Annotated in this window: 54 protein-coding genes and 3 tRNA genes (1 of these 57 running past the window's edge); 33 read left to right on the forward strand and 24 right to left on the reverse strand. The window is 62.1% G+C overall.

Features of this window, described 5'->3' with window-relative positions:
* Positions 1–325: 325 nt before the first annotated feature.
* Positions 326–1,387, reverse strand: coding sequence for a histidinol-phosphate transaminase (gene hisC, locus IE091_RS13610; RefSeq protein WP_016916055.1), 1,062 nt, complete (start codon positions 1,385–1,387; stop codon positions 326–328).
* Positions 1,388–1,578: 191 nt separating this feature from the next.
* Here hisC and IE091_RS13615 point away from each other — a divergent pair, with 191 nt between their 5' ends.
* From IE091_RS13615 to mnmH, 4 genes are all read left to right on the forward strand, one after another.
* The gene (locus tag IE091_RS13615) at positions 1,579–2,028 is read left to right on the forward strand and encodes a copper resistance protein NlpE N-terminal domain-containing protein (RefSeq protein ID WP_026001970.1); all 450 of its coding nucleotides are present in this window, start codon (positions 1,579–1,581) and stop codon (positions 2,026–2,028) included.
* A gap of 175 nt (positions 2,029–2,203) precedes the next feature.
* Positions 2,204–3,577 (forward strand): DNA repair protein RadA, encoded by a 1,374-nt coding sequence (gene radA / locus IE091_RS13620; protein WP_026001971.1) that lies wholly within the window; start codon positions 2,204–2,206, stop codon positions 3,575–3,577.
* Positions 3,578–3,633: 56 nt separating this feature from the next.
* Positions 3,634–4,671 (forward strand): selenide, water dikinase SelD, encoded by a 1,038-nt coding sequence (gene selD / locus IE091_RS13625; RefSeq protein ID WP_039182732.1) that lies wholly within the window; start codon positions 3,634–3,636, stop codon positions 4,669–4,671.
* Positions 4,668–5,756, forward strand: coding sequence for a tRNA 2-selenouridine(34) synthase MnmH (gene mnmH / locus IE091_RS13630; RefSeq protein WP_189463886.1), 1,089 nt, complete (start codon positions 4,668–4,670; stop codon positions 5,754–5,756). The genes selD and mnmH overlap by 4 nt, the downstream gene beginning before the upstream one ends.
* A gap of 16 nt (positions 5,757–5,772) precedes the next feature.
* On the opposite strand, the gene IE091_RS13635 is transcribed toward mnmH, so the two are convergent.
* Positions 5,773–6,465: a type 1 glutamine amidotransferase gene (locus IE091_RS13635; RefSeq protein ID WP_189463887.1), complete on the reverse strand. Its 693-nt coding sequence runs from the start codon at positions 6,463–6,465 to the stop codon at positions 5,773–5,775.
* A 155-nt stretch (positions 6,466–6,620) separates the two neighbouring features.
* Between IE091_RS13635 and IE091_RS13640 the strand changes: the two genes are divergently transcribed.
* On the forward strand, positions 6,621–7,223 hold the full coding sequence (locus tag IE091_RS13640; RefSeq protein WP_096921518.1) for a YjaG family protein: 603 nt from the start codon (positions 6,621–6,623) through the stop codon (positions 7,221–7,223).
* A gap of 29 nt (positions 7,224–7,252) precedes the next feature.
* On the opposite strand, the gene IE091_RS13645 is transcribed toward IE091_RS13640, so the two are convergent.
* The 5 genes from IE091_RS13645 to hisB are packed head-to-tail and all read right to left on the reverse strand — an operon-like array spanning position 7,253 to position 10,584.
* On the reverse strand, positions 7,253–7,759 hold the full coding sequence (locus IE091_RS13645) for a hypothetical protein (protein ID WP_039182746.1): 507 nt from the start codon (positions 7,757–7,759) through the stop codon (positions 7,253–7,255).
* Positions 7,760–7,768: 9 nt separating this feature from the next.
* On the reverse strand, positions 7,769–8,542 hold the full coding sequence (gene hisF / locus IE091_RS13650; RefSeq protein WP_039182749.1) for an imidazole glycerol phosphate synthase subunit HisF: 774 nt from the start codon (positions 8,540–8,542) through the stop codon (positions 7,769–7,771).
* On the reverse strand, positions 8,539–9,285 hold the full coding sequence (hisA, locus tag IE091_RS13655) for a 1-(5-phosphoribosyl)-5-[(5-phosphoribosylamino)methylideneamino]imidazole-4-carboxamide isomerase (protein ID WP_081136410.1): 747 nt from the start codon (positions 9,283–9,285) through the stop codon (positions 8,539–8,541). Before hisA ends, hisF begins: the two co-directional genes overlap by 4 nt.
* 11 nt (positions 9,286–9,296) lie before the next feature.
* Positions 9,297–9,938 (reverse strand): imidazole glycerol phosphate synthase subunit HisH, encoded by a 642-nt coding sequence (gene hisH / locus IE091_RS13660; protein ID WP_016916063.1) that lies wholly within the window; start codon positions 9,936–9,938, stop codon positions 9,297–9,299.
* Positions 9,939–9,990: 52 nt separating this feature from the next.
* Positions 9,991–10,584, reverse strand: a complete 594-nt coding sequence (gene hisB / locus IE091_RS13665; RefSeq protein ID WP_096921516.1) for an imidazoleglycerol-phosphate dehydratase HisB — start codon at positions 10,582–10,584, stop codon at positions 9,991–9,993.
* A gap of 173 nt (positions 10,585–10,757) precedes the next feature.
* Here hisB and IE091_RS13670 point away from each other — a divergent pair, with 173 nt between their 5' ends.
* From IE091_RS13670 to IE091_RS13700, 7 genes are all read left to right on the forward strand, one after another.
* On the forward strand, positions 10,758–11,240 hold the full coding sequence (locus IE091_RS13670) for an acetyl-CoA sensor PanZ family protein (RefSeq protein ID WP_096923338.1): 483 nt from the start codon (positions 10,758–10,760) through the stop codon (positions 11,238–11,240).
* The gene (locus IE091_RS13675) at positions 11,240–13,573 is read left to right on the forward strand and encodes an AsmA family protein (RefSeq protein ID WP_189463888.1); all 2,334 of its coding nucleotides are present in this window, start codon (positions 11,240–11,242) and stop codon (positions 13,571–13,573) included. The genes IE091_RS13670 and IE091_RS13675 overlap by 1 nt, the downstream gene beginning before the upstream one ends.
* A gap of 96 nt (positions 13,574–13,669) precedes the next feature.
* Entirely contained in the window at positions 13,670–14,767 is a 1,098-nt protein-coding gene (gene mutY / locus IE091_RS13680) for an A/G-specific adenine glycosylase (RefSeq protein ID WP_189463889.1), read from the forward strand.
* Between the two features lie 44 nt (positions 14,768–14,811).
* Complete coding sequence (locus IE091_RS13685) at positions 14,812–15,087, forward strand: oxidative damage protection protein (protein WP_016916068.1); 276 nt, start codon at positions 14,812–14,814, stop codon at positions 15,085–15,087.
* Positions 15,088–15,241: 154 nt separating this feature from the next.
* Positions 15,242–15,317: transfer RNA gene (locus IE091_RS13690), tRNA-Phe, on the forward strand.
* Positions 15,318–15,323: 6 nt separating this feature from the next.
* A tRNA-Gln gene (locus IE091_RS13695) sits at positions 15,324–15,398 on the forward strand.
* A 72-nt stretch (positions 15,399–15,470) separates the two neighbouring features.
* A tRNA-Thr gene (locus tag IE091_RS13700) sits at positions 15,471–15,546 on the forward strand.
* 208 nt (positions 15,547–15,754) lie between these two features.
* Here the strand turns inward: IE091_RS13700 and IE091_RS13705 are convergent.
* Complete coding sequence (locus IE091_RS13705) at positions 15,755–16,462, reverse strand: hypothetical protein (protein ID WP_189463890.1); 708 nt, start codon at positions 16,460–16,462, stop codon at positions 15,755–15,757.
* A 12-nt stretch (positions 16,463–16,474) separates the two neighbouring features.
* On the reverse strand, positions 16,475–16,675 hold the full coding sequence (locus tag IE091_RS13710) for a DNA adenine methylase (RefSeq protein ID WP_229800842.1): 201 nt from the start codon (positions 16,673–16,675) through the stop codon (positions 16,475–16,477).
* Positions 16,676–16,681: 6 nt separating this feature from the next.
* On the opposite strand from IE091_RS13710, the gene IE091_RS13715 reads away from it, so the two are divergent.
* The 5 genes from IE091_RS13715 (at position 16,682) to IE091_RS13735 (ending at position 19,144) form a co-directional block, all read left to right on the forward strand.
* A complete protein-coding gene (locus IE091_RS13715; RefSeq protein WP_189463907.1) occupies positions 16,682–16,897 on the forward strand; it encodes a hypothetical protein in 216 nt (71 codons plus the stop codon).
* 249 nt (positions 16,898–17,146) lie between these two features.
* Entirely contained in the window at positions 17,147–17,368 is a 222-nt protein-coding gene (locus IE091_RS13720) for a con-10 family general stress protein (protein WP_039182913.1), read from the forward strand.
* A gap of 145 nt (positions 17,369–17,513) precedes the next feature.
* Entirely contained in the window at positions 17,514–17,717 is a 204-nt protein-coding gene (locus IE091_RS13725) for a hypothetical protein (RefSeq protein WP_039182769.1), read from the forward strand.
* Between the two features lie 61 nt (positions 17,718–17,778).
* Entirely contained in the window at positions 17,779–18,615 is an 837-nt protein-coding gene (locus IE091_RS13730) for a manganese catalase family protein (protein WP_096921512.1), read from the forward strand.
* A gap of 25 nt (positions 18,616–18,640) precedes the next feature.
* Positions 18,641–19,144 carry a ferritin-like domain-containing protein gene (locus tag IE091_RS13735; protein ID WP_039182776.1) on the forward strand — a complete coding sequence of 168 codons (504 nt, stop codon included), beginning with the start codon at positions 18,641–18,643 and terminating at the stop codon, positions 19,142–19,144.
* Positions 19,145–19,261: 117 nt separating this feature from the next.
* Here IE091_RS13735 and IE091_RS13740 read toward each other — a convergent pair whose 3' ends face one another.
* Positions 19,262–21,286, reverse strand: a complete 2,025-nt coding sequence (locus tag IE091_RS13740) for a CocE/NonD family hydrolase (RefSeq protein WP_096921511.1) — start codon at positions 21,284–21,286, stop codon at positions 19,262–19,264.
* A 9-nt stretch (positions 21,287–21,295) separates the two neighbouring features.
* A complete protein-coding gene (locus IE091_RS13745) occupies positions 21,296–22,588 on the reverse strand; it encodes an ATP-grasp domain-containing protein (RefSeq protein WP_189463891.1) in 1,293 nt (430 codons plus the stop codon).
* Positions 22,589–23,092: 504 nt separating this feature from the next.
* Between IE091_RS13745 and IE091_RS13750 the strand changes: the two genes are divergently transcribed.
* The 3 genes from IE091_RS13750 to IE091_RS13760 all read left to right on the forward strand — a co-directional run bounded on the left by IE091_RS13750 (position 23,093) and on the right by IE091_RS13760 (position 25,969).
* The gene (locus tag IE091_RS13750) at positions 23,093–23,896 is read left to right on the forward strand and encodes a Crp/Fnr family transcriptional regulator (protein WP_189463892.1); all 804 of its coding nucleotides are present in this window, start codon (positions 23,093–23,095) and stop codon (positions 23,894–23,896) included.
* Between the two features lie 287 nt (positions 23,897–24,183).
* Positions 24,184–25,164 (forward strand): ectoine hydroxylase, encoded by a 981-nt coding sequence (gene thpD / locus IE091_RS13755; protein WP_189463893.1) that lies wholly within the window; start codon positions 24,184–24,186, stop codon positions 25,162–25,164.
* Positions 25,165–25,303: 139 nt separating this feature from the next.
* A complete protein-coding gene (locus tag IE091_RS13760) occupies positions 25,304–25,969 on the forward strand; it encodes a fumarylacetoacetate hydrolase family protein (protein WP_039182787.1) in 666 nt (221 codons plus the stop codon).
* 110 nt (positions 25,970–26,079) lie between these two features.
* Here IE091_RS13760 and speA read toward each other — a convergent pair whose 3' ends face one another.
* Positions 26,080–27,990, reverse strand: coding sequence for a biosynthetic arginine decarboxylase (gene speA, locus IE091_RS13765; RefSeq protein WP_371317415.1), 1,911 nt, complete (start codon positions 27,988–27,990; stop codon positions 26,080–26,082).
* A gap of 8 nt (positions 27,991–27,998) precedes the next feature.
* Positions 27,999–28,955, reverse strand: coding sequence for a homoserine kinase (locus tag IE091_RS13770; RefSeq protein WP_039182791.1), 957 nt, complete (start codon positions 28,953–28,955; stop codon positions 27,999–28,001).
* Between the two features lie 173 nt (positions 28,956–29,128).
* Between IE091_RS13770 and polA the strand changes: the two genes are divergently transcribed.
* A complete protein-coding gene (gene polA / locus IE091_RS13775) occupies positions 29,129–31,894 on the forward strand; it encodes a DNA polymerase I (protein ID WP_189463894.1) in 2,766 nt (921 codons plus the stop codon).
* A 100-nt stretch (positions 31,895–31,994) separates the two neighbouring features.
* Here the strand turns inward: polA and IE091_RS13780 are convergent, their stop codons facing one another.
* Positions 31,995–33,020 carry a Fe(3+) ABC transporter substrate-binding protein gene (locus IE091_RS13780; protein ID WP_039182799.1) on the reverse strand — a complete coding sequence of 342 codons (1,026 nt, stop codon included), beginning with the start codon at positions 33,018–33,020 and terminating at the stop codon, positions 31,995–31,997.
* A 215-nt stretch (positions 33,021–33,235) separates the two neighbouring features.
* Between IE091_RS13780 and IE091_RS13785 the strand changes: the two genes are divergently transcribed.
* Positions 33,236–34,333, forward strand: coding sequence for an ABC transporter ATP-binding protein (locus IE091_RS13785; protein ID WP_039182802.1), 1,098 nt, complete (start codon positions 33,236–33,238; stop codon positions 34,331–34,333).
* Between the two features lie 25 nt (positions 34,334–34,358).
* Here IE091_RS13785 and IE091_RS13790 read toward each other — a convergent pair whose 3' ends face one another.
* The 3 genes from IE091_RS13790 to hisD form a co-directional block, all read right to left on the reverse strand.
* A complete protein-coding gene (locus tag IE091_RS13790) occupies positions 34,359–36,059 on the reverse strand; it encodes an ABC transporter permease (RefSeq protein ID WP_039182805.1) in 1,701 nt (566 codons plus the stop codon).
* A gap of 159 nt (positions 36,060–36,218) precedes the next feature.
* Positions 36,219–36,971 carry an SDR family NAD(P)-dependent oxidoreductase gene (locus IE091_RS13795; RefSeq protein ID WP_189463895.1) on the reverse strand — a complete coding sequence of 251 codons (753 nt, stop codon included), beginning with the start codon at positions 36,969–36,971 and terminating at the stop codon, positions 36,219–36,221.
* Positions 36,968–38,278 carry a histidinol dehydrogenase gene (gene hisD / locus IE091_RS13800; RefSeq protein WP_039182810.1) on the reverse strand — a complete coding sequence of 437 codons (1,311 nt, stop codon included), beginning with the start codon at positions 38,276–38,278 and terminating at the stop codon, positions 36,968–36,970. Before hisD ends, IE091_RS13795 begins: the two co-directional genes overlap by 4 nt.
* A gap of 229 nt (positions 38,279–38,507) precedes the next feature.
* On the opposite strand from hisD, the gene IE091_RS13805 reads away from it, so the two are divergent.
* Together IE091_RS13805 and IE091_RS13810 are read left to right on the forward strand one after the other, a co-directional pair.
* Entirely contained in the window at positions 38,508–39,437 is a 930-nt protein-coding gene (locus tag IE091_RS13805; RefSeq protein WP_039182813.1) for a 3-hydroxyacyl-CoA dehydrogenase, read from the forward strand.
* Between the two features lie 42 nt (positions 39,438–39,479).
* The gene (locus tag IE091_RS13810) at positions 39,480–40,508 is read left to right on the forward strand and encodes a LacI family DNA-binding transcriptional regulator (protein WP_081192753.1); all 1,029 of its coding nucleotides are present in this window, start codon (positions 39,480–39,482) and stop codon (positions 40,506–40,508) included.
* Between the two features lie 45 nt (positions 40,509–40,553).
* On the opposite strand, the gene IE091_RS13815 is transcribed toward IE091_RS13810, so the two are convergent.
* From IE091_RS13815 to dctP, 3 genes are all read right to left on the reverse strand, one after another.
* Positions 40,554–41,885 (reverse strand): TRAP transporter large permease, encoded by a 1,332-nt coding sequence (locus tag IE091_RS13815; protein WP_081192750.1) that lies wholly within the window; start codon positions 41,883–41,885, stop codon positions 40,554–40,556.
* The gene (locus tag IE091_RS13820) at positions 41,882–42,385 is read right to left on the reverse strand and encodes a TRAP transporter small permease subunit (RefSeq protein ID WP_081192748.1); all 504 of its coding nucleotides are present in this window, start codon (positions 42,383–42,385) and stop codon (positions 41,882–41,884) included. Before IE091_RS13820 ends, IE091_RS13815 begins: the two co-directional genes overlap by 4 nt.
* Positions 42,386–42,448: 63 nt before the next feature.
* Positions 42,449–43,552: a TRAP transporter substrate-binding protein DctP gene (gene dctP, locus IE091_RS13825; protein WP_100731012.1), complete on the reverse strand. Its 1,104-nt coding sequence runs from the start codon at positions 43,550–43,552 to the stop codon at positions 42,449–42,451.
* A 331-nt stretch (positions 43,553–43,883) separates the two neighbouring features.
* Between dctP and IE091_RS13830 the strand changes: the two genes are divergently transcribed.
* Together IE091_RS13830 and IE091_RS13835 are read left to right on the forward strand one after the other, a co-directional pair.
* Entirely contained in the window at positions 43,884–46,094 is a 2,211-nt protein-coding gene (locus tag IE091_RS13830) for a tRNA(Met) cytidine acetyltransferase TmcA domain-containing protein (RefSeq protein ID WP_189463896.1), read from the forward strand.
* Positions 46,095–46,121: 27 nt separating this feature from the next.
* Entirely contained in the window at positions 46,122–47,609 is a 1,488-nt protein-coding gene (locus IE091_RS13835) for an aminoacyl-histidine dipeptidase (protein ID WP_189463897.1), read from the forward strand.
* Between the two features lie 93 nt (positions 47,610–47,702).
* On the opposite strand, the gene IE091_RS13840 is transcribed toward IE091_RS13835, so the two are convergent.
* Positions 47,703–48,179: a Dps family protein gene (locus IE091_RS13840; protein WP_081192742.1), complete on the reverse strand. Its 477-nt coding sequence runs from the start codon at positions 48,177–48,179 to the stop codon at positions 47,703–47,705.
* A gap of 184 nt (positions 48,180–48,363) precedes the next feature.
* Positions 48,364–49,494, reverse strand: coding sequence for a glycerate kinase (locus IE091_RS13845; protein ID WP_189463898.1), 1,131 nt, complete (start codon positions 49,492–49,494; stop codon positions 48,364–48,366).
* A 117-nt stretch (positions 49,495–49,611) separates the two neighbouring features.
* On the opposite strand from IE091_RS13845, the gene IE091_RS13850 reads away from it, so the two are divergent.
* The 4 genes from IE091_RS13850 (at position 49,612) to IE091_RS13865 (ending at position 52,287) form a co-directional block, all read left to right on the forward strand.
* Complete coding sequence (locus IE091_RS13850; RefSeq protein WP_081136385.1) at positions 49,612–50,172, forward strand: hypothetical protein; 561 nt, start codon at positions 49,612–49,614, stop codon at positions 50,170–50,172.
* Positions 50,169–50,534, forward strand: coding sequence for a lipoprotein (locus IE091_RS13855; RefSeq protein ID WP_016916090.1), 366 nt, complete (start codon positions 50,169–50,171; stop codon positions 50,532–50,534). Before IE091_RS13850 ends, IE091_RS13855 begins: the two co-directional genes overlap by 4 nt.
* A gap of 29 nt (positions 50,535–50,563) precedes the next feature.
* Positions 50,564–51,205 carry a DUF1007 family protein gene (locus IE091_RS13860; protein ID WP_039182841.1) on the forward strand — a complete coding sequence of 214 codons (642 nt, stop codon included), beginning with the start codon at positions 50,564–50,566 and terminating at the stop codon, positions 51,203–51,205.
* Positions 51,206–51,267: 62 nt separating this feature from the next.
* Positions 51,268–52,287 carry a nickel/cobalt transporter gene (locus IE091_RS13865; RefSeq protein WP_189463899.1) on the forward strand — a complete coding sequence of 340 codons (1,020 nt, stop codon included), beginning with the start codon at positions 51,268–51,270 and terminating at the stop codon, positions 52,285–52,287.
* Between the two features lie 6 nt (positions 52,288–52,293).
* Here IE091_RS13865 and IE091_RS13870 read toward each other — a convergent pair whose 3' ends face one another.
* Entirely contained in the window at positions 52,294–52,713 is a 420-nt protein-coding gene (locus tag IE091_RS13870; RefSeq protein ID WP_189463900.1) for an HIT domain-containing protein, read from the reverse strand.
* Positions 52,714–52,866: 153 nt separating this feature from the next.
* On the opposite strand from IE091_RS13870, the gene IE091_RS13875 reads away from it, so the two are divergent.
* Positions 52,867–52,998, forward strand: a complete 132-nt coding sequence (locus tag IE091_RS13875) for an entericidin A/B family lipoprotein (protein WP_039182850.1) — start codon at positions 52,867–52,869, stop codon at positions 52,996–52,998.
* 94 nt (positions 52,999–53,092) lie between these two features.
* Positions 53,093–53,443 carry an I78 family peptidase inhibitor gene (locus tag IE091_RS13880; RefSeq protein WP_039182853.1) on the forward strand — a complete coding sequence of 117 codons (351 nt, stop codon included), beginning with the start codon at positions 53,093–53,095 and terminating at the stop codon, positions 53,441–53,443.
* Here IE091_RS13880 and IE091_RS13885 read toward each other — a convergent pair.
* Entirely contained in the window at positions 53,440–54,045 is a 606-nt protein-coding gene (locus tag IE091_RS13885; protein WP_039182856.1) for a LysE family translocator, read from the reverse strand. The two genes, IE091_RS13880 and IE091_RS13885, sit on opposite strands and share 4 nt — an antisense overlap.
* A 95-nt stretch (positions 54,046–54,140) precedes the next feature.
* Between IE091_RS13885 and IE091_RS13890 the strand changes: the two genes are divergently transcribed.
* On the forward strand, positions 54,141–55,367 hold the 5' portion of the coding sequence (locus IE091_RS13890) for an aminotransferase-like domain-containing protein (RefSeq protein WP_189463901.1). The gene runs 162 nt beyond the window's last position; only the first 1,227 of its 1,389 coding nucleotides appear in the window; its start codon is at positions 54,141–54,143; its stop codon lies off the right edge, out of view.

Below are 55,367 nucleotides of genomic sequence, written 5' to 3' on the forward strand. Positions count from 1 at the left end.
AGCTAACGTGTACTAATGGCCCGTGAGGCTTGACCCTATAACACCCAAGGGGTCTGGTCGTGATGATAACGAAGAGTGTGAACGCACTCGCAACACCGGATACGCGGCAGTGAGCCCAAGTGCTTGCTGGCAAGAGACGCACACAATACACGTCAACGAATACTCAGCATGATATGCATTACCTGTTACGCCTGACGACCATAGCACGCGTGAATCATCGTCAGGCACTTATTAAGTAGAAAGCCCCGAGCACACTGTGTTCGGGGCTTTTTGCTGTGCGTTGCATACGTCGAAACACCCAGCTAAAGGCTGGGTGTGAGCATCGTCAGGCGCAGAGCGTTTCCATGGCTTCGATAAAGCTGTCCATTTCGTCGTCCGTGCCGATGGTAATGCGTAGAAAGTTGTTCAGCGCCTCGGTGTTGAAGTGCCTGACCAGAATGCCGCGCTCACGCAGGCCAGCGAAGAGCTGGGCGCCTTCATGGTGAGGGTGCTGGGCGAACAGGAAGTTGGCCTTGGAAGGCAATACCTCGAATCCAAGCCGCTCCAGGCGCTGGCGGGTGCGCTCCCGGGTGGCGATCACGTTATTGCGGCATGCGTCGAAGTGTTCGGTATCCTTCAGGGCTTCGATGCCCACCAGGCTGGCCAGGCTATCTACGGGGTAAGAGTTGAAGGAGTCCTTGACTCGCTGCAGGCCTTCGATCAGCTCGCTGGAGCCAATCGCATAGCCCAGCCTCAATCCTGCCAGGCTACGTGACTTGGAGAACGTGCCCGTGACCAGCAGGTTCGGGTAGCGGCTAATCAGCGACACGGCGCTGTCAGCGCCGAAATCCACGTACGCCTCATCCACCAGCACCACGCGGTCGGTGACTTTCTGCAGAAGCGCCTCGATGGCTTCCAGCGGGTGAGCATGGCCCGTGGGGGCGTTGGGGTTGGCAAAGATGACGCCGCTTCGCTCACTCGCGCTGGCCAACGCATCCATATCCACTTCCCACTGGGCATTCAAGGGATGCTTGCGCAGCTCTACGCCGTAAAGGTTGGCATATACCGGATAGAAACTGTAGGTGATGCTGGGTACATCGAGAGGTGCCCCTTGGCAAAAAAACGCCTGAAATGCGAAGGCCAGGACTTCATCGGAGCCGTTGCCCACGAAGGTTTCCGCGACGCTGACGCCGTAGCGGCTGGCCAGGGTTTCACGCAGCGCCAGTGAGGTAGGGTCGGGGTAGAGCCGTAAATGATCGGTAGGGTATTGGGCCAGCGCCTGGCTGACTCCAGGGGCCGGGGGGTAGGGGTTCTCGTTGGTGTTGAGCTTGATCACGCGCTCGCGGGGCTGCTCGCCGGGAATATACGGGGTAAGATCCCTGACGGCAGGGCTCCAGTATTGGCTCATGGGGGTAACCTGATTGTGCGGATGTGAATATCCCCATGGTCGCCTGATGGCCGCAAGAGCGCAAGCATTCCCATTGGCCGCGATTCGGCCCATACTTCTCCTGTGAAGGGGTGGGCGTCGCACCTTGTAGCGGTTATGCTGTCATAAGCGCGCGAAAGAAATGTATGTCCAACACCATAAGGAGACACGCAATGCAATTCAGGAGTTTGCTAGCCGGTTCGGCTATGTTGGCACTGCTGGCGGGCTGCGCAGCTGGCCCGACGGATCAGCGCGACGACGCAGGCATGAGCGCCTCACAGGCTAACTACCAGGGTACTCTGCCCTGCCGTAACTGTGACGGCATTGACCTGGATGTGACCATGCAGGGTGAAGAAATGGCCGCTCCGGAAGAGCGTACCTTTACCTTGAATGCGACTTACCGCAATCACCCCCAGACACCGCCCGATGAAAACTACGCCGGTAACTGGGAAGTGCTGACGGGTACGCCTGCCGACCCCGACGCGACGGTCTACGAACTGACACCGGACGGTGACGGCCAGATCTACTACTTCCAGCGGATCGACGAGCGTACGCTCGAGCTGATCGACCCGGAGCGTCGTCGCTTTGAAAACGGCGAGATGCTGCAACTGCGTCGCCAGTAATCGCTGAGCGCATCGCATCAAGGCGGCCATTGGCCGCCTTTTGTATGTCTGGCGGTGGTAAAACAGTAGCAATGACGGTCGTTACAACCGTCTTAACGACCGTCGCAACAACCGTTGTAACAACTGTTGCAACAACAGTGGCAAGTACAGTCATGCGAGACAGGAGCGGCTAGCGGTGGCAAAAGCAAAGAGCGCCTTTGTGTGTACCGAGTGTGGTGCCGAGTATCGCAAGTGGCAGGGGCAGTGCACCAGCTGTCAGGAGTGGAATACGCTCAGTGAGATCCGGTTGACCAGTGCGCGGCCTGGCAGCGGAACGACGGCGACCGGGCGCGCTGGCTATGCGGGCAACCTCTCGAAGGAAGTCGTGGACCTCAGTAACGTCGACCTCAGCGAAGTGCCACGGTTGACCTCCACCTTTGCCGAGTTCGACCGTGTGTTGGGAGGCGGCCTGGTACCGGGCTCGGCCGTGCTGCTGGGCGGGAACCCTGGGGCAGGCAAGTCGACGCTGCTGCTGCAAACGGCCTGCAAGCTGGCTCAGCAACGCCGCATCCTCTATGTGACCGGCGAGGAGTCGCTTTCCCAGGTCGCCATGCGAGCGCATCGGCTGCAGCTTCCCACCAACGGCTTGAAAATGTTGGCGGAAACCAGCGTCGAGACCATTCTGGCCGTTGCCGAGCGTGAAAAGCCCGAGATTCTGGTCATCGACTCCATTCAGACCATGCACCTGGAGGATATCAGCTCGGCGCCCGGCGGCGTGGCGCAGGTGCGCGAGTCTGCCGCAGCGCTGACCCGCTTTGCCAAGCAGACGAACACCGTCCTGCTGCTGGTGGGGCATGTCACCAAGGATGGCACCCTGGCAGGCCCCAAGGTGCTCGAGCACATGATCGATGCCTCGCTACTGCTGGAGGGCGGGGCGGACTCGCGTTTTCGCACCCTGCGTGGCCAGAAGAACCGCTTCGGCGCGGTGAACGAGCTGGGCGTGTTCGCCATGCTGGAGCAGGGCTTGAAGGAAGTGAAAAACCCCAGTGCCATCTTCCTGTCGCGCCAGGAAGAGCAGGCTCCCGGCAGCCTGGTGATGGTGGTATGGGAAGGCACGCGGCCGATACTGGTGGAAGTGCAGGCGCTGGTCGATGAGTCAGCCCTGGGGAACCCGCGCCGGGTCGCCGTCGGGGTCGATCAGAACCGCCTGGCCATGCTGCTGGCGGTATTGAACCGGCATGGTGGGCTGTTCACCGGTGACCAGGACGTGTTCTTGAACGTGGTGGGCGGGGTCAAGGTGCTGGAAACCAGTGCCGACCTGGCGGTGCTGCTGGCGGTAGTGTCGAGCCTGCAAAACCGTGCGCTGCCCAAGGAGCTGGTCGTGTTTGGCGAAGTGGGGCTTTCCGGCGAGATTCGCCCCGTGCCCAGCGGGCAGGAGCGTATTACCGAGGCGGCCAAGCATGGCTTCTTGCGCGCCATCGTGCCGCGCGCCAATGCGCCAAAGCAGTCGCCCAAGGGCATGGAGGTCATCCCCGTCGACAAGCTTAGCGATGCCCTTGAGGCATTGTGACATGGACTATGCTGGATAGCAGACGCCAGCCCCGAGCACAGCAAAGGAGAGTCACCATGAGTTCGATTCGATTGACCCAGTACAGCCATGGAGCAGGCTGCGGCTGCAAGATTGCCCCAGACGTGCTGGACGGTATTCTGGCCAAGGCGGGCCCCGCCGCAGGGCATCAGCGCCTGATCGTGGGCAACCAGGGGCGAGAAGACGCCGCGGTGTACGACCTGGGCGATGGGCGGGGTATGATTGCCACCACCGATTTCTTCATGCCCATCGTCGATGACCCCTTCGATTTTGGACGCATTGCGGCCACCAACGCCATCAGTGATGTCTACGCCATGGGCGGCACGCCGGTGATGGCGCTGGGCATTCTGGGCTGGCCACTCGACAAACTCGCGCCCGAAATAGCCGGAGACGTCGTGGCCGGAGCGCAGGCGGTATGCCGCGAGTTGGGCATTGCGCTGGCGGGCGGGCACTCCATCGATGCTCCAGAGCCGATCTTTGGCCTGGCCGTCAATGGCCTGGTGTCGCTTGACCAGCTAAAGCTCAATAGCCAGGCCAAGCCCGGTGACCTGCTGTATCTCACCAAGCCGTTGGGCGTGGGGCTGTTGACCACCGCTGAAAAGCGCGGCCTGCTGGAAGCAGGGCACCAGGGGCTTGCCCGTGAAACCATGCTCAAGCCCAACACCATTGGCGTTGCGCTGGCCGGTGTCAAAGGAGTGAACGCCATGACCGACGTGACCGGCTTCGGGTTGGCAGGCCATCTGGCGGAAATGTGCAGCGCCAGTGGCGTGAAGGCCCACGTGGACTTTCGCCGCTTGCCGCGCCTGGCCGAGGCCGAAGGCTACCGCCGTCAGGGAGCCGTTCCTGGTGGTACCCAGCGCAATCAGCAGGCGCTGGGCAGCGCCCTGCCCGCCATGGACGAAGCCCACTGGCAGTGGCTATGCGACCCGCAAACCTCGGGAGGTCTGCTGCTGAGTGTCGATCCCGCCTGGCAGGACGACGTGGAGCGCATTGGTCGCGAGCACGGCGTCACGCTGGAACCGTTTGGCGAGATGCAGCCTGCCAAGGGCAACGCCGTGATCCAGGTGGTCGGATGACGCTGCCCACGCTGCCTGCTTCTTTGGAGCTGGTGGCGCGTAATACGCCCTTGATCGATGTGCGTGCGCCGGTGGAGTTCGCCCAGGGCCGCCTGCCGGGAGCGGTGAACCTGCCGCTGATGGACGATGAAGAGCGCCGCCAGGTTGGCATTGCCTATAAACAGCAGGGCCAGCAGGCGGCGATTGCGCTGGGTGAACGGCTGGTCAGCGGTGCGGTGAAGCAGTCCCGAGTGCTGGCCTGGCAGGCTCACTTGGCGCGTTATCCGGATGCACTGATCTACTGCTACCGTGGCGGATTGCGCTCCCAAATCAGCCAGCAGTGGCTGGCCGAGGCGGGCCTGCTGCGGCCCCGCATCGAAGGTGGCTGGAAAGCCCTGCGGCAAAAGCTCTGCCAGCGCATCGACGAGGCCGCCCACCAGCCGCTGCTGGTGGTGTCTGGCCTGACGGGCTGCGCCAAGACGCCGTTGATCAACCAGTTGCCCAATGGCATCGACCTGGAGGCGTGCGCCCAACACAAGGGGTCCGCGTTTGGGCGTCAGCCGGAGGAGCCCGCCACGCAGATCGATTTTGAGCATGCGCTGGCCCAGCGGCTGATTGGCCAGCCGGGCAAGCTGGTGATGGAGGACGAGTCGCGGCAGATCGGCAATGCCAATATCCCGCTGCCGCTATGGCAGGCACTGCAACAAGCGCCGCGCATCCGCATTGAAATGCCGCTGGACTGGCGGTTGGATCAGCTGCGCCGGGACTATATCGAAGCGCTGGAGAGAGGCTATACGGCCCGCTTTGGCCCCGATGAGGGGCGTCAGCGCATGCAGCGACAGCTCGCAAGCGCCCTGGAACGGCTGGCCAAGCGGCTGGGGCATGCACGGCTACAGCGCTTGCAGCGGCTGCAGGCCATGGCGTTTCGTGCCCACGAGGCGGGCGACGTCCAGGCTCACGAGGCGTGGCTGGCCCCGCTGCTCACCGAGTATTACGACCCGCTCTATCGTTACCACCTGGAGAAACAGCAGAGCCACCGGCCGCCCGAACTGCACGTGGGGGACTGGGAAAGCTGCCTGGCCGCCGCTCGGCAGTGGAGTGCCTAGCGGCGGCCGATACGCATCAGAGGCTTTTGAGCCACTGGGTCATGACCCGGTCCAGCAGCGGCGCCAGACGCTGAAAGCGCTTGGGATCTGCCTGTATCTGATCGCCGGTTTGCAGGAAGCGCCCGGCGGAAGGGCTCCTGGCCGTGGGGAGCGCCTCGGCATTCAGCAAGGAAGCCGCGCTGGCCTGGGTCATTTCGAGATGGCATAGCAGCGCCACCACGCGACCAGCATCCCAACTGAACCCCTGGAGCGGCGCCGCCGCACTGCCGCCCAGGGGCAGCGCGCCGTCAGGCAGGCTAAATACCAGGCGATGCCACATGAAGGCATCGAACTGCTCGGGCAGGTCAAAGGTGCTCTCTGGCGCCAGGGTGACAGGGTGCCAGCCCGTTTCGGGGTAGGTGCCGGGGGCGATGACGGCGCTCAGGGCTTCGGCGATCCATAGCGCCCCCAGGCCAATGCCCATGACGGGTTTTTGGCCATCGAGGTAGCGGTGGATGAGCTTGCGCTCTGCCTTTTGCCAGGCGGGCGGGGCGCTGAACAGCGCGTCGGGGCCGCTCAGTACGATGAGCGCGTCGCACTCGCCAGGGCGCGGGGTCAGCTCCCCTGCGTATAGATGAAAAACGGTGTAACTATGGCCCATGCTCTCCAGCCAGTCTTGCAGGCGAGCGGGTCCATGGTCAGGGCCGTGCTGTAGCAGATGAATATGCATGGTAATCTCCTCGCCGGCCGCACACATCAAGCGCGGCGGAGCTTGTCCGCCGCGAGTGTGGGACGATAACGTATCGCGTCCACTTCACCAATACCGTTTATCAATACCGTTTCATCAATACCCTCTTCATCAACACAGTGACCCAGGACATCAGCATGGTGGCAAAACCCACAGGATTCTATCAGCGTCTGCAACTGCTGCCGCTGCCCGCCCAGCAAGCCTTCATGGCGGCCTTGTGCGAGCGGCTGCTACCCAACTACGCCCTCTACGAGCAAACCACGGGCCACGGTGATGGGCATACCCTGCGTACCGTGCTGAGCCTGGTGTGGGAGCGCTTGAGCGTGCCCAATGCCAGTATCGATTTTGCCCGTCAGGCGGAAAAGCTGGCGGAGTGCGAGCCACCGGCCAACGATGACAGTTTCGGGGCGCGCCGCGCGCTGGACGCCGTGGTCTCGATCTCGGCGCTGCTGGATACCTTGCAGGGTGAATCGCCGGAAGCGGTGCTGGACGTGAGCCGCACCTCCCGGGCAGGAGTGCGGGCATTCATCGAGCTGACCGAGGGAGAGGTGGATGCACAGGCGCTGGCGCTGATCATCCGCGACCACCCGCTGATGGCCGATGAAAACGACTTTCAGGATGCGGTGCTGGAAGCCGTCAGCGAGCCGCTCACCAAAGCGGTGTTAAAAGAGATTCGCTTGCTGGGGCGCAACAACGGCATCAGCAACCTGGGGCTTTCGCTGGAAGAGGGCGACAAGTAGCCGCCCTTGGGTCTTGCGAACGAACGGCCTTAAAAACGGACGCCCGCCGTGATCATCATGCCCGCCGTGCCGAACACGATCAGGTCCGACTCGACGCGCCCCCATTGAATGCCCACGCTGGGCAGCAGGGCGGGGGCGATTTCGTAGCGGTTGAAGGGAATCTTGTCGCGGAACTCATCCTTGTAGCCCCGCAGCAGCCCGCCGGTGAGCTTGGCGCGCACGTTGATGTTGTCGCCCAACTGCCCTAGCGGAAACTCCCGCCCAGCGTAGAAGTACCAGGTGGGCTGGTCGAAGGAGTTCTTGAACCAGGCGGCACCCGCCAGCCAGCGGTCAGGGTTGTGCAGCTCGACACTCACCAGATCCTGCTGGTTGGTGTGCTCCGGGTCGGGGCTGAAGTGCCGGGTCAACAGGCTGGTTTGCACCAGCGTGTGGTCCAGCTCGAAGGCCGGTGGCCAGTCAGGCATAGAAAAGGCCGAGGCAGATGCGCTCAGCCAAATCATTGCCAGGCCACCTAACCAGGTGCAGGCACGGGGCATGTCACTCTCCTAAAGGCGCATCTCGATGCCGCGCTCGGCCATGTAACGCTTGGCCTCGGGAATCGTGTGCTCGCCAAAATGGAAAATGCTGGCGGCCAATACCGCATCCGCACCGCCTTTCAATACGCCGTCCACCAGATGGTCCAGGTTGCCGACGCCGCCCGAGGCAATCACTGGCACGCTGACGGCCTCGGAAATGGCGTGGGTCACGCCCAGATCGAACCCGATTTTGGTGCCGTCGCGGTCCATGCTGGTCAGCAGTAGCTCGCCTGCGCCGAACTCGACCATTTTCTTGGCCCACTCGACGGCATCCAGGCCCGTCGGGCGGCGCCCACCGTGGGTGAAGATTTCCCAGCGGTCGGGTTCGCCCTGCTGAGAAACCTTCTTGGCGTCGATGGCCACCACGATGCACTGGCTGCCAAATCGGTCGGCGGCTTCCCGCACGAACTCCGGGTTGGTCACGGCGGCGGTGTTGATCGACACCTTGTCGGCGCCCGCGTTGAGCATGGTGCGAATATCGTCGCAGGTGCGAATACCACCCCCCACGGTCAGCGGGATGAACACCTCGCCAGCGATCCGCTCGACCATGTCCACGGTGGTGGCGCGGTCTTCGTGGCTGGCAGTGATGTCGAGGAAGGTGATTTCGTCGGCGCCTTGCTGGTTGTAGCGCTGGGCGATCTCCACCGGGTCACCGGCATCGCGGATACCGACGAAGTTCACGCCCTTCACCACGCGCCCGGCATCGACATCCAGGCAGGGAATAATGCGCTTGGCCAGGCTCATGCACGGCCTCCGCTCAGCTCGTCGCTCAGGCGCTGGGCCTCGGCGACATCCAGGCTGCCTTCGTAGATGGCGCGTCCGGTAATCGCCCCCAGAATGCCGCTGTCGGCCACGTCGCACAGCGCGCGAATGTCATCCAGGTTGGTGACGCCGCCCGAGGCGATCACCGGCAGGCCGCCTTCGCGGGCCAGCGCCGCGGTGGCTTCCACGTTCACGCCCTGCATCATGCCGTCGCGGGCGATGTCGGTGTAGACGATGCTGGAGACGCCATCGTTGGCGAAGCGCTTGGCAAGCTCGGTGGCCTTCACGGTGGACACCTCGGCCCAGCCGTCGGTGGCCACGAAGCCATCCTTGGCATCCAGGCCCACGATGATGTGGCCCGGGAAGGCGCGGCACATTTCACCGACGAATTCCGGCTCCTTGACCGCCTTGGTACCGATGATCACGTAAGAGACCCCGGCGTTCAGGTAGTGCTCGATGGTGTCCGCCGAGCGGATGCCACCGCCGATCTGAATGGGCAGGTTCGGGTAGGCGCGGGCAATGGCCGTCACCGCGTCGCCATTGACCGGTTTGCCTTCGAAAGCGCCGTTCAGGTCCACCAGATGCAAGCGACGCGCACCGGCGTCTACCCAGCGCGCGGCCATGGCCACCGGGTCGTCGCCGTAGGAAGTGGCTTCGTCCATGCGGCCCTGCTTCAAGCGCACACACTGGCCGTCTTTGAGATCAATCGCGGGAATTACCAACATAGTGAAACCTCTCAGGGCGTCCAGGTGACAAAATTTTCCAGCAGGCGAAGGCCTGCGCGGGAGCTTTTTTCCGGGTGAAACTGCACCGCGAAGGTGGCATCGCGGCCAATCGCCACGTGGGCGCTGACGCGACCGTAGTCCGTCGTGCCGAATACCTGGGCATCGTCGGCGGCATTCACGTAGTAACTGTGCACGAAATAGAAGTGTTCGCGGTCATCGATGCCGGCCCACAGCGGGTGATCATGATGCTGGGCGACCAGGTTCCAGCCCATGTGCGGCACTTTCAAACGCTGCTCCTGGGCATCGCGCATGTCCGCCGGGAAGCGGTCGACGCTGCCCTGGAAGAAGCCCAGGCAGTCCACGCCGCCATTCTCTTCGCTGCGCTCCATCAGCATTTGCTGACCCACGCAGATACCCAGCAGCGGCTTGGCCTGGCGGGTCAGAATCTCCTCCACCAGCCCGCGCAGCTCGGTACGCTCCAACTCGCCCACGCAGTCGCGGATGGCCCCCTGGCCAGGTAGCACCACGCGGGTCGCGCCCAGAATGCGCCGGGGGTCACGGGTAATGATCACGTTCTCATGGGTGACGTGTTCGAGCGCCTTGGCGACCGAGTGCAGGTTGCCCATTCCATAATCGATCACGGCAATGGTCATGAAGCGCTCCTTGTCGAGGTCATCGAGCGATGGCTGATCGCTGCGTTAGGCATTACAGGCACCCTTTGGTGGAGGGCATCTGCCCGGCCATGCGGGGGTCTTCCGACACGGCCATGCGCAGGGCGCGGCCAAAGGCCTTGAAGATGGTTTCTGCCTGGTGGTGGGCGTTGAAGCCCTTGATGTTGTCGATGTGCAGCGTCACCCGGGCATGGTTCACGAAGCCCTGGAAGAACTCCCAGAACAGCTGGGTGTCCATGCTGCCGATGGTATCGCGGGTAAATTCCACGTTCATGAAGAGGCCGGGACGCCCGGAGAAATCGATGACCACCCGTGAGAGCGCTTCGTCCAGCGGCACGTAGGCGTGGCCGTAACGGTAGATGCCGCGCTTGTCGCCAATCGCCTCATGAAAGGCCTGGCCCAGGGTGATGCCCAGGTCTTCGACGGTGTGGTGGTCGTCGATATGCAGGTCGCCCTTGGCGTCGATATCGAGGTCGACCATTCCGTGCCGAGCCACTTGGTCAAGCATATGGTCCAAAAACGGAACGCCCGTGTGGCAGCGAAGACGGCCTTCACCATCAAGGTTGACGCTGACCGTGATCTGCGTTTCGTTGGTGTCACGGCTAACCGTGGCAATACGCGCTGACATGTTGCATCTCCTGCGCCGAGGCGCACTCTGAGGAATAATCGGCGGGCGGCGGCTGCGGCCAAAACAAGCATTATAGAGAATCGGCCCCCCCATCCGCTACAATGCGTGAAATGTCGCCGCCCATTGCGGCGCTCAAACAGCAGCCTGGCTGCATTGGCAACGAGGATTTCACCATGCCGGTGACACTGCAATACGTCGACCAGGCCCGATGGGACGCCGATGAGCAAGTGCGTATCGACCTCGTGCGTATCTATGAAGACGCACCGCAAGAGCGCATGCCACCCCCCAGGGTCTTGCCCTTCATAGAGCAGCATTTACAAGGGCAGCATGTGTTTGCCTGCGCCCTGTTCAACGACCGCCTGCTGGGAGCCGTGGCGGTGCAGGAGGGCGATGACCGCGCCTGGTGGCTATCCGAGCTGTGCGTGCGCAAGACCACGCGGCGGCGCGGCGTGGGCTCACGGCTGATGGCGCTGATGGGCGAGCAGGCCAAGGAAGAGGGCCGTGTACTGCGTATTGCCACCACCACGCTGCCGCTGGCCGACCGCGTGCTGCTATCCAAATTGGGCTATCGGCCCATCGCCGATGCCGAGCCAACGGAACCGGGCCTCCCGGCCACCAGTGATTTTGTAGAGCTAGACCCTCAAGGGAAAGGTTAATGAAACAGCTACTCCGTATTTTACTGGCGGCCATCGGCATTCTTGCCATTGCCGCCGTCGCTGCCGTGGTCTACGTCACCACCTTTCTGGACCCGGAAGACTTCAAGCCCCGGCTGACCGCCGTGGTGGAAGAGCAGACAGGGCTCAATCTGGCGCTGGAAGGCCCGATCAGCTGGTCGTTCTACCCGCGTATCGGTGTCAGCGTCGAGCAGGCCCGTGCCTGGCTGCCCGAACAGTCGGTGGACGAGTCTGCTTTCGCGGCGATCGACCGGGCCGAGGTGAGCGTGGCCTTCGCGCCGCTGCTACGGGGTGAAATCGCCGTGGATGGCCTGACGCTCGACGGCATGCGCCTGAACCTGGTGAAAAACGCCGAAGGCGAGGGCAACTGGGAGCCGCTGCTGGAGCGCCTCTCCGAACACAGCAACGAGTCCGCCGAAACCGTGCTGGCACCGGCAAGCGCAGGCCCCAATGCCGATGCGGGCAACCTCTCGGTGGTGCTGAACATCGCCAGCGTAGAAGTCAAAGGGGCGGATATTCGCTACCGCGATGAACAGAGCCAGGCCCTGTGGCGGGTACAGCCGCTGAACATTTCGGGTACCAACGTCAACCCGGTGCGCTCCTTCCCGCTCAAGGCCATGTTCACGCTCTCCCGGCACAACCGCCTGGATGCCGAAGTGCTGGAGCGCACGCCGGACATGACCAGCGAGGTCAACCTGGAAACTCGCCTGCGCCTTGGCTTGCAGGATGAGCAGATCACTCTGGAGAATACCCAGCTCACCACGCAGACCCGCCCTGGCGCCAACAGCGAGCCCCAGCAGCTCAGCCTGAAAGCGGCTGAAATCGTGGCGCGCATGGGCGAGCAGCAGCTCAGCATTCGGCAGGGCGTGCTGGATGCCGGCCTGCGCCATGCCGACAACTGGCAGGGAAGCCTGGCCCTTTCGCTGGCGTTCGGCCTGGAAGGCGACCTGGCCGCTCAGACTGCCCAGTTGAAGGACCTGCAACTGACCGGGCCGGATGGCCTGCGGGTCAGCGGCCACCTCAACCTCGAACAGCTGCTGGAAGCACCTCAGTACAGCGGCCAGCTCACCGCAGCCCCCTTTACCCTGCGGCCCTGGATCTCGCGCACTGGCGCAACGCTCAATACCACCAGCGAAGCGGCGCTGAGCGACGTGGCCCTGACCAGCCCGGTCGAAGGTGATCTCTCGCGCATCGCCTTGCCACGCCTCTCGTTGGTCATCGATGACAGCACCTTTACCGGCGACGTGAGTGCTGCTCTGGATGGCAGCCAATTGAGTTTCAACCTGGACGGTGACCAGCTCAACCTGGACCACTACCTGCCGCGGCCTGCCGCCCCCGAGCAAGCCAGCCGAGGCCTGCTGCGCAGCGCCTTTGCCCAGCCCGAAGAAGCCCTGCTGCCCCAGGAGTGGCTCAGCGGCCTGACCCTGCAGGGGGATCTCAGCGTCGGCGAGCTGCAGCTGGCGGGCATGACCTTCAACGATACCCAGCTGGCGCTGCGCGGTGACGAGGGCAGCCATCGCCTGACCGGCTTCGAATCGCGTTTCTATGGCGGCGAGCTCAGCGCCACCGGCGCGCTGGACGCCACCGACAGCGTGATGACCTGGCAATTCGCGCCGCGCATCAGCAATGTGCAAGTGGCCCCGTTGATCGAAACCTTCAGTGACGAAGAGGCCCCGCTGCGCGGCCGCTTCAATCTGGAAGGCAGCTTGACGACCCAGGGCAACAGCCGTCAGGTGCTGCTCAGCAACCTCAACGGCGAGCTGGATGCCCGGCTGAACGAAGGCGCTATCCTGCGTACCAATATCTCCCGTGAAATGTGCGAGCTGGCGGCGCTGCTGGAAGGCCAGGGCACCACCCGTGAGTGGCATCCCGATACGCGCTTCGAGCGCTTCGACGCCACGTTCCAGGTACGCAACGGCGTCGTGCACAGCGATGACTTGTCGATCACCCTGCCGGGTATCGAAGTGCAAGGCGAAGGCGAACTCAACCTGACCTCTCAGGACTTCATGACGCTGGCCAATGCACGCCTTGTCGATACCGCCGACGCCGCCTGCCAGGTGAACCCGCGCCTGGAGCAGCTGCCGCTGCCCATCCGCTGTGAAGGCCACCTGGGGGATGATAAAGCCGAATGGTGCCGCTTCGATCGCACCGCGTTCCAGGCCAGCGTGGTAGATTTGCTGCGCACTGAAGCGGGCGGCCGTCTGGAAGAAGAGCTCGAAGAGCGCCTGGGCACCACCATCGAACGCATCGACGAGCGCCTGGGCGAGGGCGCGGGCCAGGAGCTGCGCGAAGGTATTCGCCGCCTGTTCAATTGATACGCCTGCCTCCCTATAGAGAAGGAGGCACCACCCCCTGCATGCGCCGGCCTTACCGCCGGCGCTTTTTTCATGGCAAGCACTTCAGGAGTGACCATGGCCGAGATGCCTACGCCGTGCCTGGCGGCCGATGAGTTTCAACACCGTCTACTGCGCTGGTTCGACCACTATGGCCGCCACGACCTGCCCTGGCAGTCACCCCGCAGCGCCTACCGCGTCTGGGTGTCGGAAATCATGCTGCAGCAAACCCAGGTGGCCACGGTAATCCCCTACTTCGAACGTTTCATGCAGCGCTTCCCCACGCTGGAGGCCCTGGCCTGCGCCCCCCAGGATGAAGTGCTGCACCTCTGGACAGGGCTGGGCTACTACGCCCGCGCCCGCAACCTGCACAAGGCGGCCCAGCTGGCGCTGGCCGAGCATGGCGGCGAGCTGCCCACCCAGAGCGTCGATACGCTGATGACGCTGCCCGGCATCGGCCGTTCCACTGCCGGGGCGATCATTGCCCAAAGCACCGGCCAGCAGGCCGCCATTCTGGATGGCAACGTCAAGCGTTCGCTGACACGGCTGCACGCCGTGGCGGGCTGGCCCGGCCAGCCTGCGGTAGAGCGCTCCCTGTGGGCGCTGGCCGAGTACTTCACCCCCACCACGCGGTTGGCCGACTACACCCAGGCGGTGATGGATTTTGGCGCCACGCTGTGCAAACGCAGCAAGCCTGATTGCCCCATCTGCCCGTTCAATGACATATGCCGCGCCTACGCCCAGGGCGAACCGCAGCGCTTCCCGGAATCGAAGCCCAAAAAAGTTACCCCCACCCGTGAAACCCTCATGCTGATGCTGCAGGACCCCCAGGGGCGCGTGTGGCTGGAACAACGCCCGCCCAGCGGCCTGTGGGGCGGGCTCTGGAGCCTGCCGCAGTTCGAGCGCCACGGCGAGCTGAACCACTGGCTGGAGGATAACGTCGTCGCCGCCCGGCGCCTGGCGCCGCTGCCCGCCTTTACGCATACCTTCAGCCACTTCAAGCTTTTGATCAACCCGCAGCCGGTGAGCTGTGAACGGCTCACCGGAGTGCGCGAAAATGGCCTATGGTATGACGTTCACCAGCCACCTGCGTTAGGCTTGGCGGCACCCGTCAAATCGCTGCTGAGCCAGCTGGCGCCGTTTGACCTAGACCCGGCACCGGGGCCAGCGCGCTGACCACTGGCACGATTTTCATTAGGCATCCGCCCAGGAGCTATTCCATGAGCAACACCGTTTTTTGCCGCAAGTACCAAAAAGAGCTGCCCGCGCTACCTTTCCCGCCGCTGCCCGGCAAGCAGGGCCAGGAAATACAGGCCACGGTGTCACAGCCCGCCTGGCAAGAGTGGCAGGCCCTGCAAACCCGCCTGATCAATGAAAAGCACTTGAACATGCTCGACCCCGAAGCACGCGCCTATCTGATGGAGCAGATGGAACGCTTCCTGGACAACGAAGCCACCGACCAGGCCGAAGGGTACGTGCCCCCCAGCCAGGCATAAGCCCCCGTCAGGGTTCCGCCGTTACCCGCAAAGGGCGCAGGCGTGGCCGTGGCTCACGCGGCCCAATGTGCCCTAAGCATGTGACGAGAAAGAAAGTTTCACAAAGGTGTTGACGAAAACAGAAGCTTTTGGTTTAATACGCACCGTTGGCAAGGGCCAGATAGCTCAGTTGGTAGAGCAGGGGATTGAAAATCCCCGTGTCGGCGGTTCGATTCCGTCTCTGGCCACCACAACGTTGGGGTATCGCCAAGTGGTAAGGCACCGGTTTTTGGTATCGGCATTCCCAGGTTCGAATCCTGGTACCCCAGCCATTGCCAACAAGATTTCTTGTTGATTGGCTAGCTTAACGGCAACTCAATCAAATTCTCAAGAAAACGCGACGCGCCGACATAGCTCAGTTGGTAGAGCAACTGACTTGTAATCAGTAGGTCCCGGGTTCGACTCCTGGTGTCGGCACCACTAAAAGTGGTTCAAAAGCAAAGCGTTAGAGAACATGATCAAGCCGCCCTTCGGGGCGGCTTTTTCGTATGTGTCTACAGCTGTAGACACTGCCAAGGGGTTGAGCTTGTTGTAAGCGAGCGCCAGCTTTGGCACTACTTAGCGGCGCAGTTGGCACCGCTCAGCACTTAGCATAATTCGTAATTTTGCACCCAATTTGGCACAGCTTTTAACCAAAAAGTTCTGACCACTTCGATATCAAGTTGTTCTCGTCAACCTCATTCAAAATCTTTTGCCCGCCTGGCCAGACAACTGCAATATCGCAGACGCTAGAAACTGATAAGCTGGTTCTGGCTACCTGTTGCATAGTCTCAACTATCAACCTCATGTTTTGAGCTAGTGCTTCACTTATATCTACATTATCCCCAGGCAATTGCATTTTTTCGTTCAACAAGGCGTCTAATTCAACTGCTTCATCAAAGGTGAAGTCGCTTGGGGGGAAGCATTTTGCTCGATATGATTCAAGGCCAACCAGATTTTCTTGGTTCAAGGATGGGTGGTAAGCAGCCATTTTTAAAACAGTCCCAGGGCCTTCAGGGGCTGGAGATGAGTAACTGGCAAGCCAGCCTGTAGTCTGTAACGCTCTGGCAGATACACTCGACTCTGGGTGGGATCGCGAAAAGCTATTTCTAGCATCATGTATAGCTGAAAGGACTTGATCCATATAGCATATCTTTGCCGTCTGTAGGTGCTCCTTGACTGGGGTAAGCAGCTCAACCAATCCGCATCCCGTTACGACGCCGAAAGGCGTGTGAACTATTTTATCTGCTTGCTGATGGACTGGGTGCATATCCCCAGCCGAGTCGATGCATACCTCTGCTTTATCGGCAGCAATCAGGCCTACCTTTCCCATGTGAATTGCTACTAGAAGAGTCACATTATCGCCCCTTTAAAATAGTCCCGCCGGTTCAGCCTCAACATCCCAACTAAAGATCAGCACCTCCTTGGCATCTGACCCTTTCCTGCCGCCGACGGTGTAGCGGATGTCGGTGGTTTCGATGTGGTAGTCCGCGAAGATCCGGCGGATGTCTGGGTGGTCGTTGAGGCTGATGATGGCCTTGCCTTTCAGCTTGGCCAGCATGTTCGCCATGTGCTCATGCTGCGTTTCTATGCCAAAGAGTACCTCATCTTCATCCACATTCCAGCAGGGCTGGCCGATATAGAGCAGCCGCGTCGCTCGATGCATCGGCTAGGTGCGGCTAGCGGCTCCACCTCACGCAGCCCTTTCAGTCTCGATGGCATGGGGATGGGGGGCATGATGATAGGCGCCCATCGCACAGCATTTGTCGGTAATCTTTCCTACCTGAGTTAATCGGTTTGATGCGTTGCTCCTTTTGTTTGCCGTCTTTGTATCTTTTTTAAGTCTTGTGATTAATGTTTGTTTTGTTCTTTCTCTTTAATGCATATTCCAACACCCAATCATAAACATTAAACGTTCATGATTGTCGTTCTCTTTCCTTGATATGCCCTCGGCGTTCACTAACCTCAAAGGGCTCGAGCGATAAATCGAGCGCTCTCAATCAATGAGTTTTGCCGATTACATGCAATAAGGAGATTGATCATGGCGAATAATCGCAACGATGGCGGAATGAGTCGCGAAGAGGCAGGACAGAAAGGCGGTGAGGCGACTTCCCGCAACCACGGTAAAGAGTTTTACGAAGAGATTGGCCAGAAAGGCGGCCAGAACAGCGGTGGCAATTTTGCCAACGACCCTGAACGTGCCTCGGAAGCAGGCAAGAAGGGCGGCGAAAATAGCCATGGCGGTGGTGGCAACCAGCGCTGACCGCATCGGGCTCGGCCACGCCAGGCGTGGTGTTGATGCCCGTCCAGGAGCGCCAATGTGCCGTTGGCGCTCTCTTTGATCCCGTTGGTTGAACGGGCTCGAAGCCACGGATACCGGTATGCACTCACGACTCAAGGAGAGATGGATGAATAGTCCCGTGAATGACAAGAACTTCGACATGGTGAGCACGCTTTATCATGCGTCCAAAGGTGTTCAGCTGTGTTCGCAGTTCTCGGAAGATGCCAAACAGCACTCGGACGACGAAGCGCAGCAGTTTTTCGACCGAGTGGCCAAGAGCTATGAGGACATTGCCGAGCAGGCACGGAAGCAACTGAAACAGAAGCTTTGAGTGACTGGCCAGGGGAGTGCCCCCTGGCCATCACCTCGGCTATCAAGGAGGAGATCGCGCTATGTTCCACCATTCCAGCAAGCTTCAGTATCCCGTGAAAGTGGATAAGCCCAACCCCGAGTTCGCCATGTTGCTGCAACAGGCCATTGGCGGCATCGAAGGGGAGATTCGCGTGGCCATGCAGTATTTTTTTCAGGCCATGGGCGCGCGGGGCGATGATCGAATTCGAGACATGCTGATGTCTACGGCGACGGAAGAGCTGTCGCATATCGAGATGCTGGGTCATGCCGTCGCCTTGAACCTGGAGGGCGCGCCCGTGGCCTACCAGGAAGCCACGGCTCAGGATCCGGTGATGAACGCCATTCTGGGGGGCGCCAACCCCCGCCACCTGCTTTCGTCGGGGCTGTCGGCCATGCCGGTGAACGCCAACGGCGTGCCTTTCGACATGAGCCATGTATACGCCACCGGCAATATTGCCGCCGACATGCTGGCCAATGCCACCGCCGAAGCGGGTGGCCGCGTGCTGGCCTCGCGGCTATACAACTGGACCGACGACCACGGCATGAAGGATTTTCTGTCGTTCCTGATTGCCCGGGATACCTACCACCAGCAGCAGTGGCTGGCGGTCATCGAAGAGCTGGGCGGCTTAGAGAAGCAGTTGCCGATCCCCAACGCGACGCCTCAGGACCATGAGGCCATGCAGCACTCCTACTACTACCTCAATACCCTGCTGGACAAGGAAGCGCCCCAGGGCCGCTGGGCAGAAGGTCCTTCGCTGGATGGCCGCAGTGAATTCAGCGTGCGCAACCAGCCATCACCGGAAGGGCAGGAGCCGAGCCTGGGCGGGGCCAAAGAGAAGTCTGGCGCCCAGAAAGAGCAAATCGACCCGAACAAGTAGGCTTGTGACACAAGGAGAGGACACCATGGAAGCTCACTATCTGGAAAACTGGCTGCGCGATGCCCACGCCATGGAAAAGCAGGCTGAGGATATGTTGAAGTCACAGGCGAAACGTCTGGAACATTACCCTGAGCTGCGCGCCAGAATCGACCAGCACCTGCATGAAACCGAGCATCAGGCCGAGAAGCTGGAGCGGGTCATGCATGACCTGGGCATCGACACTTCGGCCATGAAAGACCTGGGCGGCAAGCTCTCTGCCTTTGGCCAGGCGCTGGGTGGCATGATGGCGGGTGACGAAGTCGTGAAAGGCGGCATTGCCAGCTACGCCTTCGAGTGCTTTGAAATTGCCAGCTATCGCGCGCTGATAGCGGCCGCCGAAAAGGCCAATCAGCCTCAAGTGGTACAAGTCTGCCAGGAAATCCTGCAGGAAGAGCAGGCCATGGCCGACTGGTTGAGCCAGCATCTTGATGACACCACCCAGGCCTTTTTGGCTCGGGCTGAAAATGATGACCTGAAAGCGAAGAGATAGCGCGGCCTAGCCCAGCCCTGCTATGCCCGCTTCCCCGGCCTTTGGCCGGGGTTTTTTTGTGGTTGGCCCGCCAGAAAAGCGGGCCGAGCGTCAGAAGATTACAGCCAGTACCGAAGATTACAGATGGTCCCGAGGAATCCTCGACGACCAGTTCTTGGAAAACACGCGATACGACTGCTCGTAGGCATCCAGCTGGGCGTGGACGATAAAGTGCGTGTCGGTGCAGCTCAGCACCGTGCGGGTATACACCTCGGTATCCCAATCGCCTCGTTTGAAGTGGCTTTCGGTGAGGGTTTCTCCCCGAGCCGAGGTGAAATCATCCGTCACCGTGCTGTAGTACTCCCGCGCACAGCGGTGTACCTCGGTGCCCGTGTCGTCGATGCAAAAGCGCCCCTGATCGTTGATGACTTCCAGGGTCGAGCGCTTGGTGGCCAGGTCACGGTGCAGCAGCCAATTGTGCTGGCTGGGGGCCAGCGGCGTCGTGGCCAATGGGGGCGCTTGCTCGGGTGGGCCAAAGGGCTGCGCGGGCTCGTGGTCGGGGGCGTGCCGTACCGGCAGGTGCAGCGCGCACTGGTCGTAAATGATATCCACCTGAGCAGGCCGAGGAGAGAGCCATGCCAGCGGCCAGTAAGAGGTAGAGAGCGAGACCCTCAACTGATGGCCAGCAGGGAAGCGCTGGGCAATGCCGTTCATGGGAATGCTCACCCGGTAAGCTTCGCCTGGGGTCAACAGGCTGGGATGAGCATCGCTGTCGCGGTGGGTCAGGTTCAATAGCCCGTAGGTAACGCGGGTGGCCTTGCCGTCCGGGGCCACGTCGGAAAGGCGAACGGCCAGCATGGCCTGGGGCTGGTCGCTGGTCACCGTGAGGGTCACGCTGGGGATGCCGACGATGTCTAGCGGCTCGGAGAGCGGGCCGCTGCTGAAAATCAGCGACCCGCCATCTTCTTCACGCTGGTCGCCGGGCAGGTCGGGCGTGGCGGCGTAGGAGCACCACTTGCCTGCTGCCATGCCCACGCTGATGGGCGACTGCAAGCCCTGGCGTGGCGGCGAGGCCTCCTCGGCAGGAGGCACCGTGGTCAAGCGATAGGGCTGCAGGTAGTAGCGCGTAGGTTGAATGCGCGGAGAGGGCCATTGCGGTTCGCTTACCCAGCGCCCTGGGCGATGGCAATAACGGTTGTCGGGGGGCACGCTGTCCTGCTGCCACACCTGCAGCATGGGGTCGTCCATGATGCCGTTCTGCTTGTCCTTCAGCCAGTAATCCCACCAGCGCAAGGCTTCCTGCAGAAAGCCAATGGCCGGGCCGGGGATGCCCTGATGAGGGTACTTGTGGCCCCAGGGCCCTATCAGGCCCTTGCGCGGTACGTCGAGGTGCTCCATGAGGCGAAGCACGGTATTGGTAAAGCCGTCGGCCCATCCGCCTACCGCGTAGACCGGGCAGCGTATGGCATCGTAGCGTTCTCCCACCGAGCTTGCCGTCCAGTAGTCGTCGCGGCGCTGGTGGCGCAGCCACTGGTCGATCCAGAGGCCGCTGTGCTCCATGCGCTCGAACCACATTTCCCGCCAGCGCTCACCGACGATCTCTGGGTCGGGCGGCAGGGCGTTGAAGGCCAGCATGACGGTGGCTTCCGACAGGTTGTCGCCCAGCAGGCAGCCGCCCATGTAGTGCATGTTATCGGCGTACAAATCATCGCTGGAGCAGAGGCTGATGACGGCTTTCAAGGCCGGTGGCTGGCGGGCCGCCACTTGCAGGCTGTTGAAGCCGCCCCACGAAATGCCCATCATGCCGACCTGGCCGCTGCACCAGGGCTGCTCGGCCAGCCAGGCAATCGCCTCCACGGCGTCCTGCTGCTCCTGCTGGGTGTACTCATCGGTGAGCACGCCATCCGAGTCACCGCTACCCCGCATGTCGATGCGAATACAGGCATAACCATGGCCCGCCATGTACGGGTGATTGCCGGCATCCCGCCCGCGGGTCACGTCGCGCTTGCGGTAAGGGATGTACTCCATGATGGCAGGAAACGGCGTGTCATCTGGCGTCTCGGGCAGCCACAGCTTGGCAGCCAAGCGCTGGCCATCGCGCAGGGGAATAAAGACGTTTTCGATGTGGCGAACGGGGTAGGGAAAGTCGCGGACGATATCCATGGGGTCTCCTTATCGGCGGATCGGTTCGATCTCGAAATTGAGAAAGTCCAGGCAGTATTGATAGCGCTCCTCTATTTCTTCATGGGTCGTGCCGGTGAGATGCAGCGTGCCCAGGCGATAGCAGAAGCTGTCCTGGTGCATCAGCTGGCTGAGCTGCTGGCCGGGGGCGACATCGATGAGCACCTCCGTGTGGGGTAGGCGGGCCTGCAGCTCGGCAATCTCGGCAGGGCTGGGGATGCGTTTGACCACGCCATCCTCGTGGGGGTATGGAATGAAGCATTTGGCCGCCACGGGCGCGACGCCCTGGCGGCTGAGCAGGGAGGGGCGTTGGCCCAGCGCAATGTCCACGGCGATCTCGTGATTGGACATGCCGTCCACCAGCACGAAAATATCGCTATGGGACTGCGAAATGCGGGTGTTGAACTCGATCAGCCAGAGCTGCTGGCGAGCCTCGTCCCACATGAACTCGGCATTGAAGCAGCCATTGTTGTAACCGATGTGGGCCAGAAAGCGCTTGGCGGTATCTACCATCTTGTGATGCACGTGCTCGGGCAAATGGCTGGGATATTCCAGTCGGTCGAACAGAGACGCCGAGTGCTCTGCCTTGGGCTGAGCAATGATGCCGTGCACATTGAACTCGCCCTGGAAGACAGACCCCTCCGGCGCGGCCTGGACACCGCTGATCAGCGACTCCGCGATGCACGCATTGCCTCCCAGGTGGGCGATGTCATCGGGCAGCTCGGCGTAGGCCAGCGCTTCGTTGAAGGCGTCGCCCAACTGACGAATGCCCTGACGAATCTCGCCGATGGCATGGTGAAAGTCCGCCTCGTTCTCGATCTTGAAGCCCAAGTGAGAAGAAAAGGCCTTGACCGGCTTGAGCCAGAACGGAAAGGGCAGGGTGACCTGTGCCAGCGGGTCTTCAGCGAACGGGTCGAGGCCGCAAAAATCGGGCACCACCTCAGGAATGACGTGTTGCTGCTCGATGCGGCTCCACAGCTTGTGCTCGCACTTCAAGACGCTGGTGAGCGAAGGAGAGGGGATTTGATACTGCTGGCACAGCAGGGGCACCATGACGCTGGTGGGGAAGTCCCATTGGGCAATGATGGCATCAATGGTGCCGGGAAATGCCGAGAGCTGTTTTTCGACTCGTTTCAATAACTGGTTGAATGAGACATTGGGTGCCTCGACCGCGCTTTCGACGGTCAATAGTCCATGCAGTTCCAGAGACTTTCTATCTCTTAATGTTTGTAGTGCTTTTTGTTGCTTTTCTTCCAGAGCGATAATAAAGACATTGCGTTTCATGGCCTGCTCCATCAGGTAACGTTAGGCGTGAGATCCTTGTCGCCGTGATGAAGATTATGAAATGAAAAGTTTATTGGCTAGTCTATTATAAGTCGTCAGTTTTAAAATTAATGTATGTGGCAGAGGTGCGTTAAAGCTACAGGAGTGAATGTTTTTGGATGTTGCTGCAATGTTGCTGAAAGAGGGGGTGTTTTGTTGATGGTTTTATGTCGAGTGTTTTAGTGGGCCGTTTTCACAAAGAAAGTTCTGATGGTTTGATGCCGATATTGGGCAGGTTCAATGTAGTGTTATGTTATTAAGGTTTTTTAGGGTTTGCGTGTTTTTCTTAACAAATGTTAATCATGATGGGTTTCCTGGCGTTTGATAGCGCAAACTATGAAAGTTTCTTGTTTGTATGTTTATAGTTGTCTATATTTTTGTCGCGTTATCTTCCTTTTAGTGTATAGAAATTATAAACAATTCCGGGTGAGTATAGCATTTGTCTAACTACAAAGGAGTGTAGAGATGAATAAGGTTACTGCAGAAGAGTATAATCTAGTGGAAGATAGAAGTCGCAATGGTTTGCCGGGCCCCCTGGGGGCCGAGGGTGGTTGTATAAGTATTGGTGAAGTGTTGGGGCTGTACGGTGAGCTGGGGGCAGAGTCACTGGAAGCCTTGACCAATGTTCGACAAAAACCTGTCGAGCTGAAGAGAAACCAGAAAGTCTTTTCGCTATGCGAGGGGCGTGCCGATATCTTCGTGGTGAAAGAGGGCTGGGCAAGTCTATCCCATGCCACTTCTACACGTGGGCAAGATATTTGTAACGTCTTCATGCCGGGCGATATTATCGGAATGCGAGAAAGCTTTTTTGAAAGTCACGATATCGTGATTCTCTCGCTGACACATTGCAAGTTGGAAAAAGTATCGGTAGATGATTTGCATGCGTTGTTTAAAACCAGCGACGAAATTCGCAAGGCCATTACCTCGTATGTCATGGTCAACGACAATATTACCATCGAGCGTTTGCGAAGTTGTACGCATCATCGGTCAGAAGAGCGAGTGGCGCACTTCTTGTTGGAAGTCTATGCGCGATTCAATTTCAAAGGCCTGCTGAACAGCAACGTATTCTCCTTTCCGGTGACCCAGGACATCGTAGGAGAGCTTCTGGGCATGACCAGCGTGCACGTCAGCCGCTGCATGACCGCGTTGGAGCAGAAGAAGCTGATCCGCAAGACGCGTAGCAGCATCAAGCTGCTGCAGCCGGAAGAGATGGCGCGTAATACGGGCTTCGACCGGGATTTCATCTACGGCCATATATGCCTGGGTTAGCGCACGTCCCTCGCCCGCCACCCGCGCCGCTTCCTTCGAGCGGCGCTTTTTTTGGGCCGATGTTTATCAAACATTGAAATTCACCCGTAGTCCGCTGTGCGCAGGGTGGTTGCTGCGGTGGGCCTCAACGGGGTGTCCATGAGCATGCAAAAAATGTCATAACGCACGTTATGAGCGGGGTTCCCAAGGGTTGCAAGCCGTCATGCGTGGGCTAGGCTTCTCCCTGCACTGTGTTTCTGAATGAGACACGTTTTAACTGAAATTTAATCATACAAGGAGTGGATTAGATGACAGTCGGCAATACACCTCTCAAAAACCTGACGGCCCACAAGCAGTACAGCGACATGGCAGATACCCCTTCTGCCAGCAATACGCGAGTGGACCTCTATCCTACTCGGCTGGCCACCGCGCCGGCATCATTGACCCAGGCACGCCGTGACGACGTGGTCAAAGGGCGTGCGCTGCCGGGGCCGCTTACCCAGGCGCAGCTGGATGAGTTCGAGCGCAAGGGCTATCTGTTTATTCCAGACCTGATCCATGGCGACGAGCTGGATGCGCTTCGCGATGAAATCGAGTCGTTGATGAGCAACGATGCTTACCGCGAGCGGGAGTTCAGCATCACGGAGCCGGAAAGCCAGGAGATTCGTTCGCTGTTCGCCGTGCACCATCTCTCTTCCCGTTTGGGGGCGCTGGCCAACGACGAGCGGCTGGCAGGGGCGGCACGTCAGATCATCGGTGACGACCCTTACGTGCATCAGTCGCGCATCAACTACAAGCCCGGCTTTGCAGGCAAGGGGTTCAACTGGCACTCGGATTTCGAGACCTGGCACGCCGAAGACGGTATGCCCAACATGCATGCGGTCAGTGCGTCGCTGATTCTCACCGATAACCACGAGTTCAACGGCCCGTTGATGCTGATTCCAGGGTCGCACAAAGCGTTCGTGCCCTGCCTTGGAGAAACACCCGAGGACAACCACAAGAGTTCGTTGAAAGCCCAGGAGGTCGGGGTGCCCAGCCAGGAGGCACTGCGTCATATGGTCGACCAGTACGGCATCGAAGCGCCGAAGGGGCGAGCAGGGGGCTTGCTGCTGTTCGATTGCAACACCCTGCACGCTTCCAATGCGAACCTGTCGCCGGACCCGCGCAGCAACGTCTTTTTCGTGTTCAATCGGCCGGACAACCGCTGCGGTGCGCCGTTTGCCGCCCCCAAACAGCGCCCAGCGTTTCTGGCCCATGGGCCTGACCAGCCTTGGCAGCCGGGCGTTTAAACGTTTACGTACTTTGGGTACATAAGCCAGGGTGCAAGAAAAGCAGCGGGAAGGTTGTGGAACAAGCGCAAGGGTGGGGTAGACTAGTGCGCCTGTCGTTGCGAATGCGGCACGCATAATGAGAAGGAGAATACCCGCCATGCGTTTTGTTCCACAGTTTACCGATGGCCAGGAGTTTCCCCACGCGCTGGGCAAAGTCGTGTGTGTAGGCCGCAACTACGCCGACCACGCGAAGGAACTGGACAACCCGGTTCCCAGTGAACCGCTGCTGTTCATCAAGCCGGCCACCAGCGTGGTGGATTTGACCAAGCCGCTGGACCCGCCGTTTTCACGCGGTGAAGTGCATTATGAAGTCGAGCTGGCGCTGCTGGTAGGGGAAACCCTGACCCACGCCACTCAGGATGAAGCGGAGCGTGCCATTGCCGGGATCGGCCTGGCGATGGATTTGACGCTGCGCGATGTGCAAACCACGTTGAAAGAGAAAGGCCATCCTTGGGAAATCGCCAAGGCCTTTGATGGGGCTTGCCCGCTGTCACCGTTCCTGCCGTTGAGCCGCGTGCCCAACTGGAACGCGCTGAGCTTCACGCTGGAAATCGACGGCGAGGAGCGCCAGCACGGCGAAGGCTCGGACATGATCTTTGCGATCCCGACGCTGGTCGCGGAAATGAGCCGTCATTTCACCCTGGAGCCCGGCGATGTCATCCTGACCGGCACGCCTGCTGGGGTGGGTGAGCTGACTCGCGGCGCATCACTGCGCTTCACGCTCACCGGCGGGCTGGAGATCAACACCAGCGTGGTCGAATAAACGACCCCACCGGCTGAACGTCGAAAGCCACCGCTGCCTGGGCAACGGTGGCTTTTTTTATGCTGGAATGTCAGGCGAGAAGGGGGCTCCTGCCCCCTTACCCCAGAGCGTTACTCCAGGTAAGTGTAGCCTTCCAGCCCTTCGGTCAGGCTGGCGGCAAAGTGCGCCTGCTCTTCGGCCGAGAAGCCGCTGGTCACCAGCTGTTCGGTCAGCTTCTGCTTCAGGACGCGGGCATCGAAATTGACGTAAGCCAGCACGTCCGCCACGGTGTCGCCTGCCTGGGGGTTGGAGAGTACCCACTCGCCGTCGGCGCCCAGCGCGGCATCCACCGAGTCGGTATCGCCGAACAGGTTGTGCAGGTCGCCGAGAATCTCCTGGTAGGCACCCACCAGGAAAAAGCCCAGCCAGCGCTCGTCATCGTTGGCCCATTCCGGCAGCGGTAGCGTGCTCTCGACGCCCTGGCCGTCCACGTAGCTGTCAATGCGGCCGTCGGAGTCACAGGTGATGTCCTGAATCACCGCGCGGCGAGTGGGCGCCTTGTCCAGCCCGCTGAGTGGCAGCACCGGGAAAATCTGCTCGATCCCCCAGACATCCGGCACCGACTGGAACAGCGAGAAATTGACGAACAGCTTGTCGGCCAGTTTCTCGGCCAGCTCGTCCATGATTTCCCGGTGGGCACGGTTGCGGGTATCGAGCTTGCCCCGCAGGCGCGCGCAGGCAGCCATGTAGAGGCGTTCGCCTTCGGCGCGGGCGCTGATGCTGCTCAAGCCCAGTACGAAACGATCCTGAAGCTCGCTGACGGCTTGCAGCAGGTCGTGCCAGGCTTCGACCAGCACCCTGGGCTCCTGGTGTTCGGCCAACTGGTCCAGCACGCGCCACAGCTCATCCACCTGGGGGTCGTCGGTAACGCTGCGCACCGGCGGCGTGTGGTCGATACGCTCTTCACCGATCACGTTGGTGATCAGCACCGCATGGTGAGCGGTCAACGAGCGGCCGGATTCACTGATCAGGTGCGGCTGTGGCAAGTCGGCTTCCTGGCACAGCTGAGCGAAGGCGCTGACCACGTTGCGCGCGTACTCCTGCATGGAGTAGTTGGCCGAGCAGTAGCTGCGCGAGCGGGTGCCTTCGTAGTCGATCCCCAGGCCGCCACCCACGTCCACGGTGTCGATGGGGGCGCCCAGCGCCATCAGGTTCTGGTAGAAGCGCGCACATTCGCGCAGGCCGCGCTGAATGTCGCGGATGTTGGCGATCTGGGAGCCCAGGTGGAAGTGCACCAGCTGCAGGCTGGCCAGGGCGTCCTGGGCGCGCAGGGTGTCCACGACTTCCAGGATCTGGCTGGCGGTGAGGCCAAACTTGGACTTTTCGCCACCGGTGTTCTGCCACTTGCCTTTGCCTACCGAGGCCAGGCGCGCGCGCAGGCCGATGCGCGGCGTCACGTCCAGCTCCCGAGCTTCTTCCAGAATCAGGTCCAGCTCGGAGAGTTTTTCCACCACCAGATAGACGCGGTGGCCCAGCTTCTCGCCCAACAGCGCCAGACGCACGTATTCACGGTCTTTATAGCCGTTGCAGACGATCAGCGACGAACCGCCGTCGGAGAGCGCCAGGACGGCCAGCAGCTCGGGCTTGCTGCCCGCTTCCAGCCCCACGCGACCGTTGCCACGCTCCGAGGTGGCCAGAATCTCTTCGACCACGCGGCGCTGCTGGTTGACCTTGATCGGGTACACTGCCGTGTAGCCGCCTTCATAGGCCACATCCTGCATGGCGGCGTCGAAGGCGCCACACAGCTGCTCGACGCGGTCGTGAAGAATGTCGCTGAAGCGTACCAGCACCGGTAAGCGCAGGCCGGCCTGCTGCAGCTGGCGAACCAGCGCGCTGATCGGCAGGGCAGGGCCTTCGGCATCGCTGCCCAGGGGGCGCACCAGCGCCTGGCCGTGGTCATCGACATCGAAGTAACCGCTGCCCCACTGGTCCATGTTCCAGGTACGACGGGCGCGTACGGCGGGGCTGCTGGTTGCGGCCATGTCACTCATCAGGAAGCCTCCGGGATAGGGAGTGCCCCCAGCGCGATGCGTGCCTTGAGGATCACGCGGAAACGCTCGGGGTCGTGGGGGGTAAGGTCATGGGCAGGCGGGTCCACATATACCACCAGCAGGCGCGACAGCCAGTAGCGCAACGCCGTCAAGCGCAGCATGGTGGGCCACAGGGCCCGCTCGGTGTCGGTCAGTGGGCGGCGTGCCTGGTAGGCGCTTAAAATCGCCTGATAGCGCTCGGCGTTCAGGCTGCCGTCCTCGTTGGAGGCCCAGTCGTTGATGACGATGGCCAGGTCGAACAGCAGGTCGCCGGTGCAGCCATTGTAGAAGTCGATGATGCCGCCCAACTGGTCGCCTTCATACAGGGTGTTGTCACGGAACAGGTCACCGTGCAGCGCCCCCTGGGGCAGCGCGCCATACTGGCTGAACGCGGTCTCGAAATCATCGACCTCGTTTTTCATCAGGGTCTGGTCGTCGGGGCTGATATAGGTCAGCACCTTGTGATGCACGGCGCGCAGCCAGTGCAGATCGCGGGGGTTGGGACGATGCCCCGGAAAATGCTGCGAGACCTTGTGCATACGCCCCAGCGCGCTGCCCAGCGCCTGGCACTGGACCAGGTTGGGGGCGGTGGGGTGCTTGCCGGGCAAGCGCGGGAACAGCAGGGCCGGTTTGCCCGCCAGGCTGTGCAGCGCCACCCCTTCGCGGTCATGAATGGTGCCCGGTACGGGCAGGCCGTGTTCATCCAGGTAGTCCAGCAGCTCGACGAAGAACGGCAGCTCTTCGTGCTCGCCTTGTTCGAACAGCGTGAGCACCATCTCGCGGCGCTCGGTGGTCACGAAAAACGTCGAGTTTTCCGTGCCGCCTGCCACGCCCTGAAGGGACACCAGGCTGCCAACATCGAATTTTTCCAGAAACGCGGCGACCTGTGCGTCGCTCAGCGGAGTAAATACAGCCATGAGAATCTCGCCCAGGTTGCTAAGCCGGTCATTGTAGCGGCTTGGCGCGTCAGTTGGCAGCGCTGTGAACGGTGAAGGGTCGCTTTCGCAGTGCTTTTCTGCAGTCGCGCCGCCGAACGCGTATCATTGAAGAATAGACGCTCTTACTGTTCTGCTGACTATGGAATCTGGTTATGGCCCGTGCCCCTATCGTGCTAGTTGATGGCTCTTCGTACCTTTACCGTGCGTTCCACGCGCTGCCGCCGCTGACGAACTCCAACGGCCAGCCCACGGGCGCCGTGAAAGGCGTGCTGAACATGCTCAAGCGGCTGATCAAGGACTACCCCGATAGCCCCATGGCGGTGGTCTTCGATGCGCCAGGCAAGACGTTTCGCGACGACATGTACAGCGAGTACAAGTCCCACCGCCCGCCGATGCCCGATGACCTGCGTAGCCAGATCGAACCGCTACACGCCTGCGTGAAAGCGCTGGGGCTGCCGCTGCTGTGCATCGAAGGCGTCGAAGCCGACGATGTCATCGGCACGCTGGCGCATCACGCCACCCAGGCCGGGCGCGACGCGGTGATCTCCACCGGCGACAAGGACATGGCCCAGCTGGTGAACCGCCATATCACGCTGGTCAATACCATGAAGGAAGAGACCTTGGATGAGGCCGGTGTCGAGGAGAAGTTTGGGCTGCCGCCTGCGCTGATCATCGACTTCCTTGCGCTGATGGGCGACAAGGTGGACAACATTCCTGGCGTGCCCGGCGTAGGAGAAAAAACCGCCATTGGCCTGCTGCAAGGCATGGGTGGCGGGCTGGAGACCATCTATGGCGACCTGGAACGGGTCACCACGCTGGGCTTTCGAGGAGCCAAGACACTCCCCAAGAAACTGGAAGAGCACCGCGAACAGGCGTTTCTCTCCTATCGGCTGGCCACCATCAAGGTCGACTGCGACCTGCCCGTAGGGCTGGACGACCTGGAAATCGCCCACCCGGATCGGGAAGCGCTGGTGGCGCTCTACAAGGAGATGGAGTTCAAGCAGTGGCTGGCGGAGCTGCTGGAGGGCAAGGACGAAGGTGTGGACGACGTCAGCGGCGGCCAGCCAGCCCCGCAGGCCGAGCAGGTGGCATCGGGCACCGCCCCTGGCCCACGCCACGACCACGTGATCACCGAGCAGGCCGAGCTGGATGCGTGGCTTGAGCGGCTGCGCAGCGCCGAGCGCTTCTGCTTCGACCTGGAAACCACCAGCCTCAACTACATGGACGCCGAGATCGTCGGGGTCGGCCTGGCGCTGGAGCCCGGTGAAGCGGCCTATATCCCGCTGGCCCACGACTATCTGGATGCGCCTGCCCAGCTCGACCGCCGCAGCGTTCTCGAGGCGCTCAAGCCGCTGCTGGAAGATCCCGGCAAAACCAAGATCGGCCAGAACCTCAAGTACGATATTTCCGTATTGGCCAACGAGGATATTCACGTCACGGGGCCGTTTGCCGATACCATGCTGGCGTCCTACGTGCTCAACTCCACCGCGACCCGCCACGACATGGACTCGCTGGCCCTCAAGTACCTGGGGGAAAAGACCATCTCCTTCGAGGAGATTGCCGGGAAAGGCGCCAAGCAGCTCACCTTCAACCAGATAGCTCTGGAACAGGCCGCGCCCTACGCCTGCGAAGACGTGGACATTACCCTGCGCCTGCAGCAGACGCTGCGCCCGCAGGTCGAGCAGGAAGGCCGCCTGGCCGAGGTGCTCGATCATCTGGAGCTGCCGCTGATCAAGGTGCTGTCGCGGATCGAGCGTAACGGGGTGGCGCTGGATGCCGAGCGCCTGCACCAGCAGAGCCAGCAGCTGGAGCAGCGTATTCGCGAGCTTGAAAGTGAAGCCTTCGAGCTGGCGGGCCGCGAGTTCAACCTGGGGTCCCCCAAGCAGCTGGGCCAGATTCTGTTCGAAGAGCAGAAGATTCCGGTCATCAAGAAAACGCCCAAGGGCGCGCCTTCCACCGCCGAAGCCGTGCTGGAAGAGCTGGCGCTGGACTACCCCTTGCCCAAGGTGATCATGCAGCACCGTGGCCTGGCCAAGCTGAAGTCCACCTATACCGACAAGCTGCCGCGCCTGTTGAACAAGAAAACCGGCCGCGTGCACACCAGCTATCACCAGGCGGTGACCGCCACCGGGCGGCTCTCCTCGTCGGACCCGAACCTGCAGAACATCCCGATCCGTACCGAAGAGGGGCGCAAGATTCGCCAGGCCTTCGTGGCCCGCCCCGGGTATCGCATCGTGGCCGCGGACTACTCGCAGATCGAGCTGCGCATCATGGCCCACCTGTCGGAAGACAAGGGGCTGCTGGAAGCCTTCGAACAGGGCCGCGACATTCATACCGCCACCGCCGCCGAAGTGTTTGGCACCGCGCTGGACAAGGTCACCGCCGACCAGCGCCGCAGTGCCAAGGCGATCAACTTCGGTCTGATCTATGGCATGAGCGCCTGGGGGCTGTCGCGTCAGCTGCATCTCGAACGCCAGCAGGCGCAGACCTACATCGACCGCTACTTCGACCGTTACCCCGGCGTTGCCCGCTACATGGACCGCATTCGCAGTCAGGCCGCCGAGAATGGCTTCGTCGAGACCGTCATGGGGCGGCGGCTCTACCTGCCCGAGATCCACTCGCAGAACCGCAACCGCCGTCAGGGGGCCGAGCGCACCGCAATCAACGCGCCCATGCAGGGCACGGCGGCAGACATCATCAAGCAGGCGATGATCGACGTGGACGCGTGGCTGGCGGAAGGCGCGTTCGATGCCCTGATGGTCATGCAGGTGCACGACGAACTGGTGTTCGAGGTGGCTGAAGCTCAGGTAGACGCGTTCATCGAGGAGGTCAGTGCACGGATGCAGTCGGCGGCCACACTGAGCGTGCCGCTGATCGTGGAAGCCCAGAGCGGCGCCAACTGGGACGAAGCACACTAAAGGAAGAAGTGCACCAGGCGCCGTTCAAACCCTGGCTGACTGGCCATCCACAAAAAACCCCACCTTGCGGTGGGGTTTTGCATACTGCTTGGGCCAGCGCTTAGCGCCAGTTGACGCGGTCGAAAATGCGCACGGCTTCCGGGTTGTTGTTACCCAGCTCGCTGATGTTCACTTCGTCACGCTGGAAGTCGCCCCAGGATTCCAGAACCGGGTTCTTCTTCACGCCATCGACCACCGGGAACTCGTAGTTACGCTCGGCCAGCACTTCCTGGGCCTGGTCGGAAGCCAGGAACTCGAGGAAGCGGATGCCGTTCTCGGCGTTCTGCGCGTTGGCGACCAGACCTGCACCACCCACGTTGATGTGCGTGCCGCGATCATCCTGGTTCGGGAAGATCACGCCCACTTTACGGGCGGCTTCGCGGTCGGAAGCTTCGCTGGAGTGCAGCAGACGAACATAGTAGTAGTGGTTGGCCACGCCCAGCTCGCATTCGCCGCTGGCCACGCCCAGAATCTGGTCGGTATCACCGCCTTCCGGGTTGCGCGCCAGGTTGTTGACCACGCCCTGTGCCCACTCTTGCGCTTCTTCCGCACCGTGGTGCTCGATCATCGAGGCCAGCAGAGACTGGTTGTAGATGTTGTTGGAAGAGCGGATACAGATCTTGCCTTCGAACTGCGGGTCGGCCAGGTCTTCATAAGTAGCGATCTGGCTCGGGTCGAAGTTCTCACGGTTGTAGAAAATCACCCGTGCGCGCTGGCTGAAGCCAAACCACATGCCTTCGGGATGACGCATGGATTCCGGCAGGCGCTCGTTCAGCACGTCGGAATCCACGGCCTGGAACAGGCCATCCTGCTCGGCACGCCACAGGTTGCCGGCATCCACGGTCAGCATGACGTCGGCAGGGCTGGCCACGCCTTCACGCTGCATACGCTCCATCAACTGATTGGCGTCGCCTTCCAGCACATTCACCTTGATACCCGTTTCTTCGGTGAACGCGTTGTACAGAATCTCGTCTGAGTCGTAGTGGCGAGCGGAGTAGATGTTGACCTCGTTGGCCAGTGTGCTGCTGGCAAATGCCGAGCCAGCCATGACGGCGGCGACAGAGACTGCAAGACGTGCCTTTTTCATAACATACACCCTAAATGTTTATGATAATAAGTTGCATTGGCAAACTGAGCCTATTGAAACGTCTTGTTCCATGGACGTCAAGCGAAATGCTAATGACACGCAACACTTTTTGTGCATGTACGTGCATCTGCCGCCAATAGAAAATAGAATGCAAATAACTTTCAACCGTGTTCGCAGTCAGGCATCTGCGCTGCGCACTAACCATGGGTGAACGAATGACGGCAACGGTGTCATTTTCAGAGGTGGCAGCACCAGCGGCGGCGCTGTCGCTGCGGGGTGTCGAGCACACGTTTGCAGCCAACAAGGTGGTCAAGGGCATCGACCTGGAGATCGGCCAGGGCGAAGTGGTGTGCCTGCTGGGCCCTTCCGGCTGCGGCAAGACCACCCTGCTGCGTATCGCGGCAGGCCTGGAGGTGGTGCAGGAAGGCGAGGTCAGCCTGGACGGGCAGGCCATCGCGGCTCCAGGCAAGCGCCATGTGCCGCCCGAAAAGCGCAACGTGGGCCTGGCGTTCCAGGATTCGGCGCTGTTTCCCCATCTGAGCGTGCTGGAAAACGTCACCTTTGGCCTGAAACAGCTGCCCTCCAGCCAGCGCCGCGCGCGTGCTTTGGAGCTGTTGGACCAGCTGGGCATGGCCGCCTATGCCGAGACTTACCCGCACATGCTGTCGGGAGGCCAGCAGCAGCGTGTCGCGCTGGCCCGCGCGCTGGCGCCTACGCCGCGGCTGATGCTGCTGGACGAGCCCTTTTCCAGTCTGGATGCCCGGCTGCGGGATCGTATCCGAGACGACACGCTGCACGTGTTGAAGAAGCTGGGTTCGGCCACGCTGCTGGTGACCCACGACCCGGAGGAGGCGATGTTCATGGCGGACCGCATCGCACTGATGCGCGATGGCAAGATCGTCCAGACCGGCACGCCTCGCGAGCTTTACTGTGCGCCCATCGACCCCTTCGTGGTGACCTTCTTTGGTGAGGTCAACGAGCTGGCGGGAGTGGTGCAAGGCGGGCGAGTGCAGACCCCCGTGGGCGCAGTGGATGCCAGCTGGCTGCCGGAAGGCAGTGACGTGCAGGTGATGATTCGCCCCGAGGCGCTGCGCATTCAGGAGCGAGACCTGCCAGCCGAAGCCCACAGCCATAGCCACGTGGTCATGGCCAAGCTGCTGGGCCGCACCAGCCTGATCCACCTGTGTGCCCATGGCACCGATGGCCAGGAAGCGCACCTGCATGCCCGTGTACCTGGGGTGTTCCTGCCCCAGGAGGGCCAGCCCATCGACATCGATCTGGACCACTCCCAGGTCTTCATCTTCCCACGTTGAGGCGCGGGAAGATGTGTGTTTGAACTTACTCGGCCTGGCTGCCGGGGCGTGCTCGGCGCATTGCCAGGCTGAGGAGAATCACCGGTAGAATCCCCACCACCACGATGGTCAGCGAGGCCGTGGAGGCCTCCGCCAGCCGCTCGTCCGACGCCAGGTTATGGGCGCGTACCGCCAGCGTATCGAAGTTGAACGGCCGCAGGATGATGGTGGCCGGCAGCTCCTTCATGGCATCGACGAAGACCAGAATCCCCGCCGCCAACAGGCTACTGCGCATCAGGGGCGTATGAATGCGTCGCAGCGTGCCCCCTGCGGTTTGGCCCAGGGTGCGCGAGGCAGCATCCATGCTGGGGGTGACCTTGCCCAGGCTGGCTTCCACGGCATTGAACGACACCGCCAGAAAGCGCACCACGTAGGCGTAGATCAGAATGAAGGCCGTGCCGCTGAAGACCAGCCCGATAATCTTGCCGTAGTTGGCGTGCAGCCAGGAGTTGAGGGTGTGGTCCAGCCAGGCAAAGGGAATCAGAATGCCGACCGCCACCACGGAGCCCGGAATGGCGTAGCCCATGGCCGCAATGCGGGTGAACAGGCGTGCGCTGGGGGAGTTGTTGAGGCGTACGCCGTAGCTCAGCAGCACCGCCAGCCCTACCGCAATCAGGGCCGCAATGGCCGACAGCGAGAGGCTGTTCAGGGCAAAGCCGATGAATCGCGTGCCGAACAGGCTGTCGCCAATCCGAATCGCCATGTTCAAGAGCAGGCCGCTGGGCAGCAGGAAGCCGATGGTGATGGGCAGCAGGCAGGCCAGAAACGCGCCGGTGGCCTGCCAGCCGCGCAGACGGTACTCGGGCAACTGCTGGTAACGACTGGAGGTATGGAAGTAACGCCGCTTGCCCCGTGACCAGCGCTCCAGCAGTACCAGCACGATCACGAAGGTCAGCAGGCAGGCCGCCAGCTGTGCGGCCGCCACCGGCTCGCCCAGTCCGAACCAGGTGCGGTAGATACCGGTGGTGAAGGTATCCACGCCGAAGAATTGCACCGCCCCGAACTCATTGAGAGTTTCCATCAGCACCAGCGACACGCCGCCCACCAGCGCAGGCCGCGCCAGGGGCAGGGCCACGGTGCCAAACAGGTGCCATGGCCCGCGCCCCAGCGTGCGTCCCACGTCCAGCACGCACACCGACTGTTCCAGGAACGAAGCCCTGGCCAGCAGGTAGACGTAGGGGTAGAGCACGAAGGTGATCAGCGTGATGGCGCCCCCCAACGAACGAATGTTGGGAAAGTAGTAGTCGCCCACTCGCCAGTCGAACCACTCCCGCAGCATGCTCTGCAGTGGCCCCGCCACCTGCAGGAAATCCGTGTAGGCATAGGCGATCACGTAGGTGGGGACGGCCAGCGGCAGCAGCAGCGCCCACTCGAAGATGCGCTTGCCGGGAAAGCGGCACATGACCACCAGCCAGGCGGTTCCCGTGCCAATTACCAAGGTACCGAGGCCTACCCACAGCACCAGCCAGAAGGTATTGCTGAGATAGCGGGGCAGGACGGTGCTGGCCAGGTGCTGCCAGATGCCGTCGGTGGGCAGCACGATATGGCCCAGAACCACCAGAATCGGCAGTGCCACGGTCAGCGCGATGAGAAACAGCGCAATAGACCAGGGGTTGAGCGACAGCGCAAAGCGTGAAGCGACCCCTGACAGCAGAGCCGATGATGAGCGGCGAGCGGGCGTGGACACGTCGTGATCTCCTTGGACGAGAGGCTGCGTGGCTCGTCAATGCGAAAAAATAGCGGTTGCAAATAGTATCACCTGCGCCGATGGGGTGCAGCTCATCGGCCGCCCATTAAAAAACCCTGCCCGTGGGGCAGGGTCGAGGCGTGTACCCGTGGGGCTCCGTCAGTGGGCGGTCCAGCCGCCGTCCACCATCAGCGCGCTGCCCGTGACCAGCGCAGCACCAGGCGATGCCAGAAACACCACGGGCCCCATCAGGTCCTCCAGCTGGCCCAGACGGCCCAACGGGATCTTGCCAATGACCTGCTCCTTGAAGCCGGGCTCGGCCAGGAACGGGCGCGTCATGGGCGTTTCCACGAAGGTGGGGCAGAGCGTATTCACCCGAATGCCCCGAGGGCCCAGCTCTACCGCCATGGCCTTGGTCATGCCTTCCACCGCAGCCTTGGAAGCGCAGTACAAGGTGCGGTTGGCGGCGCCCACGTGGCCCATTTGCGATGAGACATGGATGATGCTGCCGCCTGCGGGCATGTGGGCCACGACGGCCTGGGTGAGGAAATAGGTGGCCTTGACGTTGAGGTCCATGACCGCCGCATAGTCCTCCTGGCTCACCTCCTGCAGGGGCTTGGGTCGATTGGTGCCCGCGTTGTTCACCAGGATATCGAAGTGCCTGCCGGCAATGGCCCGTTGCAGGGCCGTGTGGTCGTTGATGTCCAGCGCGATACCTTCCGCCTGCCAGCCAGCGGCTTGCAGGCGGCCAACGGCCTCGTCAAGCGTGGCCGGGTTGCGGGCCACCAGCGTGACGCTGGCGCCCGCGTCGGCCAGCGCGCAGGCGCAGGCAAACCCGATGCCTTGGCTGGCGCCGGTGACCAGCGCCTGCATGCCGTCCAGCCTGAAGCCGGGGGCCTGGGGAAGGTTCATGCGTCCACCGCCGAGGCGTAGGGTACCTCCTGTTTGCCATAGCGGCGCACGCGCTCGTTGGCCTGTTCGGCGTGGCCTGCAAAGCCTTCCAGCATGCAGAGTCGTGAGCAGTAGCTGCCGATCTCAGCCGAGGCTTCATCGGTCAATACCCGCTGATAGGTGCAGGTCTTGAGGAACTTGCCCACCCACAGGCCGCCCGTGTAGCGCGCTGCCTTTTTGGTGGGCAGCGTGTGGTTGGTGCCAATCACCTTGTCCCCATAGGCGACGTTGGTGCGCGGGCCAAGGAACAGCGCGCCGTAGTTGGTCATATTCTCCAGGTAGAAATCCGGGTCTTCGGTCATGACCTGAACGTGCTCGTAAGCCATCTCGTTGGCGACTTGCAGCATTTCCTCGTGGGTGTCACAGACGATGATTTCTCCATGACTCTCCCAGGCCTGGCGCGCGATATCGGCGGTGGGCAGTTTCTGCAGCAGTTCCTCGATGGCCGCCAGGGTGTCCCGGGCCAGCGCTTCGGAATTGGTCAGCAGGGCGGCGGGGGAGGTCGGGCCATGCTCTGCCTGCCCCAGCAGGTCGGTGGCGCACAGCAAGCCGTCCACGCTCTCGTCGGCAATCACCAGCGTCTCGGTGGGGCCCGCGAACAGGTCGATGCCGACACGGCCATATAGCTGGCGCTTGGCCTCGGCGACGAACGCATTGCCAGGGCCCACCAGCATGTCCACTGGCGCGATGGAGTCGCTGCCGATGGCCATGGCGCCCACGGCCTGAACGCCGCCGAGTACCAGAATCTCATCCGCGCCTGCCAGGTGCATGGCTGCCACGATGGCGGGGTGGGGCTTGCCCTTGTAGGGCGGCGCCGCCGCGATGACGCGTTTCACCCCGGCGACCTTGGCCGTCAGGACGCTCATGTGGGCAGACGCCACCATAGGGTAGGAACCCCCGGGGATATAGCAGCCCACTGCGTTCATCGGCAGATGTTTGTGGCCAAGGATGACGCCGGGGCGGGTTTCGATCTCGACCGGCTGCATGGAGGCCAGCTGCGCCTCGGCAAAGCGACGTATCTGGGCTTGGGCAAAGCGGATGTCGTCCAGATCACGCTCGGACACTTCGCTCATGGCCTGAGCAATCTCGGCTTCGCTCAAACGGAAGTTTTCCGGTGACCAGCCATCGAACTTTTCCGACAGCTCGCGAATGGCGGCATCGCCTCGGGCCTGGATGTCGGCCAGCGTACGCTCGACGGTTTCGCGTACCTGGCGGTCCGCTTCGGCGCGGGTTTCGAGGGAGGCACCGGCTTTGAGGTGGCGAATCATGACGCTCTCCTGAAAGGATTGTTATTGGGTAGAGTCAGCTGGGTAGGGTCAGCATGATGGAGCAGAATAAGGCTAGGGCCTGTTGCATACGAATGCAAACACTTTTGGAGCATGCTATGTTGAACCGGATGCTGGTCTTGCAGGCCTTATTTGAATTGCGCCTGCCAGGGCGGGTCGCGCCATGGATTCAGCAGGGCAAGAACAATAAAATCACATGAGGTGAGTGGCCATGAGTACACAGGTAGCCGTCATTGGCGCGGGATTGATTGGGCGTGGGTGGGCGATCGTCTTTGCCCGAGCGGGCGTCACGGTAAGGCTTCATGACGTGGATGAGCAGCAGCTGACGCTGGCCAAGGGGCTCGTGATGGCGTCGCTGTTCGACCTGCAGGACGCCGGATTGATCGACCAGCCGGAGGTCATCGCGGCGCGTATCCACTACTGCGCTGACCTTGCCAGCGCCGTGGCGGACGTCGAGTACGTGCAGGAGTGCGGGCCGGAGAACGTGGCCCTGAAGCAAGCGCTGTACAGCCAGCTGGAAAGCGTCGTGACGCCTGACACGATCCTGGCCAGCTCCACGTCAGGTATCGTGGCGTCGCAGTTTGCGGGCCACTTGCAGCATCCGCAGCGTTGTCTGGTGGCGCACCCCGTCAACCCGCCGTATCTGGTGCCGCTGGTGGAAGTCGCACCCTCGGAGCAGACCCATGCAGCGGTGGTCGAGCGTACCCTGGTGTTGATGCAGGAAGTGGGGCAGGCGCCTATTCTGGTCAAGCGTGAGGTGCAGGGGTTCATTCTCAATCGGCTGCAGGGCGCATTGCTCAACGAAGCGCTGCGCCTCTTCCGTGATGGCTATGTGTCCGCCGAGGACCTGGATAAAACGGTTAAACACGGGCTGGGCCTGCGCTGGTCGTTCATGGGGCCTTTCGAGACCATCGACCTGAACGCCCCAGCCGGTGTCGTGGACTACGCCGGGCGCTATGGCCCGCTCTACCGTGACGTGGATACCCAGCGCAGCGCGGCCAACCCTTGGGAGCCCGAAACACTCGAACGCCTGGCGCAGGAGCGTCGCGAGATATTGTCGGAAGCACAGCTGGCCGAACGCCAGGCCTGGCGTGACCGCCGCCTGATGGCGCTGATGGCCCATCAGCGTCAACACGCCTAGCGCGGCGGGTGCCGGGGCCTTGCGACCAACCAGAGGATGAGCATGAAAAAACGGCCCGTGACGTCACGGCAAGTGGCAGAACTGGCGGGGGTGTCGCAGTCGGCGGTCAGTCGCTGCTTCTCTCCCCACGCCAGCATTGCCCCCCAGACCCGGGAAAAGGTATTGGCGGCGGCCCAGCAGTTGGGCTACCGCCCCAATGCCATCGCCCGCTCCTTGATTACGCGCTCGTCGCGCACCATCGCGGTCGTCATGACCCAGCTGGACAACCCGTTCTACGCCCAGATGCTGGAGTATGCCGCGCGGCGGTTTCAGCAGCATGGCTATCACCTGCTGCTGTTCATGAGCAGCAACGAGCAGCAGACGGCGGGCGTCATGGCGGACATTCTGCAGAGCCAGGCAGACGGCATTCTGATGCTGGCGGCGACGCTTTCCTCTTCGCTGGCCAGCGAGTGTCTCGCTCGTGGGATTCCGGTGGTGTTGATCAACCGTACGGTGGCTTTCGAGGGGGTCAGCCAGGTCGCCAGCGATAACTACCGTGGAGGCTATTGGGTGGGTGAGTTTCTGGTCTCTGGCGGTTATCGGCGCATCGCGCTGGTGGCCGGGCTTGCCGACTCTTCTACCAGTCGCCAGCGGCGTGATGGCTTCATGGCGGCGCTGGCGGCGCAGGGTGTCAGCTGTTGGGGCGAGGCATGCGGTGACTATGACTTCGCGACAGCCCAGGCGGCGACCCGCAAGCTGTTCGAGGCGGCGCCCTACCCGGATGCAGTCTTTGCTGCCAATGATCATATGGCCATTGCGGTGATCGATACGCTCAGCGGCGAGCTGGGGCTGCGCGTGCCTGAGGACGTGGCGGTGGTGGGGTTCGACGATATCCCCATGGCGGCCTGGCCGAGCTATCGGCTCACCACGGTTCAACAGCCGGTCGAGCCCATGGTGGACGAGGCGGTGGCTCTGCTGCTGGCGCAAATCGCCAGTGGGCAGGTCGCGGGGGAGCGGAAAGTATTGCCGGTGACGCCCATCGTAAGGGCCAGCGCCCCGGCAACGGGGCGTGGTGTTGCGTCATCTTCATGAAGTTTGCCGCCTTGCCCGGCAAGGCGGCAACGCGAGGGCGTCAGTTTAGCCCAGCAGCATGCGTGGCAGGCCGGTGACCAGCCATGGGAAGAACGACATCAATACGCACGCCAGCAGGATCAGCGCCACGAAGGGAACGACCGCTTTGTAAAGGTCGACGATCTCTACCCCAGGCGGTGAAACCCCTTTCAGATAGAAGAGCGCATAGCCAAACGGTGGCGTGAGGAAGGAGGTTTGCAGCACTACGGCCACCATCACCACGAACCACAGTGGATCGACGCCCATTTGCTGAACGATGGGCAGCATGATCGGGAAGCTGAGCAGGACGATGCCCGTCCAGTCCAGGAACATGCCCAGAACGAACACCAGAAACAGCATCATGATCAACGCGCCGGTGGTGCCGCCCGGCATGGCCAGCAGCAGGTCCTGAATCACCTGCATGCCGCCGCCCCGTGAGAACACCCCGGTGAAGGCCGTCGCGCCCACCAGCACCAGCATGACCATGGTAGTGGTCTTGCCTGCTTCCAGCAGCGTCTTGAAGCAGGTGGAGACCCGGCGATCACCAAAGATCAAAAACAGGATAAAGGCAATGAACACGCCGATGGCCGAGGCCTCGGTAGCGGTGGCCACGCCGGTGAAGAGCGCGCCGAGTACCCCGAGGATCAGCGACATGGGCGGCACCACGTACTTGCCCAGCATGATCAGCAGTTGCCGAGTGCTGACTTCCGCACGCTCTTCCTTGGGTACCGGAGGGCCATAGGAGGGCTTGAAGTAGCAGATCAGCAGTACGTAGAGCGCGTACATCACCCCCAGCATCAGGCCGGGAATCATCGCCCCTGCAAACAGAGCGCCTACCGATACCGGCGAGTAGCTGGCCATCAGGATCAGCATGATGCTGGGTGGAATCAGGATGCCCAGACAGCCGCTGGCCATGATGACCCCGGTGCTCAGCTCCTTGTTGTAGCCATACTTGAGCATCGGCACCAGCGCAATCATGCCCATGACGGCAATGGAGGCGCCCACGATACCGGTGGTGGCGGCCAGCAGGACAGAGACGATGACCACGGTCAGCGCCAGCCCGCCCCGCAGGTTGGCCAGCAGCAGGCGCATGGCATCGAACATCTTTTCGGTGACCCCGGAATCGTTGAGAAACCGTGCCATCAGGACGAACAGCGGTATGGCAACCAGCACGTAGTTGTCCATGGCGTTGCCGAAGATGTTGTTGATCAGGGTGCCCAGCACTCGCTCGCCAGGGCCGAGAAAAGCGCCGATGACGGCGACGCCGCCGAGCACGAAGGCCAGCGGATGACCCATGAACAGGCCGATCAGCAGCCCGCCAAACATCACCAGCGCCAGCAGTTCAGGACTCAGGTTCATGCTGATTTCTCCTCGCGCAACTGCATGATGGCCCGCAGTACGATGGCAATGGCCTGCAGCAGGATGAGGGCAGCCGCCACCACGATAACGCCTTTGATCGGGTAGACGGGAATCGACACCATGCCGTAGGTGGTTTCACCCCGGGTATAGGAGCGTTCGAAGAAGCGCCAGCCGTAGGTCAGCAGCATCCAGATGAAGGGAACGAAGAAAATCACGTAGGCCACGACTTCGATCAGGGCCTGACGCTTGCGTGACAGCAAACGTTTCAACACGTCGACCTCGACATGGGCGTGGTGGCGCAAGCCGTAGGCAGCCATCAGCATGAAGTGGGCACCAAACAGCATCTTGGTAACATCGAACGCCCAGTTGCTGGGGCGGCCGAAGAAAAAGCGTGACGCAATGTCGTACAGGACGATGAGGGTAATGATGGCAATCAATGGCGCGATCAATCGCCCAAACAGCTCATTGATTGCATCGATCGCCTTGGCAATCGCATTCATGGAAGATCTCCGCGGTCAGCACACAAAACCGCCCCGGGCAGCCCGGGGCGGTGCAGAAACGCCTTACAGGCAGGCTTCGATCTCTTCCAGTGAGGGCAGGTTATCCATAGTGCGGCTCATGTTGAAAGGAGCCGAGATGTCACGCCATTTGGCGTAGTCTTCCAGGTAGGTCACCATGGAGTGGTAGACCTTGGCGTGGTCGCTGTTTTCACAGGCGCCGCGCACGATGACCTCGTTGGTGATCTCCTGAATACGGGCCAGGTCTTCGTCAGAGAACTGGTTGATGGTGATGCCCGCATCGATGAACCTTTGGGTGGCCTCGGTGGACTCACGCTCGGACCAGGCCAGTGACCAGGCCATGGTGGCGTCGGCGGCGATACGCAGCTTCTGCTGGGTCTCTTCCGACAGCGCGTTCCAGGCGTCGAGGTTGATCATGACACCGAAGACGCTGGCGGACTGGTGCCAGCCAGGCGTGGCCCAGTAGTCGGCTACTTCGGCAAAGCCTGCGTTGTAATCCACGCCGGGGGTCGCGAATTCACCGGCATCGATCACACCACGCTCGATGGCCTGATAGACTTCGCCACCGGCCAGGGTTACCTGAGAGCCACCCAGGGCTTCCAGCACGCGGCCCTGGTCTCGGCCCGAGAGACGCAGACGCTTGCCTTCCAGGTCGGCAATGCTTTCGATGGGCGTACGGCCCATGAAGCCGGACTCGTTGTTGAGCGCGGCATAGGGCAGGTACATCATGTTGTACTGGCCGTAAATCTCTTCGTACAGTTCACGGCCGCCCCACTGCTGAATCCAGTTGATGTAGTCAACGGCGTTGAACAGGCTGGTGGTGGTGGCCAGCGGCGAGAACGCGGGGTTCAAGCCTGCCCAATAGCCTGGCCAGTCACCGGCGGCTTCGATACTGCCGGTTTCGGTGGCATCGAACACTTCCGTGCCGGGCATCAGCGTACCGCCCGCGCGGAAGTTGATCTGTACTTCGTCTCCCGCCAGCTGGTTGACCAGCTCGGCCCAGTGCTGATCGAGCTTGATCAGGTCGAGGTTTTCGGGCCAGGTGGAGGTCATGGTCCACTGCTCTTGTGCTTGAGCAGTCGTGGTGAGAGCGGCAAATGCGACACCAGCAGCAAGGCTGGTCAAGGAAAATTTTGTAGTCTTTTTCATTATCAATTTCCTGGTACTTTGGCGGTTGGCGTTATTAGTGTTGATTACCTGAAAGCAGGAAAGCACAGCGAGCAGGGCTGACGTTTACGTAAAGTAAAAGCGACCAAGGCTGTACCGCTAAGCTAGCACACTCCCCCCGCTGCGGCGCAATATCAGAGTTTGCAGGAAGTTAACGCACGCCATGAAACATCGATTGATGTAAAAGTTGTTTAAAAACATTTGGTTGTATCATTATTTAAACGGTTGGGTAGGTCTGGATGGCGCGTTGAAGCGTTGAAAATGTGTGCCTTGTTGTACCAAAGTTGTAAGCAATCGACCCTTGAGGAGCGTGATGAGCGAAGCAAGTGATGACCGCCGCATATCACTACTGGTGGGCCATGCGCGGCGCTGGCAACGCCGCCGTTGGCGGGGGCTCGTGTGGCTCAGCGGGCCTGCCGAGCACGCTCGCCGACTGGCGCTCACGCTGTGGCACGCCCAGCCGTGGCAAGCGCCATTGTGGGTGGGCGACCCGCAGGAAGCCCCCGTGTCGCCTTGCCTGCCCGCAGCCAAAGCGCGCACGCGACTGGGGGCCGAGCATCAGCTGATCGTCATGGACGTCAGCGGCCGTGACGGGCTGGACCCGGATGCCCTGGGCGCGCTGGCCGGCACCCTGACGGCGGGCGGCATACTGCTGCTGGTAACCCCCGAGCCATGGGGTGAGCGCCCCGACCCGAACTACGCACGGTTTGCCGACCACTCCTGGGAATGGACCGCGCTGAGCAGCTTTTACCTGGCACGTTTGGCGCGCCAACTGGGTGCTTCGCCCCAGGTGGTGCGCTGGCCGGTGGCTGGCCCGCTGGTGCTTTCCAGGCTGCCCGCCGGGCAGCCCTCGCCACGTCGCCCTGAAGACCCCGCCTGCCTGACGCCCGACCAGGCCCGTGCGGTCACGGCCCTGAGCAAGCTCAAGCGTCGACGCCCGCTGGTCATCACGGCCGACCGAGGGCGCGGGAAAAGTGCGGCGCTGGGCATTGCCTGTGCGCGCTTGCTGCAACAGGGGAGCTACCCGCGGCTACTGGTCACCGCCCCCAGAGCCAGCGCGGTGGACAGCCTGTTCGAGCGTGTCATGGCGCTGTGCCCTGAGGCGCAGCGCCGCGGCCATGAGGTGCAGCTGCCTGCCACGGGAAGCTCGCTGTGCTTCTTGCCACCCGACCTGCTCGATACCCAGCTGGCTCAGGGCACGTTGGGAGGCAGCGGGGCGCTGCTGCTGGTGGATGAGGCCGCGGCACTCCCAGCAGCTATGCTGGCCCGCTGGCTGGCCGCGTTCCCGCGTATGGCCTTTGCCACGACGGTGCATGGTTACGAGGGCTCTGGCCGGGGCTTTGCGCTGCGTTTTCGGGAGGTGCTCGAGCGCCAGACACCCCAGTGGCGGGAGCTGAGCCTGGACACCCCGATTCGCTGGGCAGCCAATGACCCTCTGGAAAGCGTCATTCAACAGGCGCTGCTGCTGAACGCGCCGCTGCCTGAGGCTCACGCGCATGGCCTCATCGACGCGCAGACCCTCAGCGTGAGCCAGGTACAGCTGGCTGCCAACGAGCCGTTGCTGGAGCAGCTGTTTGGCCTGCTGGTGCAGTCGCACTATCGCACCACCCCCAGCGACTTGCGCCAGCTGATGGATGGCCCCGGCACGCAGCTGCGCATGGTGATGGCAAGCCAGGGGCACGCCTCGACTGCTGCCACGGGGGCCACCGATACGGCGCCGCTGGCAGTGCTGGTCACTCGGGAGGAGGGCGGCTTTGACCCGGCGCTGGCCGAACAGGTGGCGCTGGGCCAACGGCGGCCCCAGGGGCATTTGCTGGCCCAGTCCCTGGCGGCTCACGGAGGGCATCGCGAGGCGTTGACCGCCCGCTGGCGCAGGGTGGTGCGCATTGCGGCTCACCCCGAGCGGCGTCGCGAAGGTTTGGGGCGCAGGCTGTTGGTAGCCGATATGGCCAGCGCAGCAGAGCAGGGCGTGGCGCTGTATGGCGCCACCTTCGGCGCGGAGGCGGGGCTACTGTCATTCTGGCTGGCCCTTGGGTTCACGCCGGTGCGCCTGGGCGTGACCCGGGAAGCGGCCACGGGGGAGTATGCCATCATGGTCGCCAAACCGTTGAACGAGATCGGCCAGGCCGTATTGCACAGTATGCAGCAAGGTTTTGTGGCGTCTTTGCAGGGGCTATTGGCCTTCGAGCTACGCGACTTACCCGCGCCGGTGGTGGCGCTGCTGCTGTCCGAGCTGCCTGAACGGCCGCTGAGTGCCGTGGAGCGACAAACGATTCACGACGTGGCCTATGCCCATCGCGACCCCGCCCTGGCGCGGGCTGCCTTGCAGGCGCTGGGGCGGGAGGCCAGCCGTGCGCCGCTGGGAGAGGCCCGGCTAGCGCATCAGCAGCTGGTGGCCTGGGCCTACCAGAATCAACCGCTGGCCGATGCCCCGCGCGAAGCCACGCAGCAACTGCGCCGAGTGACACAGCAGCTGATGACCGCGTCGATGCTTTTCTCGGATGGGCAGGAGCGGTTAAAGTAGCCCGGTTATCGATGACGAAGAGTTTCCATGAACGCACATCTAGAAGCGCTCGCGCCCACGTTGGTGTGGCAGCATTTTCGCACGCTGTGTAATACCCCTCGGCCATCGGGCCACGAGGCAGCGCTGGTCGCCAAGCTGGAAGCCTGGGCCGATGGCCTGGGGCTTGCCCATGACCGGGATGCCTTCGGCAACCTGCGTATCCGTAAGCCCGCATCACCGGGGTGTGAGGCAGCGCCGGGCATCATCCTGCAGGGGCACCTGGACATGGTGGCGCAGGCCAACGCAGGCCAGGCCCACGATTTCACGCGGGACCCCATTCGCACGGTGGTCAAGGAGGGGTGGCTGCACGCTGAGGGCACCACGCTGGGGGCTGACAACGGCATGGGCGTGGCTGCCATTCTGGCCGTGCTGGAGGACCCGGAACTGACCCACGGGCCGCTGGAAGCGCTGTTCACCCTGGAGGAAGAGACCTCCATGGGCGGGGCGCTCAATCTGGCCGAGCAGTGGCTCGAGGGCTCACTGTTGCTCAACCTCGATAGTGAAGACCGTGGCCAGGTCTATATCGGCTGCGCGGGCGGTGCCGACGTGGTGGTGGATGCCCAACTGCCTGGTGCTGCGCTGCAGCCCGATGAGCAGGTCATCTCGCTCTCCTTGACCGGCCTCAAGGGCGGTCATTCGGGCATGGATATCGACAAGCCGCTGGGCAATGCCAACCGACTGCTGGTACGCGTGCTGTGGGCGCTTGAAGCCTTCGATGCGCGGCTGGTGAGCTATCAGGGCGGCACCCTGCGCAATGCCATTCCCCGTGAAGCCTTTGCCCAGGTGGCGCTGCCCGCCGACGATGTCGAGGCCGCGCTGGCCACGGTGGAAACCCTCGCTAGAACGCTCAAGGCGGAGCTGGGTAGCGGTGACCCTGGCCTGGTGCTGACGGCTACGCAAGCGGCCCCTGCCGAGGCCGAACCGCTGACCCGCGACGCCAGCGCCATGCTGCTGGCCGCCTTGCATGCGGCTCCTTGTGGGGTCGAGCGGATGAGCGCCGATGTGCCGGGGGTGGTCGAAACCTCCAACAATCTTGGCGTGCTGAGCGTGGAGCAGGGACGTTTTCACCTCTGTGCACTGGTGCGCTCGCTGCACGACAGCGCAGCGATGGCCATGGCCGGGCGCTTCCAGGCGCTGTTCGGGCTGATGGGTGCCCGCGTAAAGGTCGAAAATGGTTACCCAGGCTGGGCGCCCAACCCGGAAAGCCCGCTGTTGGCCACCTTCAATACTCGCCATGCGGCGCTGATGGGCCACGCTCCAGAGGTGAAGGTCATTCATGCCGGGCTGGAGTGCGGGATTCTGGGCAGCAAGTACCCTCATCTGGACATGATCTCGTTCGGGCCCTTGATTCGCGGGGCTCACTCACCGGACGAGCGCGTCGAAATTGCTTCCGTGGCGGAGTTCTGGGCCATGCTGCGTGACCTGATCGAAACCCTGGCCAGGCAAACCGCCGACTCGGCCAGTCGCCAGGTCTGATCTGCCATGCCCGCCCAGCAACATTGGCGGGCAACAAAAACGGCACCGCAAGGGTGCCGTGGGTGGTGTCTCGGCGGTGCGCCGCCGAGAGGCCTACTTGCCCAGGTAGGCGTTGAGCATCCAGACGGTCTTTTCCTGCTCGCGAATGTAATCGCCCGCCTGAGCGGCGGTACCTTCGTCGTCGGCATCCGAGGCCAGCGACAGCAGTTCGCGCTGCAGCTCGATCAATGTCTGATATCCGCTGAGCACGCCTTTGACACAGGTTTTGCCGTCGTGGACATCCTTGTCTTCCTGAATCCGCGACAGGGCGATGTAGTCGCTGTAGGCGTGGATGGGCTTGTGTCCCAGGGTCAGGATGCGTTCGGCGACTTCGTCCACTTTGGTCAGCAGGTCGGTGTAGAACTCTTCGAACTTGGCATGCAGCTCGAAAAAGTCGTTACCCTTGACGTTCCAGTGGTAGCCCCGCACGTTCATGTAGAAAATCTGGTAGTTGGCCAGTAGATGATTCAGCTTTTCCGCAAGCTGGCTGGCGCTGCCTTCGTGTAGGCCAATGCTGTTGGTATCTTCCATTGTCTGCTCCTCCATCGTTTCGTTTTTTCCAGCTTAAGGCCCTGGTTGACCAATGCAAAACAGGTTTTTTGCATCGCCACCATAGCGGCCTGCCATGACCGGCGGTGAGCTGGCGACGGCTGACTCATCGCAACATATCAAGAGATGTTGGCGACTCGGCGATTTTTCAAGGGGGCCGCCGCCTTCAGTGGGCCAGCCACAGCCGGGCTATGCTGTCGCAGCGGTCGCTGAGCAGTTCAGCGGTACGCGGCAGGGCGTCTTCCAGGCCCATGGGGCCATCGGCCAGGGCAAAGGCGGCGGTGACGCCTTCATTCAAGCAGGCCTGCCAGCCATCCCCCAGGCTGCCCGCCAGCACGATGACCGGCTTACCCAGGCGCTGGGCGGCACGGGCCACGCCAATCGGGGTCTTTCCAGAGAGACTCTGGCCATCCAGGCGGCCTTCTCCGGTGATCACCAGATCCGCCTTGGCCAGCAGGCTGCTCACCTGGGCTTGCTGCATGATCATGTCGATACCCGGCGAGAGTCTGGCGTTCAAGAAGCTGCTGGCGGCAAAGCCCATGCCGCCCGCGGCACCCGCGCCTGGCATGTCTCGGTCATCGCGACCCAGGGCTTCTACGGCGAGCGTGGCAAAGTGCCCCAAAGCGCGGTCGAGGGTGGCCACGTCGTCGGGGCTGGCCCCCTTTTGCGGCCCGAACACGGCGCTGGCACCGCGCTCACCGAGCAGCGGGTTATCCACGTCCACGGCGGCCGTGACGTCCAGGCTGGCCAGCTTCGGGTCCAGGGTGGAGAGGTCCAGCGTGGCCAGCTGCTGCAGGGCAGCCCCGCCCGGAGGCAGCGGCTGGCCATGCTGGTCGAGCAGCCTGGCCCCCAGCGCCTGCAGCATGCCGGCGCCCGCATCGTTGGTGGCGCTACCGCCCAGCAGGAGCAGGGCCTGGGTGGCACCGGCGTCCAGGGCCGCCAGGAACAGTTCGCCCACGCCATGGGTGCTGGTATGCAGGGCGTTGCGCTCGTCGCTGTTCAAGTGCTGCAGGCCACTGGCTTCTGCTAGCTCGATAAACGCGGTACGCTGCTCGCCAAGCCAGCCCCAGCGGGCCTGGCGGGGTCTGCCCAGGGCATCTTGAACGGTGAGCGTGCGACACTCTGCCTGAGTGGCTGCCATCAAGGCATCCAGGCTGCCCTCGCCGCCATCGGCCAGCGGGCAGAGGTGCGTGATGGCCGAGGGTGCCGCCCGTGTAATGCCGTGTGCCATGGCCTGGGCCGCTTGTTCGGCGCTCAGGGCATCCTTAAAACTATCCGGGCAAAGCAGTACATTCATCGCACAACCTCCTTGAAACGTTGTCTCAGCGTATTGTCGTTCTTTTTCGTGTTAGCCTGCGAGCTTAGCGTGCTGCTGGACCGCACACCAGTCGCACAAAGGGCAAGAGGAATTCACATGAAGGTTATCCCGATCAGCATGACCTGCCTGCTGGCCTTGGCCGGCTGCCAGACAGTGCCAGACCGCTTGCCCCAGGCCGAGCCTGGGCCTGCTGCGGCCTGTGCATTCCCGGTCCATCAGGCAGCCGACTCCCTGGCGGCGGTCACTCGTGCTGTCGATGTGCTGGAAGCGTGGGGCTTTAGCCTGGACGCCACCGACACTCGGCTTGGCCTGGTCAGCGCCTCCCGCGAGCGCGAGCTGGTGGGATATTATGACCGTTATGATTATTACTCCCCCTACGGCAGCGGCTTCCGGCTGTTTGGCGGGATGGGCGTGGGACGCGGCTCCAGCATCGGCCTGGGAGTCGGCGGGCGTTTTGGTGCGGGCGCCGGGCAAACGCCCACGGAAGTGGAGCGTGTATCGGTGCTGGTCAGTGACGCGCAGCTACGCCTGTCTCGGGACATTCGCCGTTTCGATCACTTCGGTGAGCAGCGCGAGGCCTACAGCGCCAGTAACGATGACTTTTGCGGACGCTTTCAAACAGCCTTTCAACAGGCCCAGGGGCAGGGGGGCTTATGAGCCGTTTCATCAAGTGGGGAGCCGCGCTGGTCACACTGCTGTGGCTGGCCGGATGTGCAACGACGCAGCCGCTGGAAAGCCGCGATCTGCACTACCGTGCCGATACCGAGCAGACGTTCCGTGAGGCCGTCGCGATGATGATCGAACAGGGGTATGTGGTGCGCCATGCCGATATGTCCCTGGGGCGGGCGGAAGCGGTGCTGGCCCGCTGGCCCGGCTACCGGTTGCAGCTTCAAGTGAGCGAATCGGGCGGCGGCACGCTGGTGCGGGTATCTGCGCTCAGCGGCAGCCAGCCGATTCCCCCGTACGTGCTGGACCCGTGGCTGGTGGAGTTGCAAAGCAGATTAGGAGAGTTACCGTGACGTGGAAAACAGCCAAACGCTGGGGGTGGATGAAAGGAGCTGCCCTGGGCATGGGGCTTGGGCTGGCCAGTGGTAACGTATGGGCGCACCCCCATGGCTGGATCGATCTCAGCATGCGCGTGATCACCAACGAGGCGGGTGAGGCCACTGGCGTGCATCAAACCTGGCGCATGGATCCGTTTTACAGCCTGGTGGTGTTCGAGGAGCTGCAGCAGGTGCCCGGCGCGTCGCTGGAAGAGGGCCTGGACCAGCTGGGCAGCGATATCCGCGACAATCTGGTGCCCCAGCACTACTTTACCGAGCTGCGTATCAACCGCCAGCGCCTGGCCTTTGGCGAGGTGACGGAGTATACCGCCATGGAGCGGGATGGCCGTTTGACCTTCATGTTCATACTGCCCCTGGAGAGCCCTCAGCCGTTGCAAGGCAACGTGCTGGAGTACCAGGTCTTTGACCCTACCTATTACATCGAAGTGGTGCATGAGGCCGATAACGATGGCCCCAGCAAGGGGGCGCTGGTGTTGAATGGCGAGCCCGCCTGCGAGCTGAGCATCATCGCGGCCGATCCAGACCCCGAACTGGTGCTGCAGGCAGCCCTGCTGGACGTGGACGAAGAGGGTGAGCCGGGCCTGGGCCGCCACTTTGCCGAGACCGGCAGGGTGGATTGCCGCTGACGCAGACGCCTGCTATCGTATATCAATTTGTTACTTTATAACTTTTTTGCCGTGGAGGGAGGATGCCGGTAACACGACAACAGTTGGCCTGGGCAGCAGGCGGTATTCTGTGTGCCATCCTGTTAGTCTGGGTCGTGCAAAGCAATCTGCAGGGCGTCAGCTATCAGTTGTTGGGCTGGCAGCGCGACTTGCATCGCAGCCTGACGCTGGCCATCACGGAACTCTCCCGCACGCCGTCTACGGGTGCGTGGATGACGCTGCTGGGAGTCAGCTTCGCCTATGGCGTGTTTCATGCTGCGGGGCCTGGTCATGGCAAGGCGGTGCTGGCCACTTACCTGGCTTCCCATGGGGGCGCGACCCGGCGTGCACTGGGGCTGTCGTTTGCGGCTTCCTTGCTGCAGGGTGTGACGGCCATCGTCATGGTCGTGGTGCTGGTGCACGGGCTGGGATGGGTCACTCGGCAGGCCATGGGGAGCGTGGTCTGGGTGGAGCAGGCGAGCTTTCTGCTGGTGGCGCTGCTGGGCATCTGGCTATGCTGGCGTGCCATCAGGCAACTGCGCCACGCCCATCGTGCGCAGGCGCCGGTGGCCGAGCCCCACCATCATGAGCACAGCCACAGCCACAGCCACAGCCACAGCCACAGCCACGATCATGCCCACTGCTGCGGCGGAGCCCACCATATCGAGCCACAGCAGGCGCTGGAGTGGCGTACTGCGTTGATGACGGTGGGGGCCATTGGCATGCGCCCCTGTACCGGGGCCGTGTTGATGCTGGGGGCTGCCAGCCTGCTGGGGCAGTTCCATGTGGGGGTGGCCTCGGTGCTGGTCATGTCGCTCGGTACCGGCATCACCGTTTCGGCGCTGGCCATGGCCAGTATCGTGGCGCGGGGCTGGGCGACACGGCGGCTGGAACGACAGCAGAGCCAGCAAGTGGTGGAGAAAGTCGCGGGATGGGTCGCCCTCACGGGGGGCGCGCTGATCGTGGCGCTGGGCGTCTCCTTGTCGTTGGCGGGAGCAGCGCAGCCTGCCAGCGGCCCGCTGCTGAGCGAGCCGCCGAGTCGCAGTGTACTGCCCGGCGGCTGAGGCAGCCTAGACGCTCAAGCCATTGAACAGGGCGAGCAGCTGTTCACGCTGCTTGCCCTGGCCGGGAAGCTCATACGGCTCAGGCGTGCCGTTGCCCCATACCGGGGCTGGCCAGCTGGCATCGTCGCGGTAGCGGATCACTACGTGAAGGTGCAGTTGGCTCACCACATTGCCTAGGGTGGCGATATTGAGTTTGTCGCCGTGATAGGCCTCTTTCATGGCCGCTCCTAGGGCCGAAGCTTCTCGCCACAGCTGGGCCTGGTCTGTGTCGCTTAGCTCGAAGACTTCGCTGACATCGTTGACGCGGGGCACCAGCACCACCCAAGGGTAACGGGCATCGTTCATGAGCAGCACACGACACAGGGGCAAGTCGGCCAGTGGGAAAGTGTCTGCTTCCAGGCGAGGGTCGAGAATCAGGTCGGCCAAGTGACGTCTCCAGGTGGGGCTTGATGGCAAGCGTAGGTTCAAGGCTGCAGCATAGCAGGCGAAATACCGAAAATCTGTTACGCTAAGACGGAAGCCGCTTCGTTCTCGACGAAGGGAGGCTCGAAGGCGACATCACTTGTTAAGGAGAACATGATGAAAAAATTACTGGCGACAAGTTTTATCCTGCTGATCACTGCCGGTGCGCTGGCGGGCTGTAATACCGTGGCAGGCGCAGGCCAGGATGTTCAGGAAGGTGGTCGTGCCGTTCAGGATGCCGCTAGCTGATCAAGGCGGGCTTTGAGCAAGCAAGGGTCAGGCAGTCATGCCTGACCCTTGCTTTTAGAGGACGACCATCAAGCGCTTTTCTTGAGGAACACGCATGCCACTTCCCCGTTTCACCTTCCGACATACACGTGCCCTGACGGCGCTGCTGGCTGCCTTGCTGCTGGCCGCTTGCACGTCCCAGGCTCCCAGTGAACCAGCTCCCGAACCTCCCGTGGTCGGCAGCGCGCCGGTGGACGCCGAGGCGGTCTGTGATGCCGATGCCGTGGCCCATGCCATTGGCTCGCCTTTCGACGAAGCCCTTGTCGAAGCGCTGCGCGATGAGAGCGGTTCCCGGCATGTGCGGGTATTGCGGCCTGACAGCGCGGCGACCATGGATTACCGGGAAGATCGTTTGAACATTGTGTTGGGCAGTGACGAACTGATCGAGGCCGTGCGCTGCGGCTAACGCAGTATCAGCCATACGCAGGCAGCGGTGAGCACCCCCATGGTGATGTTGAAGGCCCGCCATGCCCGGTCGCTCTTGATCCATTGCCCGATGGCGCTGCCAAACGCGGCCCAGAGGGCAATGCAGGGTAGCGCGACCAGTTCGGCAAAGCTTGCCAATACCAGGGCGTTCACCACGGGCTGCCCGCTCTGCGGCAAAAAGCTGGCCATGAGGGCCAGTCCCATCACCCACGCTTTCGGATTGGCGAACTGAAACATGGCAGCCTGCCAGAAGGTGAGCGGCACACTGCGCTGCTGGCGGTTCAGGTTGGGCGGCGGTGCCGTGGCGATCTTCCAGGCCAGGTACAGCAAGTAGCCGCTGCCTGCCCAGCGCAGCAGGTTCTGCACCACGGGAAAGCGTTCGAACAGTACGCCAAGCCCCAGCGCTATGGCCGAGAACAGCAAAAAGCAGCCGCCCAGAATGCCCCACATGTGAGGCAGCGTGCGCCGAAAGCCAAAGTTGGCCCCGGAGGCGGTCAGCATGAGGTTGTTAGGCCCTGGGGTGAGTGTCATGGACATCATGTAAAGCGCTGCCGGGCCCAATACTAGCCATTCACTGTTCATTTTGTACCCATACAATTTTTGGTTTGAGTTGTTTTGCCTGCCTGATTTCCAGCATAATTGCCCCTTGATCACCGTCAAAGGTTTTTATTGTCACCATGACAATTTGGGTGCCACATATCGATTCGCATAGCGGTCCTCGCTATCGCGCCATTGCGCTGGCCATCGGAGAGGCCATCCAGCGGGGTGAGCTGGTGCCCGGTACGCGCTTGCCACCTCAGCGGCATCTGGCCGATGCGCTGGGCGTCACGGTAGGTACGGTCACTCGCGGCTATGCCGAAGCAGAGCACCGCGGCTGGGTCACGGCCCGGGTGGGCAGTGGCACCTATGTCAAGCCGCTCCAAGCTCGCCACGTCTTCGATACGCTCCATGAGCGGGAGAACGGTCTGACCGACCTCAGCTTGAGCCTGCCGCCGCCCCATCCATTGAGAGCCCAGGCGCTGAGTACGGCGCTGCAGGCCCTGAGCAGCGAACCGGACGTGCTGAAACGCGGAATTACCTACTCCGGGGCGCAAGGGAGCGAGCACCATCGCCAGCTGCTGGCACGCTGGCTGGGCCGGCTTGGCATGGCCCTGGCGGCCGACGAACTGCTGGTGACCCAGGGTGGGCAGCATGCCATCAGCCTGGTGCTGAGCACCCTGCTGCGCCCCGGCGAGCTGGTCGCCGCCGACGCCCTGACTTATCCCGGCGCCATCAGCGCTGCGCAGCAGGCCCATCTGAAAATGGTCGGTATCCCCTTCGACCAGGAGGGCATGAGCATGGCAGCGCTGGAGGCGCAGTGCGCGCGCCAGCCGCCACGGCTGATCTATCTGACCCCCGATCAGAACAACCCGACGGGCACCTGCCTCAGCGAAGAGCGCCGCACCCAGCTGGTGGCGCTAGCCCGGCGATACGATATATGGCTACTGGAAGATGGCGTTCAGTACCTGCCGGTAGAGCAGCGCGGTACGCCGCTCTACCAGCTGGCCCCGGAGCGCACGCTGTTCGTGTTCAGCACGGCCAAGGTGCTGGCGGGCGGGCTGCGCATCGGCGTACTGCGTGCGCCGCCAGCGCTATTGGAGCGGCTTGCGGCGGGGGTGCGGGCGCAAAGCTGGATGGTGCCGCCGCTGATGGTGGATATTGTCTGCCACTGGATTGCTCAGCCAGCGGCCAGCGAGTTGCTGGCCTGGCAAACCGGTGAGCTGACGGCCCGCCAGACGCTTGCCGAACAGCTCCTGGCAGGCTATGCCCTGGGCCGTCGGCCATCGGGAAGCAATGTGTGGCTGGCGCTGCCCGAGGGCGTGCGTGCCCTGGAACTGTGTACGCGGCTTCAGCAGGAGGGAGTC

Origin of the sequence: Vreelandella hamiltonii, from assembly GCF_014651775.1 — a bacterium.
GTDB lineage: Bacteria > Pseudomonadota > Gammaproteobacteria > Pseudomonadales > Halomonadaceae > Vreelandella > Vreelandella hamiltonii.

Bases quoted from the DNA above. Each gene is read 5' to 3' on its own strand.
- hisB (WP_096921516.1), bottom strand. From the start codon at position 10,584: ATGTCAGCGCGTATTGCCACGGTTAGCCGTGACACCAACGAAACGCAG.
- hisD (WP_039182810.1), bottom strand. From the start codon at position 38,278: ATGATTCGCCACCTCAAAGCCGGTGCCTCCCTCGAAACCCGCGCCGAA.
- IE091_RS13635 (WP_189463887.1), bottom strand. From the start codon at position 6,465: ATGCATATTCATCTGCTACAGCACGGCCCTGACCATGGACCCGCTCGC.
- mutY (WP_189463889.1), top strand. From the start codon at position 13,670: ATGGCCGAGATGCCTACGCCGTGCCTGGCGGCCGATGAGTTTCAACAC.
- mnmH (WP_189463886.1), top strand. From the start codon at position 4,668: ATGACGCTGCCCACGCTGCCTGCTTCTTTGGAGCTGGTGGCGCGTAAT.
- IE091_RS13770 (WP_039182791.1), bottom strand. From the start codon at position 28,955: ATGGCTGTATTTACTCCGCTGAGCGACGCACAGGTCGCCGCGTTTCTG.
- IE091_RS13675 (WP_189463888.1), top strand. From the start codon at position 11,240: ATGAAACAGCTACTCCGTATTTTACTGGCGGCCATCGGCATTCTTGCC.
- hisA (WP_081136410.1), bottom strand. From the start codon at position 9,285: ATGTTGGTAATTCCCGCGATTGATCTCAAAGACGGCCAGTGTGTGCGC.
- IE091_RS13865 (WP_189463899.1), top strand. From the start codon at position 51,268: ATGCCGGTAACACGACAACAGTTGGCCTGGGCAGCAGGCGGTATTCTG.
- IE091_RS13685 (WP_016916068.1), top strand. From the start codon at position 14,812: ATGAGCAACACCGTTTTTTGCCGCAAGTACCAAAAAGAGCTGCCCGCG.
- IE091_RS13780 (WP_039182799.1), bottom strand. From the start codon at position 33,020: ATGAAAAAGGCACGTCTTGCAGTCTCTGTCGCCGCCGTCATGGCTGGC.
- IE091_RS13615 (WP_026001970.1), top strand. From the start codon at position 1,579: ATGCAATTCAGGAGTTTGCTAGCCGGTTCGGCTATGTTGGCACTGCTG.
- thpD (WP_189463893.1), top strand. From the start codon at position 24,184: ATGACAGTCGGCAATACACCTCTCAAAAACCTGACGGCCCACAAGCAG.
- speA (WP_371317415.1), bottom strand. From the start codon at position 27,990: ATGGCCGCAACCAGCAGCCCCGCCGTACGCGCCCGTCGTACCTGGAAC.
- IE091_RS13640 (WP_096921518.1), top strand. From the start codon at position 6,621: ATGGTGGCAAAACCCACAGGATTCTATCAGCGTCTGCAACTGCTGCCG.
- IE091_RS13810 (WP_081192753.1), top strand. From the start codon at position 39,480: ATGAAAAAACGGCCCGTGACGTCACGGCAAGTGGCAGAACTGGCGGGG.
- IE091_RS13735 (WP_039182776.1), top strand. From the start codon at position 18,641: ATGGAAGCTCACTATCTGGAAAACTGGCTGCGCGATGCCCACGCCATG.
- IE091_RS13840 (WP_081192742.1), bottom strand. From the start codon at position 48,179: ATGGAAGATACCAACAGCATTGGCCTACACGAAGGCAGCGCCAGCCAG.
- IE091_RS13875 (WP_039182850.1), top strand. From the start codon at position 52,867: ATGAAAAAATTACTGGCGACAAGTTTTATCCTGCTGATCACTGCCGGT.
- IE091_RS13880 (WP_039182853.1), top strand. From the start codon at position 53,093: ATGCCACTTCCCCGTTTCACCTTCCGACATACACGTGCCCTGACGGCG.
- polA (WP_189463894.1), top strand. From the start codon at position 29,129: ATGGCCCGTGCCCCTATCGTGCTAGTTGATGGCTCTTCGTACCTTTAC.
- IE091_RS13715 (WP_189463907.1), top strand. From the start codon at position 16,682: ATGCTGCGTTTCTATGCCAAAGAGTACCTCATCTTCATCCACATTCCA.
- IE091_RS13850 (WP_081136385.1), top strand. From the start codon at position 49,612: ATGAAGGTTATCCCGATCAGCATGACCTGCCTGCTGGCCTTGGCCGGC.
- IE091_RS13740 (WP_096921511.1), bottom strand. From the start codon at position 21,286: ATGGATATCGTCCGCGACTTTCCCTACCCCGTTCGCCACATCGAAAAC.
- IE091_RS13730 (WP_096921512.1), top strand. From the start codon at position 17,779: ATGTTCCACCATTCCAGCAAGCTTCAGTATCCCGTGAAAGTGGATAAG.
- dctP (WP_100731012.1), bottom strand. From the start codon at position 43,552: ATGAAAAAGACTACAAAATTTTCCTTGACCAGCCTTGCTGCTGGTGTC.
- IE091_RS13750 (WP_189463892.1), top strand. From the start codon at position 23,093: ATGAATAAGGTTACTGCAGAAGAGTATAATCTAGTGGAAGATAGAAGT.
- hisC (WP_016916055.1), bottom strand. From the start codon at position 1,387: ATGAGCCAATACTGGAGCCCTGCCGTCAGGGATCTTACCCCGTATATT.
- IE091_RS13725 (WP_039182769.1), top strand. From the start codon at position 17,514: ATGAATAGTCCCGTGAATGACAAGAACTTCGACATGGTGAGCACGCTT.
- IE091_RS13885 (WP_039182856.1), bottom strand. From the start codon at position 54,045: ATGAACAGTGAATGGCTAGTATTGGGCCCGGCAGCGCTTTACATGATG.
- IE091_RS13645 (WP_039182746.1), bottom strand. From the start codon at position 7,759: ATGCCCCGTGCCTGCACCTGGTTAGGTGGCCTGGCAATGATTTGGCTG.
- IE091_RS13845 (WP_189463898.1), bottom strand. From the start codon at position 49,494: ATGAATGTACTGCTTTGCCCGGATAGTTTTAAGGATGCCCTGAGCGCC.
- selD (WP_039182732.1), top strand. From the start codon at position 3,634: ATGAGTTCGATTCGATTGACCCAGTACAGCCATGGAGCAGGCTGCGGC.
- IE091_RS13760 (WP_039182787.1), top strand. From the start codon at position 25,304: ATGCGTTTTGTTCCACAGTTTACCGATGGCCAGGAGTTTCCCCACGCG.
- IE091_RS13720 (WP_039182913.1), top strand. From the start codon at position 17,147: ATGGCGAATAATCGCAACGATGGCGGAATGAGTCGCGAAGAGGCAGGA.
- IE091_RS13860 (WP_039182841.1), top strand. From the start codon at position 50,564: ATGAAAGGAGCTGCCCTGGGCATGGGGCTTGGGCTGGCCAGTGGTAAC.
- IE091_RS13855 (WP_016916090.1), top strand. From the start codon at position 50,169: ATGAGCCGTTTCATCAAGTGGGGAGCCGCGCTGGTCACACTGCTGTGG.
- IE091_RS13815 (WP_081192750.1), bottom strand. From the start codon at position 41,885: ATGAACCTGAGTCCTGAACTGCTGGCGCTGGTGATGTTTGGCGGGCTG.
- IE091_RS13710 (WP_229800842.1), bottom strand. From the start codon at position 16,675: ATGGCGAACATGCTGGCCAAGCTGAAAGGCAAGGCCATCATCAGCCTC.
- hisF (WP_039182749.1), bottom strand. From the start codon at position 8,542: ATGAGCCTGGCCAAGCGCATTATTCCCTGCCTGGATGTCGATGCCGGG.
- IE091_RS13805 (WP_039182813.1), top strand. From the start codon at position 38,508: ATGAGTACACAGGTAGCCGTCATTGGCGCGGGATTGATTGGGCGTGGG.
- IE091_RS13745 (WP_189463891.1), bottom strand. From the start codon at position 22,588: ATGAAACGCAATGTCTTTATTATCGCTCTGGAAGAAAAGCAACAAAAA.
- IE091_RS13670 (WP_096923338.1), top strand. From the start codon at position 10,758: ATGCCGGTGACACTGCAATACGTCGACCAGGCCCGATGGGACGCCGAT.
- IE091_RS13820 (WP_081192748.1), bottom strand. From the start codon at position 42,385: ATGAATGCGATTGCCAAGGCGATCGATGCAATCAATGAGCTGTTTGGG.
- IE091_RS13785 (WP_039182802.1), top strand. From the start codon at position 33,236: ATGACGGCAACGGTGTCATTTTCAGAGGTGGCAGCACCAGCGGCGGCG.
- IE091_RS13830 (WP_189463896.1), top strand. From the start codon at position 43,884: ATGAGCGAAGCAAGTGATGACCGCCGCATATCACTACTGGTGGGCCAT.
- hisH (WP_016916063.1), bottom strand. From the start codon at position 9,938: ATGACCATTGCCGTGATCGATTATGGAATGGGCAACCTGCACTCGGTC.
- IE091_RS13795 (WP_189463895.1), bottom strand. From the start codon at position 36,971: ATGAACCTTCCCCAGGCCCCCGGCTTCAGGCTGGACGGCATGCAGGCG.
- IE091_RS13835 (WP_189463897.1), top strand. From the start codon at position 46,122: ATGAACGCACATCTAGAAGCGCTCGCGCCCACGTTGGTGTGGCAGCAT.